This window comes from Alkalicoccus luteus (genome assembly GCF_012034335.1).
Classification (GTDB): Bacteria; Bacillota; Bacilli; order Bacillales; family Salisediminibacteriaceae; genus Alkalicoccus; species Alkalicoccus luteus_A.
On the sequence record NZ_JAATHJ010000026.1, the window covers coordinates 1 to 46,394 of the forward strand.

Genomic DNA, 46,394 nt, shown 5'->3' on the forward strand with positions numbered 1-46,394 from the left:
GCTACATATCGACGGAATACCTTATCGTAGTGTTTTTTCTCCGTGCTCATTCCCGGTTCCTCCTCCACTGCTTTCGTTTCACTCAGACTACCACATGGACGTGTCTACTTTTTATACTAGCTTCATTTTGCCGCAAAAGTTGAACACTTTCATACCCCAAAAAAATGAGCAAACCGCGTTCCCTTCTCTATTTAAGCAAAAAAAGAACCCGGCACGAGGCCGGGTTCCTCCCAACAAGCTGTTATTCGCCTTCTTCTTCCTGTGGCAGGAAGCTTTGTGTTTCGAGCGTATCCCAGAAAGAAGTGTCAGCATCTTCGATCGAGCGGTCAGCGATTGCTTCAATGGCTGCTTCCATGGAAACGACTGCCTGCTGAATCAGGTAACCGTTGCTCTTTTGACCGAGCACCGCTGATTCGTTAACGTTATCAATCATGCCGCGCATTTCAAACAGCAGTGTCGCGATATCGTAATCAAATGCCAGACCGTTTCGAGCGATGGTATTCGCATCTCCGCCAGGGTATTTCGCGAGCAGTCCCCAGCCGCGATCTTCAACAGAGTCATACATAACGGAGCCAAGCTGCTTGGACATTTCCGCTACAGCAGGATCGACACCTTCGTTCGTCGGGTGTAAAATCGATCCGGAAACGAGCTCTCCGTCAATTGCTGAACGGGCGCCCTGATGATGAAAATCGACTAAGTAATCAATATCATACGCCTGCAGCACGTTTTCATGCAGCGCGATGTTTTCCGGCTGCGTCAACTCATTATGGTCTCGGTTTAAGTCGACGTTGTTGGCGTTCGTACGCGTAGCGAGTCCCCCTGCTACGTAGTCGGAAGTGTCAAAATCAACATCGCCGATCGCGCCGTCCGGGTTAATACGTGGTACAAAAAAGACGTTCACATTTTCCGCAAGCTCCGCATTTTGGCGGCGGTTGTTGGACAGGCTGCGGATGACCTGCAGCGCGCCTTCTGTGATCAGCACTTCATTACCATGCTGCTGCGTCAGAAACAGGATCGTCGGGTTATCCGGATTTGTACCGAATTTCAATAGCGGCAGGTCGCGTCCTTTAACCGACTGTCCGATAATCTCCAGCTCCATAAAGTCAGAGCGTTCCGCTGCGCGTTCCACCTGTGCCATTAAGTCCTCGTTACTCGTCAGTCTGGAATCGTTGATCGTTTCGTTGCCATTGTAATTCGGGCCTTTTCCGACAGCCCCGGCTGGCAGCGCCATTGACAGGAACATCAGAACAGCAAGCAGTGTAACAAGCGTCTTTTTCATGTTCGCTTCATCCCCTTCGAGTCATTTTTTCGCACGGCCGTAACGGCCTCGCTGTCTTTAACGCTACGAGACTCGAAAGAAATTAGCAATCTGTTTGAGCCTGATTACGCACGATGCGGGAATCTTCATCAATTCGTACTGATAGATTATTTCAAAAATAAGGATAAAAGTCTGAACTATTTTGTCAGAATGATCTAGCTGCTAAAAAACCGCCTGTCCTCTTAAATTAAGAAGACAGGCGGTTTTTATTAACGGTAGTTCGTAAATTGAACCGGCACGCTAAGGTCAGCGGCGCGGACGGCAGCCATCGTTTTTTGGAGGTCGTCCTTGTTTTTACCGGTGACGCGCACCTGCTGATCCTGAATCTGTGTTTTCAGCTTCAGCTTTTCTTCCTTCACGAGCTTGACGATCTTCTTGGCATTATCCTGGTCAATGCCCTGGATGATTTTCGCACGCTGGCGCACGGTGCCGCCGGATGCGGATTCGAGCTTTCCGTAGTCAAAGCTCTGCACAGCGACCTCCTGCTTAATCAGCTTATTGACGAGCACATCTTTCAGCTGTTCCATTTTATACTCGTTGTCGGAAACGAGCACGAGCTCCTCATCGTCCAGTTTTACGGAGCTTTTGCTATCTTTAAAGTCGTAGCGGTTTTGAATTTCTTTTTCGGTCATGACGACGGCGTTCTGCACCTTCGACATGTCTACTTTTGATACGATATCAAACGAATTTTCTTTTGCCATCTGAATCATCCTCTCTGAGTCATCGTTATACCCAGTCTATCATGTTAGCGCCTAAAAGAAAGCCGCTCGCGGATGCGAAAGTTTTTATTCTCGCGCTGCAAGTTATCATTCCCGGCGTCAACCTTTTCAAACCGGCGGCAAAAGTTATCATTCTCCGTCCGGAACTTATTATCGTTATTAACTTTCGTTCGCTATAGAGAAAATCTTATCATTTCACAGGCTCAACTTTTCAATTGCCCCCCGCAAGTTATCATTCTCCAAAACCAAAAAAAGTCCGGGGAACTTTCTCCCCGGACGAATCTCCTTTATAAGCTTTTTCCAACGACCGGTACGCTTCCGATCGAACCTGCATACAGCTGATAGCACTGCTCTAAAAAATAATGAATTGTCGAAGAGTCGGTCTGATACTCAGAGCCTGGTGACGCCGGCACGAGCGCGATGTAGTTGACGTACATAAAGTCGAGCGTCGCTTCCATCTCTTTCAAAAACTCTGTTCCATGCCCCTTGTTTCGATAATGCTCATCTACTTCGATCTCATCGATGACCGCGACCATGCCGTAAATCGATTCGCGGTCTTTGATTTTTTCCAGCGTGTCCATTACCAGTCCGACACGCGGGGAAATCGTATGATCAATATCTCGAATGTTCGTCCAGTCTTCTACGTGGGCATCAAACAAGTAAAGCCGGCTTCGCCCTGCCGTATGAAGCCAGCCGGTGCGCTGGTCGGTGAATTGGAAATGCGGGTTCAGCTCCATGTAAGGAAGGCCGTGCTCATTGCTGACATGAAAATTAGAATTCATCACCTTTTTCATGCGAATCAACCCTCCTCCTGACGCACATGGGCCTTATATGGTCTACGAGCGTTCACTATAAAGATAGTTTACCATAATTTGTCGAAAAGTGTCAGACAATTTACTTCTTTTTCTAACACAAAAAAAGCCCGCCAAACAGCATGTTCAGCGGGTAATCATTAAAACTTATTTTTCTGCCTGCAATCGGAACGCGAATTCGTAGCTTCGATCAGCAAACAGCTTGTACTCGTCGTGCGTTTCCTGACCCCAGCTGTCGTCTCCGCCGACGCCCATCTGCCCGGCGAGCAGACGAACGACGGTTTTGCCAGAGGAGGGCAGCCGGTGCACGTGCGTTGCTGCTTCCAGCTCCGCAGGTGTCCAAGGCAGCACGCTTCCTTCCATCGCTGTCAGCGCGTGAATGTTCAATGCACCAACAGTCAGCTGCTTGAGTTCAGCAATGTTGCCGCACTCCTGCGGCTTCAAATATGGGGCGAGCCGGTCTTCAGGCGCAGCCTGCCAGCGTCCCGTTCGTCCGGACAGCTTCCGGTCTCGGTACGTTTCATGCGGACCAAGACCGAACCAGCTGAACGAAGCAGCTGCGGACGTCTGCAGCTCGAGACCGACAGCCGGAAGCTCCGGGAGCTCGTTCTCTGCCTCAAGCGTCATGGAGACGTCGAGCGCCCCATCGGAGCCGAGCTCGTAGCGAAGCGTAACGCGGCTCCCGTTATCGAGTCCAATTACTGTCACTGCTACGCTTTCCTCCGTCGTCACGTCAACCTGTTGCGAAGCAGGATTCTGCCAGACGGCCGTCCGCTCCGGCAGTTTACAGCCGCGATCGTTGTCTGTCATGGCCCGCCAGAACGTTGGCTTCACCGGATCCAAAAGCTGTTCGATTCCGTTTACAACCAGCGACGTCAGCAGTCCGCTCACGTTGGATACGACGGCCTCCGTGCCGCCTGCTTTCAGCACAATCTGCTCCTCATCAGCATCCGGAGCCACCGGATCTGCTTTTTCCGGCACAGATGCTTCTGTCAGCGTCCACTCTGCCGACGCAGCTTCAAAGCCTTCCTCCGCCCACGCTTCATCGTCTGCGAGAACAGCGGATACATTCAAAATGGCATTACCGGATGCTGACTTTTCCGAAACCGGAAGCGGAATCGTTTCCCGCTCACCAGGAGCCGCCAGAAGCGGGAAAGAACCGGTCGCGGTCAGCTCTCCGTCACAGCGAAGTTCAAAACGGCCTTCTAAAAAGCTGAGATCCCGGAATAAGTAGTTGTTTGTCACGCTGAGCGTGCCGTTATCCCAGTCAAAATCCACATATTGATAGCAGTGCTTCACTTCTTTAATCTGCGGCGTGAGCTTCCCGTCGGCGGTGATCAGCCCGTTTCCGGAGAAATTGCCGTCGTGAGGCGATTCGCCGAAATCTCCGCCGTAAGCGAGAAAGCGCGTCCCGTTTTCTTCTTTCCAGAGCGCCTGGTCGCGCCAGTCCCAAATGAATCCGCCCTGCAGAATATCGTATTTTTGAAACAGATCGGTATACTGATAGAAGTTTCCGAGCGAGTTGCCCATCACATGCGCGTATTCACAAAGGATATACGGCTTAGCGCCGCCGTTCTTTTCTGCGTCCAGCGCATATTCCTCCACTTTGTGCGGCGGAATGTACATCGTGCTCTCCACGTCTGATGCCTCATCGGTCTCGCGGTAGTGGAACACACCCTCATAATGCACGAGCCGCGTCTCGTCACGCTCTTTAAAGAAGCGGTGCATCTCCAGAAAGTTTGTACCGCCGAACGATTCGTTGCCGAGCGACCACATAACAATCGACGGGTGGTTTTTATCACGCTCGAACATGGAGGCACAGCGGTCCAGCAGATTCGCCGTCCATTCCGGCTTGTCACCAGGGACCGTTTCCTGCAGGCCTTCCTGGCCGTATACCCACGTGCCGTGCGTTTCCAGGTTCACTTCATCGATCACGTACAAGCCGTATTCGTCGCAAAGCTCGTACAAGTACGGATGGTTCGGGTAATGGGATGTCCTCACCGCATTGATGTTATGCTGCTTCATTTTCAGAATGTCTTCGCGCATTTCGTCTTTCGTAATCGCGGCACGACCCGTCTCCGGAGAAAATTCGTGCCGGTTAACGCCTTTAAAGACGATCCGCTTCCCGTTGATTTTCATCAGCCCGTCTTCCATGCCGAACGTGCGGATGCCAGTCTTGGCAGATACGTACACCGCACGTCCGTGCAGCTCGGACTTTAACACGAGCGTATACAGGTTCGGTTCCTCCGCGCTCCAAAGCTTCGGCTCGCGCACCGTAAACGTCAGCGTCTCATCAGAATCGTTCGCGATCTCTCCCGGTGCGGCATGCGCTTCTGCAACCGTTCGCCCGCGATCATCCAGTAGTTCGCCGGAGAGATGCACATCTGACACAGTTTTCCCGGAGTCGTTCGCTAAGGAAACGTTCACCGTGAGCGTTGCTTCCCCGTTGTCCACGTGCGAGCGGACGAAGAAATCCCGGATTGCAACATCCGGACGTCTGTAGAGGAAGACGCTGCGGAAAATGCCGCTCATGCGCCAGAAATCCTGATCTTCCAGCCAGCTTGCGTCGCACCAGCGGTACACTTCTACGGCGATCCGGTTTTCTCCATTTTTTAGCACGTCGGTCACATCAAACTCGGCTGGCGTGAATGTATCTTCGCTGTAGCCGACTAGCACGCCGTTCACCCAAAGGTAAAAGGCAGACTCGACGCCTTCAAAGTGAAGCAGGTAGCGCTCACCTTCAACAAGCGTGACGTCGACCGTGCGGACGTACTGCCCGACCGGGTTATAGACGGTCGGTGCAAACGGCGGCTTAATGTCTTCGCGCTCTTCCCACGGATAGCGTGTGTTCGTGTAGTGCGGGTAGTCCCAGCCCTGCAGCTGCCAGTGGGACGGCACCTGAATCGTGTCCCACGAAGACGTGTCGCGATCTGTTTTGTAAAAATCTGCGTCACGATCCTCTGGTCGTTCGGCGAAGCGAAAGCGCCATTTCCCGTCTAGACTCGTCCGGAAAGGAGACGCTTCCCGGTCTCCTTTCACGGCAATATCCCGCTCCGGATAAGGCATCATCGTTGCATGAGCCTTCTCCCGGTTCAGCTGGAAGATCTCCGGGTTATTGTTCCATTCCGGGTATCCGTTCGCCGGAGGTGTATACGTAAAAGCTTTCTTCGTTGTTTCCATCAAAACCCCCACTTTCGTTCGTCATTATTCTTTAACCGAGCCGCCCAGAATACCGGAAATGAACTGGCGCTGGAGCAGCAGGAAGAAAATCATAATCGGAAGCACCGACAGCGTCGTTCCCATCATAATCTGACCGTAGTCTACGCGTGACATACCGACGAGACTGGAAAGCGCAACCGGCAGCGTGTACATATCGCTGTCACCGAGCACAACGAGCGGCCAGAGGAAGTTGTTCCACTGAAACATGAACAGGAAGATCGCAACGGCTGCAAGCGCCGGACGCATCGTCGGCAATACGATCTGAAAGAAAATCTTAAATTCGCCGGCGCCGTCCACACGTGCCGCTTCCAAGAGCGAGTTCGGAATCGAGCGCATGTTTTGCCTCATGAGGAAGATCGCAAATGGATACGCCAGGTTCGGCAGCAGCACGGCACGATACGTGTTCAGCCAGCCAAGGTCCGCCATCATCTGGAACAGCGGAATAAGCGTGACGTGATACGGAATCATAATCGCCAGGAGAAGCGTAAAGAAGATCGCGTTGCGTCCTTTAAACTGGTACTTCGCAAAAGCAAAACCTGCTGCCGCTGCGATAAGTACCGCAAAGAACGTAAACGTGAGCGCGATGATGAGTGAGTTCATCAAAACGCGGATGATACCGACGTTTTCGTTTAAGTTCGTGAAGTTTTCAACTAAAAAGTCGCCAGGGAGCAGGTTCGGCGGCACGCTGAAAATCGCACCGGACGGGTTCGTTGCCCCGATAAACATCCAGTAGAACGGGAAGATCGATAAGATCACACCGATCCCGAGCGTTATATACAGCAGAATTTTACGGATGATCACGCTTGTCTTTTTCTTATCAGTCATCGTCATCACCTACCACTTTCATCTGCACATACGAGAACAGCGCAATGATTATGACGAGCACGTACGCAATCGCAGAAGCATAGTTAAAGTCAAAGTAACGGAAGCCGTTTAAATAGAGATAAAGCGAAATCGTCAGCGTCGAGTTGTTCGGTCCGCCGTCAGTTAAGATGAACGGCTCGTCAAACAGCTGCAGCGTTCCAATTGTCGACAGCACCGCCGTAAACAAGAAAATTGGCTTCAGCTGCGGCAGTGTGATCGAGAAAAACTGACGGATTTTTCCGGCGCCGTCAATGCTTGCCGCTTCGTACAGGTCATTGGAGATATTTTGCAGTCCGGCAAGGAAAATAACCATGTTATAGCCGGTCCAGCGCCACGTAATCGCAATGATCAGCGACACTTTCGCCCAGAACGGATCGTTCAGCCACGCGACCGGATCAATACCGACAAGCGAGAGCGCGTAGTTGACGAGCCCGAAGTTCTCGTCGAGCATGATCATAAACACGATCGCATAGGCTACAAGCGCTGTGATCGCAGGCATGAAGAACGCCACGCGGAAAAAGCCGCGCATTTTCAACAAAGCTGAATTCATGAGCACCGCGAGCACAACGGCGATCGACAGCATGATCGGCACCTGAATAATCAGGATTGTAAAGGTGTTAAACAGAGCTGTATAAAACAGCCCGTCGTTAAAAAGTCGGATGTAGTTGTCAAACCCCGCAAACTCACTTTGGCCACCGGTTGACGTCTGGAAGCTCAACAGCAGCGACTGAATCACCGGCCAGAGAGTAAAGACGAGAAAAAACAGCACGGCTGGTGCGATGAAGAAATAGGGTGCTGTTTTCGGTGTGACGATTTTTCGCTTACGTTTATTCGCAGCCATTGTGCAAACTCCTTCCAAAAGCAGAAACTACTTTTTAAATTAATTTTTATAAGTAAGAAGAAAAGCGGGGCTGGCCGGTCGATGCCGGCTCAGCCCCTGATCAACAGGGTGCGGACTGGTTTTAGTTCGCGCGCTCGCGTCCTGTTTCGTTTTCAATGCGTCCTGCTGCTTCACCAAGCGCGTCCTGCACTTCACCGCCGGAAAGCAGTGCTTCTGCCTGTGCATCCGCGGAGTAGCGCAGCGCCCGTGCATAGTCGCTCGTGTAGTTGGCAGGAAGTGTGCCTTCTGCTACTTCCGCAAACGTCGACCAGATCGGGCTGTTGTTGAAGAACTCGTCTTCTTCTTCAAAGAATGGCTCGTCGTAAGCCGCCGTCAGAGATGGGAAGAGACCGTACTCTTCAAGGGCTACCATTTGTGCATCAACATCTGTCGTGAAGTACTCAACGAATGCATATGCAGCATCCGGATTTTCAGTGTGAGAAAGAACGGACAGGTCAGACCCGCCGAGGTTTGCGTCACGGTTGCCGTCGCCATCAAATGCCGGAAGCTTGAATACGTCCCACTCGCCTTCCTGCTCAGGAGCCTGGTCCATGATCGTGCCCGCGTACCAGACGCCGAATGGAACCGTTGCTACCTGATGATTGATCGTTGCCGTCACCGTGCCGTCCCAGCCATCAACGTTTGCAATCAGGTCAGCTTCGCGCATTTCCTGAATCTTCGCAAGCGCCTGCTGTGCCTCGTCAGAATCGATGTCGATGTTGCCATCCTCATCGAAGTAATACGTGCCGAGCTGGTTCATCATCATGCGGAACAGTGCGTCATCACTGGAAATATCTATTGGTGCCATCTGAGCGCCGGTCGCTTCCTGGATCTGCTCGCCTGCCTCGATGTAGTCATCCCACGTTTCGATGCTGTCCGGATCTACCCCTGCCTCTTCAAAGTGCGGGACGTGGTAGAACACGCCTGCCGGACCGATGTCCCAAGGTGCTGCGAGGAAGTTTCCATCAGCGTCCTTCATCGCCTCTGCCTTCGCTTCAGGGAATTCTCCTTCATACTCGTCAAAGCCGTATTCACTCAGGTTCACAAACCCATCCGGGAATTCTGCAAAATAGTTGTCAAGGCGGTCTGTCTCAATCATCGTCACGTCCGGAAGTCCGGATCCGCCTGACGCAAGCCCAACTGTCAGCCGGTCGTACAGATCTTCACGCCCGATATCCTCTACAACTACGTCCACATCCGGGTACTCTTCCTGGAACTGCTCAACCGCAAGCTCCATCGAGGCAGCTGCAACGTTCCAGCCCCAGACCGTAATTTCGCCGGATACCTCGGAAGCTTCCGCCTCGCTGTTTTCTGCATTGCCATCGGCGTTGTTTCCGCCGCCTTCATTCGTGTCCGCGTCGTCGTTTCCTCCGCCGCATGCTGCAAGCAGCCCGATTGATAAAGCCCCCGTCAGTGTCATCTTCCAGATTTTCATGATGGTCCCCCCTTTAAAGTGTATACGCTTTCAAAGCTTGTGAAAAAAAGAGCAACTTCTTAAAATTATTTTAATAACTATCGTTGAAGTATCATATTTTTCTCACAATGGGAAGGGTGTTTTTAAACTATTTTTGAAAAGTCACCCTTCCACTTCGAAAATTTCCTGTAAAACAAGCGTAACGGCACCTAACATGGCACTGTTTGGACCGAGTTCAGATAATACTACTTCGGTCTGCTGGGCTTCTTTTGTGAGCGCTCGGTGGCGAATCAGGTGTCTGAGCGGGCCCATCACGTACTCGCCGGCTGCCATCACCCCGCCGGTGAAAATGATTTTATCCGGGTTCATCGTATTGATCAGGTTCGTGCAGGCAAGTCCGAGAAAACGCCCCGCTTCTGCGAGCACTTCCTGCGCAAACACGTCCCCGCTGCGCGCCGCTTCGTGAATCACTTCCCCGGTGATCTCTTCTTTCCGGTCCACCATTTTCAGCATCATCGTCGAGCGTCCGAGCGTCAAATCGTGCAGCACACGTTCCCGAATATGAATACCGCTTGCGACCGTATGCAGACATCCGTAGCTGCCGCACGTACAGCGGCGTCCATTTAAATCAACGATCATATGTCCGAGTTCGCCTGCGATATGGTGCCGTCCGCGAAATATTTTTCCGTCGACGATGACACCTGCACCGATTCCTTCCCCGACGTTAATGCAGACGATGTTATCGTAATGCTGCGCGCTGCCGAACCAACGCTCTGCAATCGCAGAACAGCGTGCATCGTTTTCCATTTTCACCGGCAGCTTGAATTCACGGCCGAGCATTTCCACGAGCGGAATGTCGCGATAGCCGAAGTGCGGCGCATAAATGCTGACACCCTGCTCCACATCGACGATCCCGTGCATGCCGACACCGATACCGAGCACCTTTGAGCGCTCTATCCCCGATGACTCGAGTAGCTCACGGATCGTCCGGACCAACATCTCCAGAAATTCACTCTCCTGCATCCCTTCCGGAAACTTCTGCGTGCGGATCTCTTTCACGTCCGCCCGGAGATTCGTCAGCCCGACGCGCAGCTGACCGGTCCCCACGTCTACTCCGATCACGTAGCTGTGGTCATCGTAAATCGATAAGAGCATCGGCTTCCGTCCACCTCGCGATTCGCCGACCTGCCCCTCCCGCACGATGCCTTCTTCAGTCAGCTCGGCGACAATATTACTCACCGTCGGATGTGTCAGACTCGCCTTTTTCGATATATCGGTCCGCGAAATCGGCCCGTGCTGCCGGATAATGTTCAGCACAAGCGAGCGGTTTAATGATTTCATCAGTTGAAAACTGCCTGTCATTCCCTGCATGCCTCTCCGCCTCCTCTTCTATGCTTTAGCTTAGAATAGAAGCGCTTTCAATACAACTGAAAGTTTTATGAACGACATATTTCCGTGTTCGGTTAGCTGACAAGAAAGGATACAGCGGGCCGCTTTCGCTGTGCCGAAAGCTTCCTGATGATGGCGTCCTTATTCGTAACTCGCGGTCACTATTCGCATGGGGATTCCCCTTTACGAGGTGCCGATCGGGTTTTACGAGGCCGCTTTTGCTCGTTACGAGCAGCTTTTGCTTCGTTACGAGGAGGTCTGTTTCCTTTATGTGAAACCGCCTCTTCCACTTAAGCCCACAGCTTCGGCAACGGCCGAAGCTCTCTGCTTAAGTCCTTTTTATAGAGGCTTTCGCTGGGCGAAAGCTTCCTTACGTGAAACCCTCACATCCACCTGAATCCACAGCTTCGGCCGCTGCCGAAGCTCTCTGCTACGTGCCCTTTTATTCAAGGGCTTTCGCCCAGCGAAAGTGTCCTTCTCTACCTTGCCGTCCCGCTATTCGTAACTACTGCCCTTTATTCGTACCGCAATAGCCAACTATGCGTATCTTCCTGCCCGTTATGCGTACGGTTCCTCGCGTTATCCGTAGACAATCATTCGTTATGCGTACTTTACTCTATTTGATAAGAACCTCTGATCCATCCAGTAAAGCAGCTTTCTCCAATAAAGCCGCCATCCTTCACTTATAACTTTCTCAACTACCTGCTAAAATATGCGACTAACACACCCTTCTTTCTTCCCATTTTCTCACATGATGTTACATATTTACATAATTTAGATTATACTCTCAATCATAGCCAAAGATACGGACAAATGTAGAGGGGGATGTCGGGATGAATGAGCTGTTTCAGCAAGGGTCGGCGGTCGATTGCATAGGTGAAGGGGATTTTACGTGGTCAGGCAGGCTCAGTCAGACGCTGGCAGGCACATCGGTGCACGCTCATTTTTATCTCGCAGACGACATTCAGTGTATTGCGCAGTTTAAACTAGATTGCAAGGATGACATCCAGAGGCAGGAACTTCCCGTGCTGATTACGAAGGAGCCGCTCGCTGCGCAAGACGTCCTAGACTTGCAGGAGCTGTTCCCGGTTCTCGTTTCCGCAGCCTATGCGGACAAGCATCCGCACCACATCCAGCAGGCCATCACCAATAACCATGCGCTGGTTGAACCTTATGCCGCCCGGGAAATGGCCGTGCAGCTGCACCAATACCGCCGTCGTGACAATCCTATCAAAGAATTTCATCTCGTTCGGAATAAGCTGGCGAAGCTGTTAACAGAGCTCGAGCTCGACATTGTCGCCTGTATCATCCAGGGCATGAGCACAAAGGAAACAGCGCATGCCGTCTACCTTGCTGAATCCACTACCTCCACGATGCTCTCCCAAATTTACGACAAGTTGAGTGTCAGCAACCGCACGCAGCTCGTCTATATTTGCATTCATAACAACTGGCTGGAAGCCGAGCGAACGTAATAGCAATCCCCTGCGGCATTCAGCTGCAGGGGTATCTTAATTTTCAATCCGGTTTTCCATCCGCTCGATCAGCTTCAGTAAAAACGGCAGCATCAGTAAAATCGTCAGCACGCGAATAATCTGCAGGCTCGCAACGAGTGTCGGATCGAGATTTAAGGCAAAGGCGGTAGCCGACATTTCCGGAGCTCCTGCCGGTACGATACTGAGCAGGCTCGTCATCATGTTCAAACCGCTCACGGTATGAAACAGCCATGCTAGCAGCACACCCAGCGCAAGAAAGAGAACGATAATGTAGATACAAATACGCCCGAAGCCATACAACCGCTTCATCACCTGCGGGTTAAACGTCACCCCGATCATGACACCAATCAGCGCTTGACCAACCCCGCCGATATAATCCGGGAGGCTTTCCACCGGTATTAGAAATTCACTAAGCAGAAAAGCGATGACGATCGCATACAGTAAAATACCGGCTGGCAGCGGGAAAAACCGGTTCAGAAGAGCCGCTACTGCCATCGCGATGAGAATAACAGCGGCGAGTGAGGCGGTCATGCCTGCGTCCCCGTTTCCAGCTATACTCGCTGCGGGTGTGCCAATCCCGACAATCAGCGGAATCGTAAACACGAAAAAGAAAATCCGAAACGAGTGAAAGGCAGCGACAATTCGCTCGTCCGCCCCTGCCTCACGGCTCGTCACGATTACTTCTGAAGCCCCGCCTGGAATCGTACAGAAGAGCGCTGTTTTTGCATCCATCCCATCGGCATTTTTATAGAGAAGCCAGCCAAGTAAAAAGCTGCCGGCAAACGTGAGTATCAGCGTCAACAGCAGCGGCCCGATATAAGACCCGACTTGCAGAAACACATCCCGCTCCGTCAGCACCCCAATATTAGCGCCGATCAGGGCAAGCGCCCCTTTAAACAACGGCCCCCTGTAGGCCACATCCTGGCGCATCATGCCATACACCGCCCCAAATAAGAGCGCCCCTATCAGCCACCCAGCCGGTACACCGATCATATGAAAGATAAAACCGGAGAAAAGCCCGGCTATGAGAACAATGATTTTTCTGGTCACCCCGCACCTCCTGAATACCTCTCACTTTACCGTATCACAGTTCGCCCACGAAACGTTTTGTTTTCACATGAACCCATAAAAAACACCCTGCAGTTAACAGGGTGCCGTTCGTTATCCTTCAAGCATCATGACAAAACTGAACAGAAGCGTCAGAACAACCATGACGATGAGTGCACAGCCGGCCAGCCAGTTTCGCTTCCCCGGTCCGCTTCCTAAGAACATCCCGATAAAGATGGCAAAGGCGACGAACGGAAAGAGCATGATGATTTCCATGAGTCCCTCCTTGCATCAGTTCTGACGCTTAAGCAATCGGCGGACGCCGATGTAAACTAAAATGCCGCTCCCTGCACCTACTGTATCAATCAGCACATCTCCCACCTCTCCGGATCGTCCCGGAATAAACGTCTGATGGTATTCATCTGAAACAGCATATAAGCAGCTAATGAGAAGTGCCCAGGCTACCGCCTTTTTACCCGAAGCGTGCAGCTTCAAAGCCCGCAGCAGCAAAATTCCAAGTACCGCATAGACGGTGAAATGGGCACTTTTACGAAGTAGAAAGTGAAACGTTTCACTTGGTTCAAACGGAAGCAGCGCGGTGAGTGCCTGAAGCACGCCGCTGCTCATTTCCCCGGAGCGATCCCCGGGCTGATGCGAAAAATAAAAAATGAGCCCCATCCAGGCAAGGACGAGGGCCCAGGAAGTTACGATTGTTTTCATAGATGCTCCTTACATTATCCAATCTAGTAGAGAAAAAATTGCATTAAATAGTGATACCCATCCTCGTTCGTTACCATCGTACCGTTATAATAGAGCGTTGTATACACGTAGCCGTCTCTTAATTCAAGATCTGCTTCAATTTTACCTGGCTCTTCTGGATATATATGCCCCGGATAGTCTCCATGAAAATATGCAATATTTCCTGACTCTTCTACCACCACATTATGAAATATCGCTTCGCTAAACACATCACTTGGTACAAAATCCGGATAGTCTGCAAAAGGCGAAGCCATAACGGATCCTCCGCTATTATTCATATCTTCATCCATATCCATGTCGGATGACTCGATAGATTCCAGATTTTCTTCTCCCCAAACTTCCATCGAACGGGTCATGTCTTCCAGCACCTGCTCGATTTCAGCATAGAAAATGTCTGACACACTTGCATATACGGTATACATAATATCATGCGCGACTACTTCAGCTGTATACGTCACGCTTCCTCCTTCACGAAGCACTGCTTGTTCGGCGGTTTCGCCGGATTGGATCGTGACAGAGGACGTTTCTCCTTCTGCAAAGCTCCCTGCAGCGTAGGATGCATAGACAGAAACAGTATTGCCGTTCTGTTCATACAGCGTTAATCCGTCGTCATTTGTCGGTGCCTCTCCCGGATTCCATTCAGCAGGATACGAGACAGAAAACCCGAAGCGATCGTTCGTGTAAGTCGTCCAGTTGATTTCCGGCTCCGGTTCCTCTTCAACTTCCGGCTCGCTCTCTTCTTCATTTACTTCTTCCTGCTCGCTGTTATCTTCAGGCTCATTATCCGTTTCTTCCTCTGCTTCGTTTTTCTCTTCCGCTTCGTCAAGGAAGGACAGGTAGCTGCTCAGACTCGCTTTTTCCAGTAAATAGACGGTTCTTCCCTGCTGAAGCGTGAGGATTTCTTCGTCCCTTTCCCAATCGATTTCTTCCTCTTCAAAGAACGGATCTGCGTCTTCCAGCTCGACCGTACTGCTGTTCCATGATTCGATTCTCGTTTCCACTGTGTCCGATTCATTGGCTAAGACAACCGTCTGCTCAACAGCGTCAAAAACAACGTAGAACTCCTCTTCGTCATCGAACCAAACGCCGTCCAGTTCCTCCGCAGGATCCGCTTCTTCAGGTTCTTCTGTCACTGACTCATTTTGTTCCTCACGCTCGTTCTCCTGCTCGTTATTTTCTGCATCAGCGGATTCGGTATCGGTTTCCTGACAGGCGGCAAGCAGTGCAATCGTTGAGAGCAGGAGAATTTTTTTCACATAACCACTCCTAGAAGGTGTTTTCTTCTAGTTTATCACTCGATTGGTAAAAAGTACTGCTTTTCTTCAATTCACGGAGGTATTTTGTTGTGTTTCTCACGGCAACTAAAAAAGACCGGCAGTTACTCCGGTCTTCTGGCAGCTAAAAACGCCTCGATTGTTTTTCGGTCCGGCATTCCGCCCTGCGCGCCAAAGGTCTGTACCGATATCGCTGAAGCTGCGTTTGCCATAATGACAGCCTGCTCACAAGTCGCTCCTTCTGCTAATAGCGCTGCGAACACTCCATTGAACGTGTCTCCCGCTCCAGTTGTATCCGTCACCTGAACTCTATGACCTGCCACTTGTTTCACTTCATTGCCCGCCCAATAAGCGACACCATTTGCACCGAACGTGGTAATGAGCTTTTCACGGAACTCACCATGTAAGAACAGCTGCTGTTGCTCACGCTCATTGGGCGTGATCCACGTTGCTTTCTTCCAAACCTCAGCTGGAAGTGCTGCGGCAGGAGCAGGGTTGAGCACAATAGGTATCCGATGGCGATGTGCTAATTGGACCGCTGCAGTAACCGCTTCAAGCGGGACTTCAAGTTGAAGAAGCACGACATCACTATTTACCATTACCGATTCCAGCGACGCAATGGTGTCTGGCGTGACTGATGCATTCGCACCAGGTGACACAATAATGCGATTATCGCCTTCTGTCAGAAGAATCACCGCCGTTCCGGTCGCCTCCTCTTGTACGATTTTAACGCAGGAAGTATCGATACCAGCCTTCCTTAAATTCGCGAGCATGTCGCTGCCGATGCTGTCATCGCCGACGGCGCCGATCATTGTCACGTCCGCCCCAGCTTTAGCGGCAGCGACGGCCTGATTCGCTCCTTTCCCGCCAGGAACGGTTCGAAAGCGTCCGCCGATCAGCGTCTCTCCCTGTTCGGGTATCCGATCCGTTTCCGTTACCATATCGACATTAATGCTTCCAATCACTAAAACGCGACCCATGATGCCCTCTCCTTAACAAAAAATTATGAACGTAGCGTCTCATTTAATTTATTTAAATGCATAGGAGCATCTGTCCAATCTTCCACGATCAGTTCAATGAACCGTTTTTTCTCACCGGACTGGAGCACCTTCTGCAAATCACCGGCTGTTTTTACGCTCGCATACTTAAAATCAGGTGCAAAACCTTCCACGAGCTTCTGATAATCCCACTCCGGTATATCGTTGTAGCTTGCGTCCGGCCGGGGCGGGTGCAGCTTTCGTTCGACCGTGTACCCTTTATTGTTCAGCAGAATCACGGTAACATCCAAATCCTCCGCTGTAAAGGTGCTCAGTTCCTGGAACGTCAGCTGGGCCGCGCCGTCACCAATCAGGCACCACGTGTGTCCGTCTCTTCCCGCTGCTGCCGCACCTAGAGCAGCCGGCAGCGCGTAGCCGATGCTCTGCCACGAGCCTTGTGCGATCATGCGAACGTTATCGCTCAGAGGTACGTATGGCATGCCGTACGAGAGTGTCCCGGTATCCACCGACACGACATCACCCGATGCGATTGCTTCTGATAACAATTGATAGTAAATGTCGGTTTGGAGCGGGTCATCCTCGGTAAACGTCCGCTTCTCCTTTTGCTGCAGAGGCTTTTGGTGGAAGGCGAGCTCCTCTTTTTTCATCAGTTCTTCCAGTACGCGAATCATCGGTGCCTCTTCAATGATGTCGCCAAATATCACAACGTGATCGTGATATAAATCAATTCGTTTTTCCTCGGGTAGCTCTGCGGTGAATTTCGCCGTATTAAAGTCAGACAGCAGGAGTCCTGCTGTGACAATTACCTCTGATTTTTCAATAAATGACGTGACGTCTTCTTCTCCAAACTGTCCGCCATACGTACCGATGTAATGCGGATCGCTTTCCGGAAAGGCACTTTTCGCCTGCATCGACTGGGCTGTCGGCAGCTGATAGTGCCTGCTGAAGGCAATAACCGCATCTTCAAGAAAGTAGCGCGACGTCAGCAGATCAACGAGCAGCACGGCACGATCGGTTTCACTGAGCGCCTTGTAAATCGCATCCGCCGCCCATTCGCTGTTAATGGCTTCCTGCTCTGTACCAGCCAGCGGCTCCGGCAGGTCAATTGTCGCTTCTGCCACATCCTGCGGTATGTCTAAATAAACGGGAAGCCGCTTTTCCACCGCCTGCTGAACCGCAAGCGGAATTTCCTCCGCGGCATTATCTTCCGTAATCCGCACCGCTTTCACGGTCACATTTTCGTGCATGCGCCGAAACACGTCCAGATCCCCGTTCATGAGCGTATGATGAACCAGCTTCCCTTCTTCATGTGCAGCCGAGTCCGGCGAACCAGCAATGTGAATGATCGGCACCTGCTCACTGAAGGCACCGGCCGTTGCGTTCATTGCGCTTAAATCTCCTACACCAAACGCAGTCAATATCGCCCCGGCTCCTTTTACGCGGGCATAGCCATCGGCCGCATAGCCGGCGTTCAGCTCATTGCGGTTCGTAATCATCCGTATATCGTCTCTCGTTTCCAGCTCGTCATACAGCGTGAAGTTATAGTCTCCCGGAACACCAAACACCGTTATGACTCCGGCATCACGCAAACAATCAAATACCAGCTTTGCTATCGTCGTCATCCTGCACCTCCTGAAAGATCTCTTACTGCCATTCCCGATTCCAGCTTCCGGTACGCCTTTTTAGTACGGACTCTATGTCTCTATTCGTAACTCAGCACCGCTATTCACACCGGTACCCTCGTCTAAGAGGCGGGTTTTGCCCGTTACGAGGTGCGATCTGACTTTTATGAGGAGGCTTTCGTTCTTTACGAGGTACTTTTCCTGCTTTTACGAGAAACCTCCTTGCGACGCTTTCGGCTCCCGGCCGAAAGCCTCCTTCTAGTAAGTATGAAAGCTTCGGACACTTCCGAAGCGCCCACCTTCATCACTATTCGCAACTCAATCCTGCTATTCGCACCGGTACCCCCGTTTACGAGGCGTGTTTTACTCGTTACGAGGTGCGATCTGCTTTTTATGAGGAGGCTTTCGCTTTTTACGAGGTCCTTTTCCTCATATACGAGAAACCGCCATCTTCAACCGACTCGTTACGCCTCCTCTTCCACAAAAAAACAGCCCCCTTCATGCGAAAGGGGGCTGTCGCGATTGATTATTCAGCTGCTGTATCGACGATGCGTCCTTCTACGTCGTAGTCTACTTCGCCGAGGTCCTCCATGTAGTCACGGAGCATTTCCCAGTCAGTGAAGCCGACAATCGTTACGCGTCCGTCATCGTTAATATCTGCGAAGACATCGTAGCCGTCGCCGCCGCCAGCGGTGAAGTTGTTCGTTGCGATCGTGTGCATCGTATCGTCACGGGCGATTTCTTCGCCGTCAACGGTGATGGATTCCACACGCTCGCCTGCTTCATTGTCGCTGCTGTAGACGATTTCGGTTCCGTCAGACACGTGCAGGAATCCGCCGTTTTCGTTCGGTGCTTCAGAGACGCTTAATTCAAACGCTTCGTAAAGCTCGTCCCCTGTGATATCCATGAGCGCGAGTCGGTTACCGAATGGCTGAACAGTAATCACGTCACCGATCGACGGTGTGCCTGCTGCGAGTGCTTCGCGGATCCCGCCGCCGTTTTGAACTGCCATGATCACATCGTCATCAGCTGTCAGAGCTGCATCCAGCTGCCCGTCTGTAATCAGGTTACCGAGCGCTGTTTCATTCGCACGTACGCTGACATCGCTTCCGGTTCCTAGACGCGGGTTCGGCAGGTCGTTTACGATTGTGGCATTAACCGGCGTGTTCTGCAGCTCTTCTACTGCTGCTGTAAATGGCTCAAGCATTTCTGCCGCTGTTGGGTCTGCCTCAAACTCTTCAGAAGCATACAGCTCGCCGTCGACGCCTGTAACAACACCGTCACGGTCAAATACGACGTTCATCGCACCGAGATGCTCTCCGTATTCACCGGCCTGGCCAATAACTGTCGGCTCCATTGGCTCACCGTCTGCATTCTCTTCAACGAGAAGCGGCGGCTCTACTCTATCATGGCTGTGGCCGCCGATGATCACATCGATGCCTTCCACATTTGCTGCGAGCGTCTGGTCACTGATCGTACCGGAGAAGTTCAGGTGCGTCAACGCCACAATCTTATCGACGCCTTCTTCCTGGAGGTTGGCTACTGCTTCTTCTGCGGCTTCCAAGTAATCCGTAAACAAAACATTTTCCGGGCTGGAGATCGTTTCTGTATCTTCCGTATTTAATCCGAAAATACCGATTTCTTCCCCGTCCTGCTCGACGATGATGCCGTCATAGATATTGCTGTCTTCTGCATCGCGAGTGATGCCGCCCTGAACGAGGTGATCAAATCCAGGGTCTCCGGAGAAATCCATGTTGGCTGCAACGATTGGGAACTCTGCAGCTTCGAAGAATTCCACCAGCTCCGGGTGTCCATCGTCCGGATCGCCGAGATCAAACTCGTGGTTACCGGGAACGAACGCGTCATAGCCCATGTAGTTCATGAACTGCACAGAGTCCTGACCGCGGAACTCGTTAAAGTAAAGCGTACCGGAGAACACGTCGCCTGCATCAAGAAGCAACCCTTCCCCGTACTCTTCCTGTGCTGCTTCATAGGCCGTTACGAGATGCGGGAACGCATCGGTGCGTCCATGGTTATCATTTGTATGGAAAATACTTAATTCAAATTCATAGTAGTCAAAGTCAAGCTCTTCTGCTCCAACCGTCAGTGTACCGGTTTCCCCGCGAAGCGAGTCATGTGTCACGGTTACTTCCGAGCGGTCGCTTTTGTTTACTTCTACATCCAGATCTCCGACATCGATTGCTTCCCCGTCTTCATCCACAACCGATACGTCGACAATTCGCTCCAGCGGAAGTCCTGCCGGATACGTCTTATCAAACGAAATGGAAAAGCTTTCTGCATCGATCACGTCTACGTTTTCAACGGCGCGATGTGGTCCTTTTCCGTTACTGTTTCCCGGACCTTCTGCTGCCACCGTTCCTGTCATGGCGATCATGCTTATTGCCAATACCCCTGCTGCACTACGTTTAAATTTCATGCATCTTGGCCTCCTATGTAGAAAAGTAGCGTACACTCTTCATTCTATTGGGAGCGCATTCATCGCTCAATAGGATGATTTAATGAATCGAAGTCACAAATAGGCCAAAAAACAGCCTGAAACCGTAACAAAGTGACAAAAGGCACTGATCCTTAGACCCTATGTCAATAAATGTATCCTATTACTTTAGCACTGAACAGGACCGCATGCTATACTGTCTGCGAGGAGGACGATACCAATGAAAAAGCTGATATACGCCCTGCCGCTTCTGTTGTTTGCCGCCTGCGGGAATGATGAATCCGCGATGGAGGAAATGAGCACTGATGAGTTGCAGGAGCACATATATGAAGATGGATTTGACGACGAGGTGCTCTACCTCGACGTTCGGGAAGAAGACGAATTCGCAGAGAAACACATCAGCGGATTCACGAATATTCCGATGAATGACGTCATGGAAGATCCGGCGATTGTCGGCGAGGATCAGGAGGTCATTATTCTCTGCCAGACGCAAAACCGCAGCATCGAAGTTGGAGAGCATCTGATCGAGAACGGCTATGACGCCGATCACCTGACCGTCGTGATGGGCGGAATAGCCGATTATGAAGGGGATACCGTGGCAGAAGAATAAGGAGGAAAGCCGCCATAATCGGCGGCTTTTTTATGTAACAGGCGGTGCGCTATTCGTACTTGAAGTCGTCGTATTAACCTCGTACGTATGATTCTCTCCGTTTTTCTTTTTATCTACGTAACACAACCACATTTCTCTTTAATGTGATATCATTAATTAGCATATAGAGTCATTAACGATATCATTTGCTTGATAAATATCACTATAAACGGAGGAGTTCTTATGAAAAAGCCTTATCAGCTGCCTCTGCTCCCTGTCACCTTCCCCCCGGAAACAGAACTGACCTTTTATAAAAAAACAGTAGATACGATGACAACACTCGAAAAACTGAAACAGCGCCTTCACTATTCCCCGGTCCATGAGAACTTTATTCAGCTGTTAACACTGAATGAATCTGTACAATCGACTCGAATCGAAGGTACACAAGTTACGTTTAGTGAAATGCTTGAAGACAACATTGATCTCAGCGCAGACTGGAAGCGTGTCGAAGTAAGGAACTATCAGCAGGCGTTAACACGAGGCGTGGAACATATTCAAAATGGCTATCCCCTGACAGAACGGCTCATTCGGGAGATGCATGACATATTAATGCAGGATGCTCGCGGCTCTGGAGGTGCAGCGGGCAGCTATCGCCGAATTCAGAATTTCAGTGGGCCTTCCAACAACATGAGCGAAGCCTCCTATGTACCACCAGAACCACAGACGATGAATGAGTACATGACTAATTTGGAGAGGTACATCAATGGTCATCCTTATCAAAAGGAAAGTGAAGAACAGCTTCACCCGCTTATAAAATCTGCCATTATCCATGCACAGTTCGAATCGATTCATCCATTTTTAGACGGAAACGGCCGGCTGGGAAGAATTTTAATTGTCCTTTACCTTTTGCAAGAGAAGGTTATTGACACCCCCACTTTCTTTTTAAGTGAAGAACTTGAAAAGGAACGCTTTAAATATTATGCGATGCTGAACGGTGTGCGGGCTATCGGCAAGCAGGAGCCTGACTGGAAGAACTGGATCCTGTTTTATCTCGATGCAGCGAAACGTATGGCCTGGCAGCATGAACGGAAGCTGCAGCAAGCTGACGATTTATATGAGCAAGGTCTTCGAGATCTGGATCAGCTTTCGCTTCAACAAGTCTGGAAGTCATTTTTCCTGCATCCGGTAGCCAACGTGCATCAGCTCTCTGAAACCACAGGCCTTGCCGCCTCTACCGTGCGCAAAGCACTTAGAACGCTGACAGATCGGCACATGCTTTTTGGTGATGACCGCGAACGCAGCCGCCGCTACTACCATTATGATCTTATTCGTATTATGACCTCCGAATAAACGTGCATGCTTCCGCGCAGGCCAGCTTCGAGCCTGTGCGGTTTTAACTCACCGGCCGAATCATTAAAAAAGTCGCATCTGTTGTTTGTTTAGCCTGGCTGTCTCCTCCAGCAGATATCCAAGCCGTTTATAGCCTGCCAGTCTGCTTTTGTACGCTGCTTTCAAAGCCGGTACTTGTTTATCCACATAATCATACACTTCGACCGATTCTTTTCCAGCATAGCTTCGATGCAGCCTGCCGACATACTGCTCCACACTCCCGCTCCATTTTATCGGCATGACGAGAAACAGCGTATCCAATCTCGGATCATCGAAGCCTTCCCCAACAAATCCTCCTGTTGCAAGAATTAATCTCTCTTCATCTGAAGGAATAGCCGCCAGTTTTTCAAAAGCTTCGCGCTTCTCCTTTACGCGCATTTGTCCGTGCAGTACGATGACATGTTTAACAAACTTTTGAAACCTGCCCTCCAGTTCGTTTATATGAGCAATTCGCTGGCTCAGCACAATTGGGCTGCGATTTCGATCAAGCGCCTCCAATACATCATTAAAAATCTGTTCGTTCCGCTTCGCATCAAGCGTCATTTGTTCATAATGATCATGCCATTTTTGTTCTTTATCCGACGTGTAAGCGGTAATCTGAGGCTTTAAAATGTGATGAAAGCTTCTCATTGCAGCCATTTCTTTTCCGCTGGTTTCATACACGACCGGCCCGCACTGCATCGTCATAAACGGTTGCCAGCCGTCTCTTCGCTTCGGTGTTGCAGTGAGTCCATGAACATAAGCAGCAGAAGCCTGCTTAAGAATTTCTTCAAATGTATACGCTGATATATGGTGACACTCGTCCACAATAATCTGCCCGTATTCCAGATCTTCGGCTTGATGACGTACGCTCTGAATCGTAGCGACATCGATAATTCCGGTCGGCTTCTGCTTGCCGCCTCCCAGCTGTCCAATTTGATGTGGCTCGATGGATAAAAAGCTTGTAAGCTTCGACTTCCACTGATCAACCAACTGTGTTCGATGAACGAGGATCAGCGTATTTACCTGCCTTCTGCTAATGAGAGCGGCTGCAACAACGGTCTTTCCAAATCCGGGACCGGCCGATACAATCCCGCAATTGGATTGAAGCAGTGCTTCTACAGCAAGCTCCTGCTGTGGAAACAGCTCGGACATAAACGACGTGTGCAACGGGACTCCGTAGTTTCGCTCGTCCTTTATCGACTTCAGCTGCAGCACACGCTGGATATCATCCACTTTTCCACGCGGGAACAGACACGCTTCCTTACATTCCTCATATCCTTTTAAGCGGGCTTCCAGCATCCGTGTGGATCTCCGCTGAGATTTCGCTTTGTAATAGTCCGGGTTATGGAAAGAACAAAGCTCTTTCAGCGACTCGAACTGGCTTTCTGTCATGAGGCTTTTAGGAATTAGCAGCCCGTTTTTCAACACGGGTTTTTCCTCTGTGGGCAGCTGCATATAACGCTTTATCAGGGAGGTTGTTGAACGCTCGGCCTCCCTTACAACACTCCACTGATCGGAATAAGGCTGGAACAGCTCATCAACAAATACAGACCTTCCAAGCTTTCTCCGTTTTCCTTGAAGCGGTAACGCAATTAAATTTCCAAGTCCCTTCCCAGTAAATTCGCTTTGAGCCGGAAAGAACCTGTCAAAGGAATCCAGCTGCTTACATTTCAGGCGCCTGGCTGTTTCGCGCAGTAGTTTTTCTCCGGCTTCACGAACCATTGCCGCCGGAACCGCTTCCTCAAAAAACATCCAGACATGACAGCCATTGCCGGATTGAGATACTTCCATCAACGGAGCGAATCCGTGAAGCTTGCACGTCTTATAAAAATGAGCCGCTTCCTTCCTCCAAGAGCCTTTATCAAAGTCTACCGCTAAGAAGTAGCAGGTCTGATCTTCCATCAACGGGTAAATGCCGATCATGTCTGCTCCTGCCAGATGATGATAAAGAACAGAGTCTGTTAAAGGAGCATGCCTCTTCCCGTGCTTCACCGGATAGTATTTGGAACCATTTTCGTCTTCAACCCGCTGAGCATACACGTCCTGCCTCCCGCGAAACAACCGTTTAAACGCCTGGATTCTTTCCTGTACAGCTTCCTGTTGTAAATGAGGCTCCGGAAGCAGACCATGCTTGTTTAACAGCTGTTTGAGTAATGCATTTTCCTTACGAAGTTTGCTTAATTCCGCCTCCAGCTGCTGAATACTTTTTTCTTCTGCCATAGATGCCTCCAACCTGTATCTTTTTGTACAGCATACAAGAAATAAGCCGTCATTTCAGCAGTTATTTTTATTGTAATTTTCTGATAATTTATGTAGTATAAGGTGTAGAAAGGTAATATTCAGGAAACCAGGTCTGTCATCATGACTCGCAGCGCATCTTACTCAAAGGGGAGTGATTGCATGCATCATGCTCGATTCGTTGATTCTGTCCTGACCACCGACCATGCCGTTATTCAGGATGCTTCCGAGCAGCTGTGCCGGTTCTCGTCGCAGAATCGCAGCGCTTCGGATTCAGGCTGTCAGCTTGTGATGGATCTCGCCTGTTATTACAACATCAAGACCGGTTCACCTGATACGTATAAGCAGTTGAGTGAAGTCGCTGCCCTCTTGCTGCAGAAAGCTTGTGGCAGCTACAGCCGTACTCATGGCGTTTCATTGAAAATCGGATTCTCCGACGTCATCACCGACCTGATTGACGCGACGTTTCAGCAGTTGCACACGCAGTGGTTTACCTTATCTGCCGATGAACAAACGACTGCCGCCAAGCTGCTTCAGTATGTGATTCACAGCCTTTCCACGAAGCAGCGTGTGCAGCTTCAGCAGCTGACACAGCTAACGAGCTTTTCCCGGTCATCGATTCTGCTGTATGTGACGACCCGCGGCGTGAACCCGCTGTTTCAGCGGATACGTGAAACGAGCTGTCCGAATGAAGCACTGCTGGCATCCGGTACGTTTATTGATCTGCTTGAACACACGACCTACAGCAATCTGCAGACAGGGTCTTCCAAAGCCTACCGCGATACGGCCGTGCTGCTGTCGATCGTAAAGCTGTCCTGCAGCGGTGATCGTCCCGCCGATCGGAATGAACTGGAGCACATGATTCAAGCCTGGAGCATGAAAAAGGCAGCGCACGCCGCTGTTCCCTCCGCAGAGGCTTATCAGAAAACGAAAGCTCAGCTTGACCATGTGAAAAGGCTCCTTCACAAGCTCCAGCGTGAACAAAAGGAAACCGAGCGGCTGATCCGCTTCGAAGAGAACAGGCTCAAACGAAGCGTCCGCACAAAAACCGTTCGTCAGCTGTGGCACTTCCCCCAGCTGTCCGCCGAGCTGGAAGAAATCGAAGACGTGCAGGAAGCGATCGACGCGATTCTCAACAGCAGCGGTAAAAAGCTGCCGCATTTTCTGCGAATGATCTATTCCCTGCCAACGCTTTGGGTCCATCAGCAGCGAATCCACAGACTGTACACAAAAATCGGCAGGGAATGCGTCGAACAAAAGCTGCCGGTTACCCCGGCAAGTTCAGCGAAGCTCGCATCACTCACCCATACGAAATTACTATCAGAACGTATGGTGCAGGAGTATACTGAACAATTGAACACTTTAAGAATCTCTTTTAATAAAATGGAGAAGCAGGTTACTACAAAACAACGTTCCACTAAACGCTTCCCGTCCTATATCTTTCATCGTTTTTATTCAAAAGAAGTGTAAGGGACAATAGCTATTGAGCGTGTTCTTCTTCGACATCAGCTATAAGGTGGTTCCTGAATGATCATCGATTTCCTTTTTGCAGCTGGAGTAAGCCTTGCAACGAAAAGGCCGGAAGGTGCTTCTGAAATGGTTGATGATATGGACGAAACCTTATAAAAATGGAAATATACACTAATAGACAAGCAGCCAGTTAGGAGAATCTTCTCTTTAACTGGCTTTTTTGTCTGCAAAAATGAGTGAACGTTGTCAAATTTCTATTCATCCGATTATTTCGCCTCATCCTAAATAAGGACAAACGATGTATAAATTGAACTGATCCAATCCATCCTCTCAAACGTATGCTATTACTTTTTGCTTAGACCATAAATGATTACATCACACTTTCATCCATATATGCGATATAACAATTTCTTGTTCATTAAAATGAATAAATATGTTACGAAAGACGTAAATTTAGCTAAATTTATTATATTGATATCATTCATTTTTTATACATTTTAAAACTGAAAATTCTGTTATATCAGCCTTCAATAGCTTAAAAGTACAAATCCTTCGACATTATTCGTCATTTTCACTTTATGAGGGTATATATTTATGTAATTGTTACCATAATATGTACATTTAATGGTGTATAATTGCAGTACATAGGATGCTAACCTAAAAGCGGAACCTGTTCATTCTAACGAACAAGCAGGTTACTACGTTTTAGGAGGGACCCTATGAGAAAGCGTTTCGTACACGAATCAGAACGAATGCAGATCAAGAATGTCCAGAAAAAACGTCGGAAACAAACAGTCCTTGCTGCTTGTGTCGCTTCAGCTATGTTTTTAGCTCCCGTACTTCCAGGAGCGACTGTCTTAAGCAGTTCCCCGTTAGGTTCAGTTTTAACCAATCCGGAAGCCTCCATTGCCGAAGCAGCCAGCTTGGCAGAAGTTCAGTTACTAACTGACGTCGCCATTTCAGCAGAACTATCAGAGAACGAGTCTACATATGATTTAGACTTATCTCTCACTGGAACAGGCTTAGCTGATGCCGAAGTGCTTTCACCAGATCGAGTGGTTGTCTTTAGCGCTGACGAACTCGGCGGTCTCATTCAAACTGCCGGTCCTGCGGATGTTCGCGTTGAATTGACAGCGATCACTTTAGATGACCTCCCTGCTCTTCAAACCGAATTGAATGCGTTAACCGGCGATTTAACCACGCTCGTATCAGGTTTAACGAGTACGTTAGATGAACTACTGGGAATCGTTGATATTGTAAGTGTTGATGGTTTAGATGAGCTAAGCGATGCCGTTGATGCACTAAACAACTTGGAAGCATCGTTATCCTCGCTTACCGCTTACGAGGATTCCATTGACGTAGAGGTTACCCCTGACGGTGCAATTATCGTCGATTTCTCAGACGGTTTAGGTAATCACTTAGAAGGGGTCATCACGGATGTTGTCAATCAGGCACTGCAAGATGTGGTGGATGCACTAAATAATTTAGAGCTAGTTGTCAGCGATGACATTCCAGGGGAATTAGATTTTCTAGTAGATCCTCTTCTTTCGTCTATAAATACCCTTCTAGATGATGCGACAGATCTTTCATCAGAATTGACCTCTCTCATAGGAGATATTAGCGACGGTACGATCGACCTCTCAAATGACCTTGCAGGAGTTCAGGCTATTGGACATACAACAGTCGATGTTCCAGTCGTTCTAGACAATCCAACTGGTCTCGATGGTGAGGTTGAAATCTTTGGGGCTGGTGTCAGCACGTCAACCATCAGTGCAGAGCTGCTGAGCAGCTTAACCGATTCCGATATCATCGTCTTTGATGAAGACGACGACAGCGATGCTGACGCTGACGCCGATGCCGATGCTGACGCTGACGCTGACGCCGATGCCGATGCTGATGCTGATGCTGACGCTGACGCCGATGCCGATGCCGACGCCGATGCTGACGCTGATGCCGATGCTGACGCTGACGCCGACGCTGATGCTGACGCTGATGCCGACGCCGATGCTGACGCTGATGCCGACGCCGATGCTGATGCTGATGCCGACGCTGATGCTGACGCCGATGCCGACGCCGACGCTGACGCCGACGCTGACGCTGACGCTGATGCTGACGCCGATGCCGATGCCGATGCCGACGCCGACGCTGACGCCGACGCTGACGCCGATGCTGATGCCGACGCTGACGCCGACGCTGACGCTGATGCCGATGCGGATGCTGACGCCGATGCCGATGCCGATGCCGATGCTGACGCCGATGCCGATGCCGACGCCGACGCTGATGCTGATGCCGACGCCGATGCCGACGCCGATGCCGATGCCGATGCCGATGCCGATGCTGACGCCGACGCTGATGCCGACGCCGACGCCGATGCTGACGCTGACGCCGATGCCGACGCCGATGCTGATGCCGATGCCGATGCCGATGCCGACGCTGATGCTGACGCTGACGCTGACGCCGATGCTGACGCTGATGCCGACGCCGATGCCGATGCTGACGCTGATGCCGACGCCGATGCCGACGCCGATGCTGATGCCGATGCCGATGCCGATGCCGATGCTGATGCTGATGCTGATGCCGATGCTGATGCGGACGAAGAGGATGAAGTCATGGTTCCTGCACCTGATAACGTCGCGATTGACGACACCGGGACGACGGTTACCGGAGACGGCAGCTTTGGCCTGGATGCGGTTGTGACGGATTCAAAAGGCGATGTGCTTGGTTCAAATGCAGTGTCGTCCGACGGATCCTTCAGCGTCAGCCTCTCTCCTGCTCAAACGATGGGACAAACATTGTTTGTCTATCAGGAAGATGAGGATGGCAACCAGTCTGATGCTGTGGAAATCACCGCTCCAAATCTAACATCTGCTGAAGAGGAGACGGAAACCGTTCCAGGCGGCGAAACGCTCCCACGAACAGCTACAACAATGTGGGCTTACGGACTTGCCGGCATTGCAGCTCTTCTAGCAGGAGCAGGCACGATGGTAGCAAGACGTTTCAGACGATCCTAATGAACAACGGGCGCTCGTCACCCGGGCGCCCGCCCTACATAATCGAACAACCAAAAGGAGATGAGCGGATGAGCATCCATAATTGGTTCACAAGCGCGTTCACGCAGCTACAGCAGGACACCGAAACCTCGTTCCAGCTGCGAGGCAGACTGGTATTCTTTTTATCCATTGGCTATGCCGATCAGCGGGCAGCTGTCATTCCATTTCGCAGTGCGTCTTGGAAAGCAGCGAAGCGGGACATAGAAGCATACCTGACGTCGAGCATGGCAGATAAGCCTGTCTCGATCAAGGTGGACGTCGTGACGAACGTGGAACCGATTGATGGTGCAGCCTTCCTGACACTCCTTACGAAAACAAAGAAAAACTACATGCGCCGCGGCATTTCCTTTGATGCAGACTTTCACCATGCGTTTATGGAGCAGGAAGTTCTCGGTAATGCCTTTATCCGCTTCAGCAAACACCATCACCGTGCCTACATTGCAGAACAGAACGTGCATCGCTACATCAGTAAGCACCGTCCCGACACAAAGCCGATCGATTTCCAGAACGTCCATGCCGTCTACTTGTTCGATACACAAGGCGTGTTTTGCGACGAACGCGGCCCCGTCACCTTGTTAACAGGAGCTTACGATAACGGACGCCGCCAGGAGTCATTGACAGAAAAAAGCGTAGAGCAGCTAATCCAGACCGGACAGCAAAAGCTGTGTGACATGCTGCAGGAAAGCGGCGAGTTTCAATACGGCGTCTTCGCCCCCTTTTCTACGCCTATCAATCATTACAACATGCTGCGCCACGCAAGCTCTCTTTATGCACTCGCCGAATCGTGTGACGTGCATCGAGATCCGGAGGCTTTAAACGCCGTTAAACGCGGACTCGATTTTCTGCTTCAGGAGCGAACCGTTTCGCATCCGCACGGGCTATTTGTTCGTGACGGTACCAATCCAGACACGTATGAGTATAAGCTTGGAACGAATGCTGCAGCGGTATTGGCGCTTACAAAATACGTTGAAGTAGCCGGCAGGAATGGAAATGAAGCATACGTAGAGGCGGCTCAGAAGCTTGCGATGGCCATGGAGTTTTTTCAGCAGCCGGACGGAAGCTTTCAGCACGTGTTCGAATACGAAACCTTCGAGCTTAAAGAAGCGTTTCGCATCGTGTATTACGAAGGAGAAGCGGCCTTTGCCTGGATGCGCCTGTATCAGCTCGACCAGGACGATCGCTGGCTGAACAACGTGAAAAGCGCCTTTGATCACTTTATTGCCAACGATTATTGGAAGCACCACGATCACTGGCTCAGCTATTGCACGAACGAGCTCGTCAAAATCGTACCCGAACGCGCTTACTTCAAGTTCGGTTTACAAAACGCAGCTGGAAAACTGGATTTTATGTATGAGCGGAAAACGACCTACCCAACCTTTTTAGAGCTTCTGCTCGCGACAAACGAGCTGATCCAGCGCGTAAAAGAAAGCGAGCACGCGGATTTGCTGGATTTGATTGATGAAGATGCCGTCATGAGAACCATTCACCTCCGGGCGGACTATCAGCGTAACGGCTATTTTTATCCGGAGATCGCCATGTATATGAAGCATCCGGATACGCTCGCCGGCGGCTTTTTCATCCGTCACCATTCGTTTCGGATGCGGATCGATGACATCGAACATTACGTATCCGGCTACTGCGGTTACATCAACATACTAAAACGAGCCGGCGTGGTGATCTCATGAAGTGGCTTAGTATCAGCCTCATGACCGTCGGGCTCGTGTTGCTTGGCGTGTTCGGCTTTCAGTATTTCCATTCCGAACAGGCCCAGGAAGACTCCATGTCGGAAGCATTGGAACGGATTGAGCAAGGCCACGATGCAGCACCGGCCGAAAACAGAAGTACAGAAGATGAGACCTCCTTTTTAACGTCTTCTGTGACCAACGCGCTTACTGATATCACGTCAGCCCTCCCTTCAGCGATCTCTCACAATGAAGAAGAGGAAACCGAGCAGGCAGCTAACAGTGAAACCGATGATTCCGTCTCCGCTAATGAATCGAATAACTCGCAGCAGGCTGAAGCTGCGACAAACGAACCCGGCTCGGAAGACGCTTCCAACTCGGAGGAAAAGGAGGAGGTTGTTGAGAACAGTACCCACGCAAATGAAACGAGCGTAGCGTCCTCGTTTCAAGCTCATGAGAATGAATCGTTTGCTGTTCTCGACATACCAAAGCTTGGCCGCTCCCTTCCGATCATTGAAGGAACAGACGCTGACAGCTTAGCGAAAGGCGTCGGGCGGGTCGCTTCAACCGCCTACCCGGGTGAAGGGGAACAAATTGTACTCTCCGGGCACCGGGATACCGTTTTTCGTGACTTTGGTCAGCTGGAAATCGGCGATCGCTTTATTGTTACGACACCTTACGGGGAGTTTGAATACGAGATGCGGGAAACGGAGATTGTAGATGAAGATGATACATCTGTCATTCGGGAGATGGGCGAAGAAGTGCTCGTCGTCAGCACGTGCTACCCGTTCCATCTCGTCGGCACTGCTCCGGAGCGATATGTGATTTATGCGTACCCGGTTTCGTAAAAGAGAAGTCCGCTCATTTCCTTATTACTGCTACGTTGACGTTCTAAGTGAAATCAACTAATAGAAAGTGGAGGCGATGACTCATGCAGGTGACCCAATTTACTGACGTAGCCTTGAAAATCCTGCTTTATTCCGCGGAACACCATACGAAAAAAGTGACGTCCAGCGAAGTAGCCGATCATCACCAGCTAGCTGTGTCGCACGTCCGCAAAGCAATTCACCACCTGCAGCAGCTTTCGTATATTCGCACGTACAGAGGAAAAACTGGCGGCATCACCCTCACGACAAAAGCATGGGAGTCGACGATTGGTGACATTGTCCGCGACGTGGAACCGGTGCGTGAGATTGATATGTACATTCCTCCTCACGCCGATCAGGACCGCGAGCTGCAGCTGTTAATGTACCGGGGCATTCAGCGATTTTATCGCTACTTGGATAACTATACGCTGGAGGATGTCATGCGTGAGAAGAGTACACTTGTTTAAGCTTCTTACTCTCCATTCGCTCTTATATCGAACGGTCCATTTTCACGTACAAAAGTCCGGCATAGGGGGAAATGCCGGACTAAGTCATGCGATTACTCGTTGTTATCCTCGGTATCAAATCCAACATCGTTTTCATCATTACCTTCGCCGTCATCTTCTGCTTGCCAGCTCCACTCGGTTGCATCCTCATGCTCCGGGAAATCAATCGTCAGGTCATAGCTTTCAATGTCCTCTTCGCTGAAATCAAACGTATCCGCTACGGCTGTTAGTACTTCCTCTTCGTCACTCGCAGCGTCAATCATGAAGTCTGATAAGTAAGCCTCCATTTCTTCTGCCGCTTCTTCGCCCTCAAGCTCAAGGTCGTCACCAGAAACGGTCGCATCCGGTGTGTCATCTTCATTTTCTGCCGGCGTGTACGTGAAGGTCCACTGACTGTCGTCCACGAGCGTTACATTCAGATCAAAATCCTCTACATCCTGATCCATCACAGCTTCGCTCTCTTCTTCGTCCATGTCATTATTCAACTCGTTTGTTTCATCATTCGTTTCCAAATCATCATTGTTGTTTATCTCGTTGTCATTTTTATTATTGTCTGCCATATCGACTTCAGGTTCTTCGTTTACTTCTTCTTCCTGATTGTTTTCTCCACCAAGGTTATTACCGTTATTTGCTTCGTCATTCTCTCCTCCGTTACATGCTGCCAGGGTAAGTAATGCAGCCGTCGTCGTCATACTAATCGTGAATTTCTTCATGATATCCCTTCCTTCGCTTTTAAGTAGTCGTTATCATGCAGCGAGTGCGCTGCCAACGTAAACACCCTCTACCCTTCTGCGAAAACCACCAAAACGTCTCAGGCTAAAAAACGAACGTTAGCAACCCCCTTTGGGCTTCTTTCGTCCTGACTTCCACTTACCCCCGCTTATTACTAAAGCAGCGCAAGAGAAAAAGAGCATGCAGCTGCACGCTCTCTTTAACTCATTTTATAAACACCCACCGGTTGCAAGTGCGGAGAAGCTACCTTGGCCCTAAAATAGCAATAGACCTAAGCTACACAGGGGCTCACTTTACCTTTTGATTCAAATGTCCGTCGGCTAAAAGAAATTGAATATGGTTTTACAGAAGCGGCGGAACAGTTGCAGAAGATCGGGATCAACCTTTTAGTCATTGTTCACGAAGAAGCCTATTTGCTGCCGTGACTTCAACATCTGACAAACTAGTCCTGCTTTTTTAACATGTCATACACGAAACGAAACCGGGCCCTTAGCGAAAGGGTCCGGTTTTATCCAATGATTCATTCAATTATCATTTATTCTCCGCACTTTCCTGATTATCAGCAGGGGCAAAGGGATGCCTCTCCTCCGTGCGCCGTGTCGGCTTCGTCTTCTTCAATTCGTGAAACGACTTCCTCTAACGGTACCTGTAAGACTGCTGCTATGCGGCTTGCTACTTTAATAGAAGGATTTTTGCGGTATCCCCGCTCTAAGTAATTCAAATACGATTTGGAGATCCCACATCGATTTGCCATCTCTTCGAGTGAAAGCTTTCTATTTTGTCTCCCCTGTAAAATTAATTCCGCCAAACGATTCATATGACCCACCTCTCGAAAGTATAGCGCAATGTCCCGATTGCGCTATCATAAACGTTCCGTATACATCTTGATTTAGAGTTCACCTTTTTTCTATTATCTGGTTCTAAAGGGAATAACATTTAAGGCAAGTATTATTATAGCAAGAGGATACCCAATTTTGCAAGACAAAAAGAACTATATTAAGTAATAATATGTAAGGAATTTTGAGGCTTATTTGAGATTGTAGCTAATAGACCCATCTTATTAGGTCTACTCTATTTTAGATATATAATAAAGAAATTTTTACCATTAAAAACTAGCTTTAGGCTTTATGTAGAGGTAATATAATGTATGGAGGAGGGATAACTAAAAGAACACTAGATAAAATCTGTCTGAACGATGATCATTAAGCGGGGAGAGAAACCAGTGACAAGTCGGTCTTACATATCAACCATGACAAAGCCTAGGGAATTCGCTAAGGCCCTTCAGAGAGCCATGGAAGAAAACCTTCTGTTCTGTTAGAGGCAGTTGGTGCTGAAGCGAACAATCAGGTGCTAAAAGCGATCGCGCTTCAGTGACCCTTCTTCAACCACAATAGGTGTCTGAGTGGAGCTTGTTATCACTACACCCTCACGATCAGCGAGGATGTCGATCGATTTGGTGATACGAATGGTTTCTTCATACAGGCCTGGCTCCAACACGATAGTGTCTTCAGTCTGTGCAGCATCGAATGCCGATTGTATCGCATGATAATCTGCTAATCCGTCAAATAACAGGAATTATCTACATATGTGCAGAATCGTTATCTAGAAACTAACAGTTATCGAAGGAGAATAATGAAACCATGACAGCTACCATCGAAATCGAAAGCATGCGTAAAGAAGGCCGTTTCATATGTGGAAGTCTTCTATTAACTAGCGAAAACAAAAAGGAAGTACTCGATGTGGAATGTCTTATGAAAGATGATCACTCCGGGTTTGAATATGTCTTTTTAAACGGTGTAAACATCATGAGTCATGTTCGTGAGGTTGATAAAAAGCACGTACACCAACAACCAGTCAGTATCTCTGCTGTCGAACAAGCAGCCAAAAAGTTAACAATCAATTTTTACAAAAGTGACAGCATCTACTATAAGAAGTGCTTGTTTCATTATACTCAGTTGAATTAGTTAGCTAAGATGCGACCAGAAGCATATCATCTAGCAGTCTGTCATGTATGGCTTCCTATATAGTTAGGAGAACCAGATTTTCCATTATCAGACACAGGGATGTTTTCCGCCGTACGCTGATCACCTCTTTATAAGTCCTACAGTACATATACAAATAAATCGATTATGAACGATTTTAACTATGTGAAACATGGTTGTAACCGTCAAGTAGAATAGAGCACTTTTTCACAAATAAGATAGATCAAGATTTCCCAATTAAGACAGACCACCCTTTTCGGAAAAAATCGTTTTTCGGTACTTCATGCGGATGCTGTCTGTCTCGTCTCCAAATGTGATGATTTCGCTCCGATGGAGCAGGCGATCTAAAATAGCTGTCGTCAACGTTGGATCACCGAGGAGCTTCCCCCATTCATTCGGTCCTTTGTTTGACGTTAAGATAAAGGCAGCTTTATCGTATAGGTCGTAGATGAATTGGAAAAACAAATGGGCTTCGTGCGCTTCATACGTCATGTACATGACGTCATCAATAATGATCAGATCCGATCCAATGATTCGCTTATAACGGGTGTTGGATTTTTTGATATGCTCTCTCGTTTTCAAGATATACATAAGGTGCGCCATGGACACAAACGAAACTTGGAAGCCTTGTTGCACTGCATGAACGCCTAATGCGACGGACAGGTGCGTTTTACCTGCACCTGTCGGTCCCATTAAAATCAATGTGAAATCATCTTCGACCCAATGCAATTCTTTCAACACATGAAATTCCTTTTCCCCTAAAGCGTTTTGTTCCTTAAGATCATAGCCGTCCAGCGTCTTCACTTCCGGGAAATCCGCCCATTTCATCAAACGCTCGACCGCCTTCTGTTCCCGGCATTGTAGTTCGTAGGAAAGAAGTTCATGCGTGAACTCGTGATAGGTCCAACCTTTTGCTTCTGCCTTACGTAGAAGGGTGGGTAACTCTTTTGCCGTTTCTGCCAATCGTAAGGTTCGGCATTGTTGTTGTAAGGAATCAAAAGGATGGCTCATGATTTCCGCCCTCCACTCAAGACGCTTAGCTAGGTCGCACTGGAGCGTTCGGGTGCTGCCAGATCGATGTACTTTTGATTCAGTGGCATGTCAGAAGCAAGAGGTTTTTGGCTTTGCACTTCTAGGGAGTAAACAATATCACGAAAATCATTACCGCTGATTAATTGCAGCTTCTGCACCTCTTTCAACGCGCTATCGGCATTCGTTGGATATCGGCAGATGGCTATTTGAATCACTTTCAGCTGATCAACCAAATGCCGTGGATACTTTTCCGAAAGGGCTTCGATAAACCATTGGATGCCCGTTTTATCTGAAAAAGCATCGGTCAGCTGATGAACCAAGAGGCTCCGTGTTGATTCTTTCTTCTCCCGGTGTAGTGGATCGGAAATGACCAAGCCTTTTTCCAGTGAGAGTGCGTGCTGAGCCAAGATCGGTCCCGTAGGTTTCAGTCGTATTACGAGCGTCTGGTCGTCTGTTACTTGAAGATAGGCTTTATTCGCTGATGTTTCTTGGTACGTTCCTGACGGAACGCTGTAACGATTCTGCAGGTAGCGAACGACATTGTCCTTCTGAATGTTTCTTGTTCTAGTGATAGGGAGGACTTCCTCAAACAAGTAACTTGTTGAGACGTTCCGCAAGTGTTGCTTTTCCAGGGCGTGCACTTCGGAAGGTCTCTTTTTTATGTTGTGGTGAACCTTGTGATTACCGGTGCGATCTAACCAAGCCAGACAGGCGTCATTCCAAGTGTCCAATGTCTCGAATAGTCGATGTTTGCTGAAGTTGTATTTTACAAACTTCACGACCTGCTCCACTTTCCCTTTTGATTCCAGATCGCTTTTTCGGCACAAGTATATCTGAAAGCCTCGAGCTGCTTGATACTTGGTAAACGCTGCGGTCAAGATGAGATCTCGCGCATTCTCACTTACGGCAAGTAAAGCATCTTGGTCGTACACCATCTCCACGGGCATCCCCTCGTAATAAACAAAGGCATTTTCATGACATCTCACAACATCCGATGTTCGAAAAGGCCGATCCAGCCACTCAACATATTTGTACCGGGAATGGGACAAGATGAAGGCAATAAAGTAGAGGCGTTTTCTTCCGCCTGTCGTTGTTTCGACGACTGTTTGGCCAAAATCCACCTGGGCCTGCTGGCCCGGCAAACTTTCTGGAATTGATGCATACTCCCGCTCTCTCACCGTTTTTGGAATGTGGTAGATCTCCCGTAACTCCTTAACGTTATTTCGTACCGTATTCTCTGTTGTCTCGTTGAACTGCATTCGTTCCTCCAGCCAGTCATAAATTTGAGCGCCCGTTAGATCTGGATGCTCCTGCAGCCACTTGAGAATCTCATCCCGAAAGGGATCCAACTTCTTAGAACGTGTACGAAGGGAAACAAGAAAATCTTCAAACTCCTCTGGCTCCATGCCTATGTATTCCTTCACCGTATTTCTCGACATCTTCAGTTTCTTAGCAATGGCATTAATAGAAAAACCTAGATCTTGCAGCTTACGAACTTCTGCATATTTCATGAATCTGCTCACTCCAATTTCCTCACCTTCAATAAACTAGGATAGCCTGAATATTGCATTTGATTTGTACCAGTCCTGCAATCTTTTGTACCACTCCTTGCAGAGCTTTGTACCACCTTTTGCGGAGTCGTGTACCAACCTCCTGTATACTAAATGAGCATGCCTGCTTTTTTCGGTGTGACATTTGTTTACAGGAGGTTTTCTATGTTTCCATACCGCTATATGCTGGAACTACACGGAGAAGAGCGAAGTCTACGGACGATCGCGGCCATGACTAGGCATTCCCGTCAGAAAGTAACAGAAGTCATTCGGTTGGCAGAAAAGCGGGGGTTGTCGTTGCCAATGGATGATGACATGACCGACCCCTGGTTAGAAGATTTTCTGTATCCAGAAAAGAAAGTCGAAGCTTCAGGTCGTCACCGGATGGATTTTGATTACATTCATACGGAACTGGCCAAGCCCCACGTGACACTTACACTACTTCATAAGGAGTATCTCCGTCAGGCACAGGAAGAGGGTGCTATTCCATATGCCTATCGAACGTTCACCGAACATTATCACAACTTTGCACGAAAGCATAAGGCCACCATGCGGATCCGACGAAAACCAGGAGAATTGCTTGAAGTGGATTGGGCTGGAACGACATTGTTCGTTCAGGATCCAGATTCTGGAGAAAGGATCCCCGTTTATGTTTTCGTTGCGTCCCTCCCTTGTTCCCAACTTGCCTATGTTGAAGGTTCTTTTTCAATGGATTTACCTGCCTGGATCAAGCTTCATCAGAACGCTTTCGCTTATTTCAACGGCGTTCCCCACATCCTCGTTCCTGATAATTTAAAGACAGGCGTTACCAAACATACCTCCAAAGAATTAGTCATTAACAAAACATATGCCGAGATGGCTCGGCACTATGGAACTGTGGTCATGCCGGCACGAGTCCGTTCGCCGCGTGACAAGGCTTCTGTTGAAAGCTCTGTCGGCCGTCTCTACTTGGATCATCGCTGCTCTTCGATCGACGACTTGCTTTTCATTAGACGAACTCAATCAAGAGATCCGCACAAAACTGGAGGCTTTCAACCACCGCCCATTTACCAAAAAAGAAGGATCGCGCTGGTCAGCATTTCTCGAAGAAGAACAATTTTCCCTCCTTCCTATGCCAGAAACACGATACTCGCTTGCCGAATGGCGGACAGCGAAAGTACAGCCGGATTATCACATTGCCGTGAAAGGCATGTTTCATTCCGTTCCCTATGACTACATTGGATACCGGGTAGAGGTCAACGTATCGGAAGAGAGCGTAGAAATCTATTTTAATCATATGCGAATTGCTTCTCATCCCACCTTGATCGGAACGTATGGCCAGCCACCGGACGGTGCCGGAACATATGCCGGACACGCATTGATTACGGCCATGAATTTTTACCATGTCTGCCATCTTATTTACCACACCGTGCCAGTTCCTTTACCACTACTTGCCATACTTTTTTACCAAGGCAACCTGATAAGCCCTACAGACTAGGAGCTATAGGTCTGCAGGGCTTTCTTTTTGTGCCGTAGAACGGAGTTCCTATCTCTGACCTAAATCATGACGCTCGCGCATGGAGACATCACCATCGATCATTATTTGGTAGGAGTCATGGATAATTCTGTCTAGAATTGCTTCCGCGATCGTTTCGTTTCCCAGCTTCAAATGCCATCCACTCGGATCGATTTGAGAACAGTAAATCGTCGAAACTGTTTTATGACGGGATTCAGAGATTTCGAGTAAAATGGCTGCCTCATCAGTCGAAAGATCCGTCAATAACCACTCATCCAAGATGAGTAAATCTACCTTCGTGTATTTTTTGATAAGCTTCCGGTAACTGCCATCAGCTGCCAGTTTCGCTAGCGTCAGTTCGTCCAGCAGCTCGGGTAACCGGATGTATTTTACCTTAAAAGACTGCCGGCAAGCTGATATTCCAAAGGCCGTCGCCAGGTAGGTTTTTCCGGATCCTGTCGGACCCTTTAAGATGATGTTATGGCCATCCAAGAGATAAGTACCACTCGCTAGCTTCAGTATTTGCTCTTTGTTCAAGCGACGATCGGCATGATACTCGATATCTTCAATACAGGCGGTGGCATCTAAAAAGGAAGCTGCTTTCATCAATCTTTGGAGTTTGTTACTTTTCCGGCGTGAATACTCTAAATCGACAAGCAACGAAAAGCGCTCATCAAAATCCATCTGTTGAAAATCTCGCTTGGCGATCTGTTCCTCATAGGCCTGCGCCATGCCATCCAATTTCATTTCATTCAACTTGGTCATCGTCTGCTCATTCATTCTTGTCTGTCCCTCCGTAATAGGCTGCTCCGCGAGTGAAGCCATAATTATTGATAGTCCTTTCCGTCTTTCTTATCAGTTCCTGTTCGGCATCGCTTTTCTTATTAGTTGCCAACAGTGTCTGTATGCTTTTGACCGAAGGTCTTGCAGTCATGGAAATAATCATCTTACAGGCCCGTTCAATTTCATACTTGGAGTAACGTCGCTCTGTTTTCTTCAACGAAAAAATCGACTGTAAGGCTAACTTTTCAGGCTGAGTATTCGCCAATAGGTAATGAACTACTTTCACCGTATTCTCAACAATGCTTTCGGCCCAATCCTTCGCATTTTCTGGTGTCTGCTCGACATAGAGCTTGTGGTTGTCAGGCATGTGATCATGCGTTGTAGCTAACTGCCCAAACTTGCCATATAATCGTTTATGAGAAGCGATACGCATATGGTTAAAGTAAATCTCGACGAGATTTTCGGTGAGTCGCACGTCGACTTGTCGATTGATATACTCGTAGGGAACGGAATAAAACATACTCTCAACAGAGATATGATAATCCGGCCGTACTTTAGCCGACTTCCATTCAGACATTTTGTAGGATGCCGTGGGCAGAGGGGAAAGCGCAAATTTCTCCTCTTCTTCAAATGCCGAGAGCCGGCTACCTTGCTTTCGTGTGAAAGATCGTCGGTTGAACTCATCCAACTTTTTTCTGACCTCTTCATTTAACTCCCCGATACTGAAACACTGTGTGTTTCGAAGCGCTGCGATGATCCAAGTCGAAATAACACCTACCGAACCCTCGACACTTGGCTTATCTTTTGGAGCGCCTACCCTTGCGGGTATGACGACGGTTTGGTAATGATCACCCATCTCCCGGTATGTAGGATTTAAGACAAGTTCTCGGATCGTGTGTTTCGTGACGCTAGCTTTCAAATTGTCTGGAATAACGATCTGCGTACTTCCGCCGAAATAAGCATAGGCATGACTATGAGCAGTAATCCAGGAAGACAAATTCATGGATAACGTGGCTTCCGCATAAGACAATTGGCTACATGGCAACGTCGCCACAAAGATATATGCTTTCACTTTCTGCCCTGTATCTCGGTCAATCATGAAAGCAGTGGAGCCTGCCCAATCTACTTCCATGATTTCTCCAGGTTTTCGGCGGATCCTTAATGTAGCCTTATGCTTATTCGCATAGCTACTGTAATGGCGGACAAAACTCCGATACGAATACAGGATTTTTTGTTCATGCGGCATTCCGTCTCATATTCGTGGTGGAGTAGCGATAAGGTCACATTTGGCTTGGCGAGTTCCTCGTGAATATGATCAAAGTTTAATGGCTGTCTGCCAGAAGCTTCTAGCGATTTCTCGGGGAATAAGAATTCCTCAATCCATTTGTCGGTCATCTCTTCTTCTAACGGCCCCTTCAGACCTTTCTTCTCCGCCCATTCGATGATCTCAGTTACTTTCTGCCGGGAATTTCCCTTACTTGAAGCAATACTTCTGAGACTGAAACCTTCCTTTAACCTCAAAATCCTGGCATATTGAAGCTTAAAAAAAACCTCCTATAAGAAATGTCACACCCGTAGGTGTGCCCATCAATTATATTAGGTATCTTATCGAGTGGTGCATATTGTGTCATTCAATGGTACATTATTTGGCACTATGTGGTAAAAAAGATGGCAAGAGTGGTCCATTTTAGTGGCTGTAATCACGCATCGGCAGTATACCGTACAAACGCCGCAACATGCGTTGGAGTGGGGCGCTTCCATTGGTACACATACCCGGGCCGTAATCGCGTTTCTTTTGAAGCATTACGATGTTGAAAAGCAGGCGATGAAGTCTATCTTTTCCTTACAGAAATTAGCGCGAACCTATTCCCATGAGGAAATCGAACGTGCCTGCCAACAGGTTCGACAGGTGACAAATCGACCAATGGTGAAAAGTATTCAAACGATGATCAAACATATCAGCGAAACAGAGACCGCGCAGGCGCTTCAAGAGCGAAAGCAAAAGGCTAACAACCAGCATGCCTTCATTCGAGGTGCTGCCTATTTTGGAGGGAAGAAATAAATGAACCAGCAGAATATCGACAAATTAAAAGCGCTAAAACTATCTGGTATGGCAGAAGCGTACGAATCCTTATTTACAAAACCGGAGATCCACACCATGGACATCGATACCGTTCTTGGCATTTTACTCGATCATGAAGAAGCCCTCCGGAAAAACAATCAGCGGCATCGTCTGTTAAAACAGGCAGGGTTCCCAGAACCCGCTTCCATTGAAGAAATTTTATATTATGATGATCGGAAGTTAAAAAAGGACTTGCTTCTCCGATTAGCAGCCGGGAACTATATTTTGGAGGGACGTAATATCATTTTTAAAGGCGTCTCTGGCGCCGGGAAATCCTGGATGGCGATTGCCTTCGGCGTCGAAGCCTGCCGGCAGTTTTTCAAAGTGCAATATACGCGTCTGCCTGATCTGTTGGAAGAATTTAAGTTAGCCAAATACCAGCAAGATGATAGCTATGTAAAATTGATGCGTAAGCTGCAGAAAGTGGATTTACTCATTTTTGACGAATGGCTGCTTCATACGCTCACGAACGAAGAAGCAGCGCTTCTTCTGGAAATCATCAATGCCCGGCGTCAGGCGAAGCAGTCTACCATTTACTGTTCACAATTTGACGTGAATGGATGGTATGAAAAATTAGGTGACGGCACTCTCGCAGAAGCCATCCTGGATCGCATCGTACACGACTCCTACGATATCTTGATTGATGGGAACATTTCGATGCGTGAGCACCTCAGTCTTCATCACCAATTGGAAAGAGAAGCTCATGAATAAGAAAAAAACGATGACGCTGGAAGAGCCCGTAGCCGTTTTACGTGCTCATCATATGGATTGTGACGAAATTACGGTATGGCAATAGATGAAGGAAGAAAAATGAGGGGAAGTGTATAGACAGGGAATATCCAAACAAACATGGGAGCTCTTATAGACTTTCTCATCGAACAACGTCGTCATTTCTTGTTTTCCGACAGGAAATGGCTTTTTAGGTTGATTATGGCTCATCACCACGAAGTGTAGTTGACACTTAAGCAGATGAAATGAAAACAAGTGGCAGATCCTTTATCGTGAAAGTTGTCGAGACAAACACGAGGAGGTTCTGCCACTTGCTACATCAGTTTATCAAAGAAGTCATTGATTTACCACACTATGAATTAACAGCAACCACCAAAGAAAACGACCAATGGATACTCACCTTAGCGCCCATTCCTATGTCTCACGTATGTCCGATTTGTTTTGGTCCAACCAATCGGATGTGTGCCCGAACAAGAACATTGATGCACAGCTTCACCCCGCAGACAGGCATCATCTGGATTCGCGTTCCTGCGGAACGCCGCTACTGCCGCCAATGCGGAGCAACCTGCACCGTATGTTTACCAGGTATTCCTATGCGTGGGAAAGCCACAAATTCTTTTCGCACTTTTCTCTTTGAAGAATGCTGTTAATGACACCTTAAAATGTCCCGAGGTTGACGGAACACCTTGACCGGCAGGAGACGGAAAACGTGACCGTATTTAAACAGCTAAAACGGGAACACACCTTATCGGTCGTTCCCGTTTTTCACTAAATCGCTACCTGGTAGGTTTCATTCCGTTTTAAGTAGAAACAGGCCCGGTGCGTCCCGATCTGCACATACCAATCCTGTCCAAGTACTGCCTGACAGGTAAGCACTTGTCCATAGCCCACATGAAGATCAAACCAGTCGCCGTCCCGCAATTGGTAGCCCATCTGATCACCCCAATCCACGATCCAGCATGCAAGGGCATCGTCGTACGTCATCGCATACCATGTACGCTTGCTCACGCGAATTCTCCTTCAATCACCGTTTTGACCATGCGGTCATCGATGATGCGCGTTCCTTGTTGTGATGCACACAATAAACAGTGGGTTGCCAGCTTATTGATCAGACGGGAGGCCCCACTGGAATACTGAAAGATTTCATCCATCGCACGCTCGCTGAAAATGTCTCGGTCCACACCGGCATAATGCAGGTGGCGCGTCATGTACGCCCCCGTTTCAGCGCGATCCAGGTGATCCAATTTGAACTGAATGTCAATGCGCTGGCGGATCGCCGCAAACGACTGAAGCTGCAGGCGCTCCCACAGTTCCGTTTGTCCGACTAGAATCAATGCCATTGGGCTTTGGGCATCCATGCGGAAATTCAATAAAAAGCGGACCTCTTCTAACATCTCCCGATCCAGTAAATGCGCTTCGTCTACGACCACCACCGGTGTCAACTGATGAATGCCTTTCATAAGTTCAATCTCCCGGTGCAGCTGTCGCTTGGCATCTCCCCGGTAAAATTTCGCTTCTAAGCCGAGTTGTTCCAGCATCCCCTTGTAAAAGTGCCGGGGCGTTAATTTGGAGTCCGATAAATAAAGGAGCTTATAGGCAGACGGATCAAGTTGATCCGTTAATCTCCGAATCGCGGTGGTTTTTCCGGTCCCGCATTCCCCGGTCATCACGGCAAACAGCTGCCGATCGGCGGCATAGTGCAGCCGGCCGATAATTTCATCGAGCTGGGAGGACTCATAGAGAGCCTCCGTTGGGATATCACGGGAAAAAGGGGTATGCGCCATGTCAAAAAACGTTTCAAACATGCGATGGGCCTCCCTTCGCGATATGACGGAAGTGAACGGCGGGCACGGTTGGCCCTTTCGCCTGGGCCCGTCGTTCCTCGTTCTGTTTCTTCGCTCCTTGTAACAACCTCGACGAACCGGCAGGTTCTTTGGTCATATGGACCGGAAGAGATGGCCGTTTCCCCGTTTGTTCGGTCATCGTGAGCTTCGTGGCTGTCCAGCTGTCATAACCGGGATAATCGATGGTGAGCGTCGTCGTATCCTGGGGGTCGTAGGTAATCTCGACTCGGCAGCCCAGGAGGGTGATGCCCACTTCGTATTTCGTATCCTGAAAGCTGATGCAGCCTGATTTATCGACTTTTCTCGTTTCTGTATGTAAAAACGCCTGGGCCAGTTCTTCGGCCGAAATGGTTCGGATCGGCGTGCTTTCCTGGCGGTACGCTTGAAACGGTGTCGTGGTGGTGCCCAGTGCCTGGTGCGGCTGGTGGATGTATCGCTCGTCGAGCCATACCCGCAGCCACTGATTGAGCGCTTCCACGGTCTTAGGGCGTTCCAACTGTACTTCCTGCAAAAACGCATCAAAGGTTCGGTTAAAGCGTTCGATTTTCCCCGTGGATTCCGGAGAATAGGGCTTGGCATACAACAGCCTTGTCCCTAACTTGGCACAGGTTTTTGCCATCCACTTCGTCCGGTACTGTTTCCCGTTATCAAAATACACTTGTTCAGGGATCCCATACGTACGGACCGATTCCCGAAACGCTTCTTCCACACATCGGGCATCCAGCATGGGGTAAAAGGATACGTGCAAGGGATACCGGGTCGCATCATCCAAAAAGGCCACCATGTAGACTTGCTTCTTGGTTCCATTTGGACCGATCGGCAGATACGGGCCATACTTGATATCCGAGTGCCATAACGCATTTCGGGATCGCTTTTGAAAGCGCCGTACGGCCCCGGATGTCTCGTGATACAGCTTCATCTGCCGGGCGCTGTACCCTCGCTTGGCTAATTGTTCCTGCAGGGTCGATCGCTTCACCGTGCCCTTTTCCACCAGCCCGTCCCATTCCAATATTTGAATGATCGATGCAATGCTTCTGGACGGCACCTCCCGGCGCAATAAAATCGCCTGTTCCAGCACTGGATCCTGATTTTCGACCGACACAGGGCGATAGGCTTTCGGTTTTAACCCCTCAAAGCCTTCTTTGTGAAACTGAGCAAGATAGCGACGAATGGTTCGTTCTGACACGCCATGCCGCTGTGAGAGCTGATGGAGCAGGGCAGCTCGTTCCTGTTTGTCTAACGCTTCTTCTAATAAGGGGGCAATCAGTTGAAATCGATTCGTGGCTTGTTCGACTGCGTTTCCTGGTCCCACGTCATTCACTTCCTTTCGGTGATACCGCCAGTGTATCGAAGGAAGACCGGGTCAAAAAGGCAGAACGGGTATGGATCCAAAAATGGTGGTTGGCCACTGGATGGACAAGGCTTCCCAGCCATCCGCGTGTCTTGCCAACCCATTGTCCGACGCGCTGATGTACAGGCAACCGTTGACTGGACAGATCGACGGTTGAGGTCTCATGCCATTCCAATTGAATTCGCAGTGATTGAAGAATAAACAGCCAGTATTGCACCAGATCGAGAAACCACTTCCGCCAACGTACAAGAGTGGATTCATCCACAGCCACCGCCAGGTGGGAGGCAGGCAGGACGGCTGTTTCAATCACCGCCGCGGCATAGCGCTTATAAGGGATGATCAATGCGGGAAGTTCGTGATGAATGGTCTGACACTGGTCACAACGAAGCCGTCGGATCACGAAGGTCCGACTCTCGCCATGTTCATCTTTCACTTGTCTCTTTCTGGAACCGATGACCTTGAATCCGTTGTGGGCACAACAGGGACAAGGAACCCGTTCTGCACATTTAACCAAAAACGCTAGGATTCGGAGAAGCCACTATGGTATAATCATGAACGATAATCATCTTTTGTGAGGGACGTCTTCCGTCGCGCCACTGGTAATGGCCGGCATTGTATTTGGCAAGAGAAAAATGTATAAAACGGCAGTACTTTTTGTCATGCCACTCATGAACCCCGTTTCCTTCCTCATTCCTCGATTTGATTCATGAGAAAGGATTCTTTCATGCGGTTACTATCC

The 46,394-nt window shown here is 49.2% G+C and carries 41 protein-coding genes; 14 read left to right on the top strand and 27 right to left on the bottom strand.

The genetic code is table 11. The annotated features are described in order from the left end of the window. Nucleotides 1–241 precede the first annotated feature (241 nt). From HCN83_RS13725 to HCN83_RS13760, 8 genes are all read right to left on the bottom strand, one after another. Entirely contained in the window at nucleotides 242–1,279 is a 1,038-nt protein-coding gene (locus tag HCN83_RS13725) for a M14 family zinc carboxypeptidase (protein ID WP_168008276.1), read from the bottom strand. 248 nt (nucleotides 1,280–1,527) lie between these two features. Beyond that, entirely contained in the window at nucleotides 1,528–2,019 is a 492-nt protein-coding gene (locus tag HCN83_RS13730) for a YajQ family cyclic di-GMP-binding protein (protein WP_168008278.1), read from the bottom strand. A 305-nt stretch (nucleotides 2,020–2,324) separates the two neighbouring features. Beyond that, nucleotides 2,325–2,831: a hypothetical protein gene (locus HCN83_RS13735; RefSeq protein ID WP_168008280.1), complete on the bottom strand. Its 507-nt coding sequence runs from the start codon at nucleotides 2,829–2,831 to the stop codon at nucleotides 2,325–2,327. A 165-nt stretch (nucleotides 2,832–2,996) separates the two neighbouring features. After that, the gene (locus tag HCN83_RS13740; protein ID WP_168008282.1) at nucleotides 2,997–6,029 is read right to left on the bottom strand and encodes a glycoside hydrolase family 2 TIM barrel-domain containing protein; all 3,033 of its coding nucleotides are present in this window, start codon (nucleotides 6,027–6,029) and stop codon (nucleotides 2,997–2,999) included. A 24-nt stretch (nucleotides 6,030–6,053) separates the two neighbouring features. Continuing rightward, nucleotides 6,054–6,893, bottom strand: a complete 840-nt coding sequence (locus tag HCN83_RS13745) for a carbohydrate ABC transporter permease (protein ID WP_205774667.1) — start codon at nucleotides 6,891–6,893, stop codon at nucleotides 6,054–6,056. Next, entirely contained in the window at nucleotides 6,886–7,773 is an 888-nt protein-coding gene (locus HCN83_RS13750; RefSeq protein WP_205774663.1) for a carbohydrate ABC transporter permease, read from the bottom strand. Before HCN83_RS13750 ends, HCN83_RS13745 begins: the two co-directional genes overlap by 8 nt. Nucleotides 7,774–7,894: 121 nt before the next feature. Further along, on the bottom strand, nucleotides 7,895–9,247 hold the full coding sequence (locus HCN83_RS13755) for an ABC transporter substrate-binding protein (RefSeq protein WP_168008284.1): 1,353 nt from the start codon (nucleotides 9,245–9,247) through the stop codon (nucleotides 7,895–7,897). Nucleotides 9,248–9,388: 141 nt separating this feature from the next. After that, nucleotides 9,389–10,597: an ROK family transcriptional regulator gene (locus HCN83_RS13760; RefSeq protein WP_168008286.1), complete on the bottom strand. Its 1,209-nt coding sequence runs from the start codon at nucleotides 10,595–10,597 to the stop codon at nucleotides 9,389–9,391. Nucleotides 10,598–11,448: 851 nt separating this feature from the next. On the opposite strand from HCN83_RS13760, the gene HCN83_RS13765 reads away from it, so the two are divergent. Continuing rightward, nucleotides 11,449–12,087 (top strand): response regulator transcription factor, encoded by a 639-nt coding sequence (locus HCN83_RS13765; protein WP_168008288.1) that lies wholly within the window; start codon nucleotides 11,449–11,451, stop codon nucleotides 12,085–12,087. A gap of 36 nt (nucleotides 12,088–12,123) precedes the next feature. On the opposite strand, the gene HCN83_RS13770 is transcribed toward HCN83_RS13765, so the two are convergent. The 7 genes from HCN83_RS13770 to HCN83_RS13800 all read right to left on the bottom strand — a co-directional run bounded on the left by HCN83_RS13770 (nucleotide 12,124) and on the right by HCN83_RS13800 (nucleotide 20,245). After that, on the bottom strand, nucleotides 12,124–13,158 hold the full coding sequence (locus HCN83_RS13770; protein WP_168008290.1) for an AbrB family transcriptional regulator: 1,035 nt from the start codon (nucleotides 13,156–13,158) through the stop codon (nucleotides 12,124–12,126). A gap of 111 nt (nucleotides 13,159–13,269) precedes the next feature. Then, nucleotides 13,270–13,431 carry a hypothetical protein gene (locus tag HCN83_RS13775; protein WP_168008292.1) on the bottom strand — a complete coding sequence of 54 codons (162 nt, stop codon included), beginning with the start codon at nucleotides 13,429–13,431 and terminating at the stop codon, nucleotides 13,270–13,272. A 15-nt stretch (nucleotides 13,432–13,446) separates the two neighbouring features. Next, a complete protein-coding gene (locus HCN83_RS13780; protein ID WP_168008294.1) occupies nucleotides 13,447–13,875 on the bottom strand; it encodes a VanZ family protein in 429 nt (142 codons plus the stop codon). Between the two features lie 23 nt (nucleotides 13,876–13,898). Further along, nucleotides 13,899–15,170 carry a hypothetical protein gene (locus tag HCN83_RS13785; RefSeq protein WP_168008296.1) on the bottom strand — a complete coding sequence of 424 codons (1,272 nt, stop codon included), beginning with the start codon at nucleotides 15,168–15,170 and terminating at the stop codon, nucleotides 13,899–13,901. A 122-nt stretch (nucleotides 15,171–15,292) separates the two neighbouring features. Continuing rightward, complete coding sequence (rbsK, locus tag HCN83_RS13790; RefSeq protein ID WP_168008298.1) at nucleotides 15,293–16,168, bottom strand: ribokinase; 876 nt, start codon at nucleotides 16,166–16,168, stop codon at nucleotides 15,293–15,295. Between the two features lie 23 nt (nucleotides 16,169–16,191). Next, nucleotides 16,192–17,808: an alpha-keto acid decarboxylase family protein gene (locus HCN83_RS13795; protein ID WP_168008300.1), complete on the bottom strand. Its 1,617-nt coding sequence runs from the start codon at nucleotides 17,806–17,808 to the stop codon at nucleotides 16,192–16,194. 526 nt (nucleotides 17,809–18,334) lie between these two features. Then, nucleotides 18,335–20,245: a bifunctional metallophosphatase/5'-nucleotidase gene (locus HCN83_RS13800; protein ID WP_168008302.1), complete on the bottom strand. Its 1,911-nt coding sequence runs from the start codon at nucleotides 20,243–20,245 to the stop codon at nucleotides 18,335–18,337. A gap of 238 nt (nucleotides 20,246–20,483) precedes the next feature. Between HCN83_RS13800 and HCN83_RS13805 the strand changes: the two genes are divergently transcribed. Together HCN83_RS13805 and HCN83_RS13810 are read left to right on the top strand one after the other, a co-directional pair. Beyond that, on the top strand, nucleotides 20,484–20,873 hold the full coding sequence (locus HCN83_RS13805) for a rhodanese-like domain-containing protein (protein WP_168008304.1): 390 nt from the start codon (nucleotides 20,484–20,486) through the stop codon (nucleotides 20,871–20,873). Between the two features lie 222 nt (nucleotides 20,874–21,095). Beyond that, nucleotides 21,096–22,202, top strand: a complete 1,107-nt coding sequence (locus HCN83_RS13810) for a Fic family protein (protein WP_168008306.1) — start codon at nucleotides 21,096–21,098, stop codon at nucleotides 22,200–22,202. A gap of 63 nt (nucleotides 22,203–22,265) precedes the next feature. On the opposite strand, the gene HCN83_RS13815 is transcribed toward HCN83_RS13810, so the two are convergent. Then, nucleotides 22,266–24,443 (bottom strand): DEAD/DEAH box helicase, encoded by a 2,178-nt coding sequence (locus tag HCN83_RS13815; protein WP_168008308.1) that lies wholly within the window; start codon nucleotides 24,441–24,443, stop codon nucleotides 22,266–22,268. A gap of 180 nt (nucleotides 24,444–24,623) precedes the next feature. Here HCN83_RS13815 and HCN83_RS13820 point away from each other — a divergent pair, with 180 nt between their 5' ends. The 5 genes from HCN83_RS13820 to HCN83_RS13840 all read left to right on the top strand — a co-directional run bounded on the left by HCN83_RS13820 (nucleotide 24,624) and on the right by HCN83_RS13840 (nucleotide 31,996). After that, nucleotides 24,624–25,931 (top strand): hypothetical protein, encoded by a 1,308-nt coding sequence (locus tag HCN83_RS13820; RefSeq protein WP_168008310.1) that lies wholly within the window; start codon nucleotides 24,624–24,626, stop codon nucleotides 25,929–25,931. A 923-nt stretch (nucleotides 25,932–26,854) separates the two neighbouring features. After that, nucleotides 26,855–28,942 (top strand): adhesive domain-containing protein, encoded by a 2,088-nt coding sequence (locus HCN83_RS18250; protein WP_205774665.1) that lies wholly within the window; start codon nucleotides 26,855–26,857, stop codon nucleotides 28,940–28,942. 68 nt (nucleotides 28,943–29,010) lie between these two features. Continuing rightward, nucleotides 29,011–30,666 carry a hypothetical protein gene (locus tag HCN83_RS13830; protein ID WP_168008312.1) on the top strand — a complete coding sequence of 552 codons (1,656 nt, stop codon included), beginning with the start codon at nucleotides 29,011–29,013 and terminating at the stop codon, nucleotides 30,664–30,666. After that, entirely contained in the window at nucleotides 30,663–31,511 is an 849-nt protein-coding gene (locus HCN83_RS18870) for a class D sortase (protein ID WP_425483629.1), read from the top strand. The genes HCN83_RS13830 and HCN83_RS18870 overlap by 4 nt, the downstream gene beginning before the upstream one ends. An 83-nt stretch (nucleotides 31,512–31,594) precedes the next feature. Then, nucleotides 31,595–31,996, top strand: coding sequence for an Rrf2 family transcriptional regulator (locus HCN83_RS13840; RefSeq protein ID WP_168008314.1), 402 nt, complete (start codon nucleotides 31,595–31,597; stop codon nucleotides 31,994–31,996). A 92-nt stretch (nucleotides 31,997–32,088) separates the two neighbouring features. Here the strand turns inward: HCN83_RS13840 and HCN83_RS13845 are convergent, their stop codons facing one another. The 3 genes from HCN83_RS13845 to HCN83_RS13860 all read right to left on the bottom strand — a co-directional run bounded on the left by HCN83_RS13845 (nucleotide 32,089) and on the right by HCN83_RS13860 (nucleotide 34,264). Continuing rightward, nucleotides 32,089–32,748 (bottom strand): YusW family protein, encoded by a 660-nt coding sequence (locus HCN83_RS13845; protein ID WP_168008316.1) that lies wholly within the window; start codon nucleotides 32,746–32,748, stop codon nucleotides 32,089–32,091. Nucleotides 32,749–33,326: 578 nt separating this feature from the next. After that, nucleotides 33,327–33,584, bottom strand: a complete 258-nt coding sequence (locus tag HCN83_RS13850; RefSeq protein WP_168008318.1) for a helix-turn-helix domain-containing protein — start codon at nucleotides 33,582–33,584, stop codon at nucleotides 33,327–33,329. Between the two features lie 533 nt (nucleotides 33,585–34,117). Continuing rightward, nucleotides 34,118–34,264, bottom strand: a complete 147-nt coding sequence (locus HCN83_RS13860) for a hypothetical protein (protein WP_168008320.1) — start codon at nucleotides 34,262–34,264, stop codon at nucleotides 34,118–34,120. 143 nt (nucleotides 34,265–34,407) lie between these two features. Between HCN83_RS13860 and HCN83_RS13865 the strand changes: the two genes are divergently transcribed. After that, nucleotides 34,408–34,731, top strand: a complete 324-nt coding sequence (locus HCN83_RS13865) for a hypothetical protein (RefSeq protein ID WP_168008322.1) — start codon at nucleotides 34,408–34,410, stop codon at nucleotides 34,729–34,731. A 255-nt stretch (nucleotides 34,732–34,986) separates the two neighbouring features. Here HCN83_RS13865 and istB (HCN83_RS13870) read toward each other — a convergent pair whose 3' ends face one another. After that, the gene (istB, locus tag HCN83_RS13870) at nucleotides 34,987–35,760 is read right to left on the bottom strand and encodes an IS21-like element helper ATPase IstB (RefSeq protein WP_168008324.1); all 774 of its coding nucleotides are present in this window, start codon (nucleotides 35,758–35,760) and stop codon (nucleotides 34,987–34,989) included. Nucleotides 35,761–35,789: 29 nt separating this feature from the next. Then, nucleotides 35,790–37,292 carry an IS21 family transposase gene (gene istA, locus HCN83_RS13875; RefSeq protein WP_168008326.1) on the bottom strand — a complete coding sequence of 501 codons (1,503 nt, stop codon included), beginning with the start codon at nucleotides 37,290–37,292 and terminating at the stop codon, nucleotides 35,790–35,792. A gap of 204 nt (nucleotides 37,293–37,496) precedes the next feature. Between istA (HCN83_RS13875) and istA (HCN83_RS13880) the strand changes: the two genes are divergently transcribed. Together istA (HCN83_RS13880) and HCN83_RS18875 are read left to right on the top strand one after the other, a co-directional pair. Next, entirely contained in the window at nucleotides 37,497–38,543 is a 1,047-nt protein-coding gene (gene istA / locus HCN83_RS13880; RefSeq protein ID WP_246238244.1) for an IS21 family transposase, read from the top strand. Then, a complete protein-coding gene (locus tag HCN83_RS18875; RefSeq protein ID WP_425483630.1) occupies nucleotides 38,443–38,808 on the top strand; it encodes a Mu transposase domain-containing protein in 366 nt (121 codons plus the stop codon). The genes istA (HCN83_RS13880) and HCN83_RS18875 overlap by 101 nt, the downstream gene beginning before the upstream one ends. A gap of 48 nt (nucleotides 38,809–38,856) precedes the next feature. On the opposite strand, the gene istB (HCN83_RS13885) is transcribed toward HCN83_RS18875, so the two are convergent. Together istB (HCN83_RS13885) and istA (HCN83_RS13890) are read right to left on the bottom strand one after the other, a co-directional pair. Beyond that, entirely contained in the window at nucleotides 38,857–39,606 is a 750-nt protein-coding gene (istB, locus tag HCN83_RS13885; RefSeq protein ID WP_168008328.1) for an IS21-like element helper ATPase IstB, read from the bottom strand. After that, entirely contained in the window at nucleotides 39,599–40,855 is a 1,257-nt protein-coding gene (gene istA, locus HCN83_RS13890; RefSeq protein WP_246238245.1) for an IS21 family transposase, read from the bottom strand. Before istA (HCN83_RS13890) ends, istB (HCN83_RS13885) begins: the two co-directional genes overlap by 8 nt. A 444-nt stretch (nucleotides 40,856–41,299) precedes the next feature. Here istA (HCN83_RS13890) and HCN83_RS18470 point away from each other — a divergent pair, with 444 nt between their 5' ends. From HCN83_RS18470 to HCN83_RS13905, 3 genes are all read left to right on the top strand, one after another. Then, complete coding sequence (locus HCN83_RS18470) at nucleotides 41,300–41,671, top strand: hypothetical protein (RefSeq protein ID WP_168008330.1); 372 nt, start codon at nucleotides 41,300–41,302, stop codon at nucleotides 41,669–41,671. After that, nucleotides 41,672–42,442, top strand: coding sequence for an IS21-like element helper ATPase IstB (istB, locus tag HCN83_RS13900; RefSeq protein WP_168008332.1), 771 nt, complete (start codon nucleotides 41,672–41,674; stop codon nucleotides 42,440–42,442). Between the two features lie 329 nt (nucleotides 42,443–42,771). Further along, nucleotides 42,772–43,110, top strand: coding sequence for a hypothetical protein (locus HCN83_RS13905; RefSeq protein ID WP_168008334.1), 339 nt, complete (start codon nucleotides 42,772–42,774; stop codon nucleotides 43,108–43,110). Nucleotides 43,111–43,228: 118 nt separating this feature from the next. Here the strand turns inward: HCN83_RS13905 and HCN83_RS13910 are convergent, their stop codons facing one another. The 4 genes from HCN83_RS13910 to HCN83_RS13925 are packed head-to-tail and all read right to left on the bottom strand — an operon-like array spanning nucleotide 43,229 to nucleotide 46,169. Then, nucleotides 43,229–43,468 carry a DUF5348 domain-containing protein gene (locus tag HCN83_RS13910; RefSeq protein ID WP_343033739.1) on the bottom strand — a complete coding sequence of 80 codons (240 nt, stop codon included), beginning with the start codon at nucleotides 43,466–43,468 and terminating at the stop codon, nucleotides 43,229–43,231. Beyond that, complete coding sequence (locus HCN83_RS13915; protein WP_168008336.1) at nucleotides 43,465–44,265, bottom strand: ExeA family protein; 801 nt, start codon at nucleotides 44,263–44,265, stop codon at nucleotides 43,465–43,467. The genes HCN83_RS13910 and HCN83_RS13915 overlap by 4 nt, the downstream gene beginning before the upstream one ends. Then, complete coding sequence (locus tag HCN83_RS13920) at nucleotides 44,258–45,616, bottom strand: DDE-type integrase/transposase/recombinase (RefSeq protein ID WP_168008338.1); 1,359 nt, start codon at nucleotides 45,614–45,616, stop codon at nucleotides 44,258–44,260. The genes HCN83_RS13915 and HCN83_RS13920 overlap by 8 nt, the downstream gene beginning before the upstream one ends. Nucleotide 45,617: 1 nt before the next feature. Then, the gene (locus HCN83_RS13925) at nucleotides 45,618–46,169 is read right to left on the bottom strand and encodes a DUF6431 domain-containing protein (protein WP_246238246.1); all 552 of its coding nucleotides are present in this window, start codon (nucleotides 46,167–46,169) and stop codon (nucleotides 45,618–45,620) included. Nucleotides 46,170–46,394 lie beyond the last annotated feature (225 nt).

Coding starts and splice junctions, on each gene's coding strand:
- HCN83_RS18870 (WP_425483629.1), top strand. CDS start 30,663: ATGAAGTGGCTTAGTATCAGCCTCATGACCGTCGGGCTCGTGTTGCTT.
- HCN83_RS13800 (WP_168008302.1), bottom strand. CDS start 20,245: ATGAAATTTAAACGTAGTGCAGCAGGGGTATTGGCAATAAGCATGATC.
- istB (WP_168008324.1), bottom strand. CDS start 35,760: ATGAGCCATCCTTTTGATTCCTTACAACAACAATGCCGAACCTTACGA.
- HCN83_RS13765 (WP_168008288.1), top strand. CDS start 11,449: ATGAATGAGCTGTTTCAGCAAGGGTCGGCGGTCGATTGCATAGGTGAA.
- HCN83_RS13845 (WP_168008316.1), bottom strand. CDS start 32,748: ATGAAGAAATTCACGATTAGTATGACGACGACGGCTGCATTACTTACC.
- HCN83_RS13750 (WP_205774663.1), bottom strand. CDS start 7,773: ATGGCTGCGAATAAACGTAAGCGAAAAATCGTCACACCGAAAACAGCA.
- HCN83_RS13840 (WP_168008314.1), top strand. CDS start 31,595: ATGCAGGTGACCCAATTTACTGACGTAGCCTTGAAAATCCTGCTTTAT.
- istB (WP_168008332.1), top strand. CDS start 41,672: ATGAACCAGCAGAATATCGACAAATTAAAAGCGCTAAAACTATCTGGT.
- HCN83_RS13775 (WP_168008292.1), bottom strand. CDS start 13,431: ATGGAAATCATCATGCTCTTTCCGTTCGTCGCCTTTGCCATCTTTATC.
- HCN83_RS13850 (WP_168008318.1), bottom strand. CDS start 33,584: ATGAATCGTTTGGCGGAATTAATTTTACAGGGGAGACAAAATAGAAAG.
- HCN83_RS13755 (WP_168008284.1), bottom strand. CDS start 9,247: ATGAAAATCTGGAAGATGACACTGACGGGGGCTTTATCAATCGGGCTG.
- HCN83_RS13745 (WP_205774667.1), bottom strand. CDS start 6,893: ATGACTGATAAGAAAAAGACAAGCGTGATCATCCGTAAAATTCTGCTG.
- HCN83_RS13830 (WP_168008312.1), top strand. CDS start 29,011: ATGAGCATCCATAATTGGTTCACAAGCGCGTTCACGCAGCTACAGCAG.
- HCN83_RS13760 (WP_168008286.1), bottom strand. CDS start 10,597: ATGCAGGGAATGACAGGCAGTTTTCAACTGATGAAATCATTAAACCGC.
- istA (WP_246238244.1), top strand. CDS start 37,497: ATGTTTCCATACCGCTATATGCTGGAACTACACGGAGAAGAGCGAAGT.
- HCN83_RS13740 (WP_168008282.1), bottom strand. CDS start 6,029: ATGGAAACAACGAAGAAAGCTTTTACGTATACACCTCCGGCGAACGGA.
- HCN83_RS13915 (WP_168008336.1), bottom strand. CDS start 44,265: ATGTTTGAAACGTTTTTTGACATGGCGCATACCCCTTTTTCCCGTGAT.
- HCN83_RS18875 (WP_425483630.1), top strand. CDS start 38,443: ATGCCAGAAACACGATACTCGCTTGCCGAATGGCGGACAGCGAAAGTA.
- HCN83_RS13805 (WP_168008304.1), top strand. CDS start 20,484: ATGAAAAAGCTGATATACGCCCTGCCGCTTCTGTTGTTTGCCGCCTGC.
- HCN83_RS13810 (WP_168008306.1), top strand. CDS start 21,096: ATGAAAAAGCCTTATCAGCTGCCTCTGCTCCCTGTCACCTTCCCCCCG.
- istA (WP_168008326.1), bottom strand. CDS start 37,292: ATGAAATATGCAGAAGTTCGTAAGCTGCAAGATCTAGGTTTTTCTATT.
- HCN83_RS13815 (WP_168008308.1), bottom strand. CDS start 24,443: ATGGCAGAAGAAAAAAGTATTCAGCAGCTGGAGGCGGAATTAAGCAAA.
- HCN83_RS13735 (WP_168008280.1), bottom strand. CDS start 2,831: ATGAAAAAGGTGATGAATTCTAATTTTCATGTCAGCAATGAGCACGGC.
- HCN83_RS13820 (WP_168008310.1), top strand. CDS start 24,624: ATGCATCATGCTCGATTCGTTGATTCTGTCCTGACCACCGACCATGCC.
- HCN83_RS13730 (WP_168008278.1), bottom strand. CDS start 2,019: ATGGCAAAAGAAAATTCGTTTGATATCGTATCAAAAGTAGACATGTCG.
- HCN83_RS13780 (WP_168008294.1), bottom strand. CDS start 13,875: ATGAAAACAATCGTAACTTCCTGGGCCCTCGTCCTTGCCTGGATGGGG.
- HCN83_RS13725 (WP_168008276.1), bottom strand. CDS start 1,279: ATGAAAAAGACGCTTGTTACACTGCTTGCTGTTCTGATGTTCCTGTCA.
- rbsK (WP_168008298.1), bottom strand. CDS start 16,168: ATGGGTCGCGTTTTAGTGATTGGAAGCATTAATGTCGATATGGTAACG.
- HCN83_RS13795 (WP_168008300.1), bottom strand. CDS start 17,808: ATGACGACGATAGCAAAGCTGGTATTTGATTGTTTGCGTGATGCCGGA.
- istA (WP_246238245.1), bottom strand. CDS start 40,855: ATGCCGCATGAACAAAAAATCCTGTATTCGTATCGGAGTTTTGTCCGC.
- istB (WP_168008328.1), bottom strand. CDS start 39,606: ATGAATGAGCAGACGATGACCAAGTTGAATGAAATGAAATTGGATGGC.
- HCN83_RS13865 (WP_168008322.1), top strand. CDS start 34,408: ATGACAGCTACCATCGAAATCGAAAGCATGCGTAAAGAAGGCCGTTTC.